Raw genomic sequence first — 57,671 nt, 5'->3', positions numbered from 1 at the left:
CCGGCCGGAACTCCAGGCGGTGCAGGCCGTCGGCGCCCGGCCCCCGCGCGCCGCGCACCTGGTCGGCCGTCGCGCGGCGCAGGTGGAGCCCGCCGACGCGTACGACGGGCTCGCCCGCCGCGTCGGAGGCCCACAAGCGGATCTCCTGGCCGGTCGCGGACGGCTCGACGTCGACGCGGACGCGCAGCTCTCCGCTGCCCGCCGCGTACAGCTCGACGTCCGTCCATTCGAAGGGCAGGAGGGCGCCCTCCGGCTCCTCCTCGCCGTCCGCGAGGGTGACGCCCTTCATGATGTGGAGGGCGGTGTCGAGCAGGGCCGGGTGGAGGGCGTACTCCGCGCCCGTGCCCGGGTCCGGCAGGCGTACGGCTCCGTACGCCGTGCCGCCCTTGCGCCACAGCTCGGTCAGGCCCCGGAAGACGGGGCCGTAATCGATGCCCTGGGCGCCGAACCGGTCGTAGAAGCCGTCGAGTCCGACCTGCTCGGCCCCGGCGACCGGCCACCGGCGCAGCTCGGCGAAGGCGTCGGGCAGGCTGCCGGTGCGCTCGGCGCCCAGCTCGCCGCTCGCGTGCCGCGTCCAGTCGTCCTGGGCGTCCTCGGGGCGGCTGTGGATGGTGACCGGGCGGCGGCCGTCCGCGCCCGGCGCGCCGACGGTGATCTGGATGTGTACCGCGTCCTCGATCACCAGCGGCTCGGCCAGGGTCAGTTCGGCGACCCCGGTCGCGCCGACCTCGTGGGCGACGGCGGTGGCGAGCTCCAGCAGCCCGGTGCCCGGCACGATGACCGAGCCGAAGACGGTGTGGTCCCTGAGCCAGGGCTGGTCGGTGAGGGACAGGCGGCCGGTGAGGAGGTGCCCCTCGCCGTCCGCGAGCGCGGTCACCGCGCCCAGCCAGGGGTGCGGGGACGCCTCGAGCCCCAGCGAACCGGCGTCGCCGCCGGCCTTCGGGACGGGCAGCCAGTAGTGCTCGCGCTGGAAGGCGTACGTCGGCAGGTCGGTCAGCAGAGTGCCGGTGTCCGTGCCCAGCACCTTGTCCCAGTCCAGGGTGTGTCCCTGGACGTGGAGCAGGCCGAGGTTGCGGAGGAGCTGGGCGGGGGTGCCGTGGTCGCGGGCGAGGGAGCCGACGACGATGCCGCCGTGCTCGGCGCTGCCGTCGGTCAGCGGCATGGACAGCACGGGGTGGGCGGAGATCTCGACGAAGACGGTGTGACCGTCTTCCAGGAGGCGGTTCAGGGCGCGGTCGAAGCGGACCGGCTCGCGCAGGTTGCGGCACCAGTAACCGCCGTCCAGCTCCGAACCCTCGGCGACCTGACCGGTCACCGTCGAGTAGAACGCGATGTCCGCACCGCGCGGCTGGAGGCCCTCGAAACCGGCCGCCAGACCGGGTAGAAGCGGGTCCATCTGCGCGTTGTGGGAGGCGTAGTCCACGTTGATCTTCCGCGCGTACACGTCCTGGGCCTGAAGCTCGGCGACGATACGGACGATGGCGTCCGCCTGCCCGGAGATCACGGTGGAACCGGCGGTGTTCACCGCAGCGACGGACAGGGCGTCGCCGTAGGGGGCGAGGAACTCCTCCACCACCGCGACCGGCCGCTCGATCAGCGCCATACCACCCTGACCCGCACACGCCAGGACCGCCTGCGAACGCTGAGCGACGATCTGCGCACCCTGCTCCAGAGTCAGAGCCCCGCTCACCACAGCGGCCACGACCTCGCCCTGCGAGTGCCCCACCACCGCGGAAGGCTCGACGCCGAGTGAACGCCAGACGGCCGACAGGCCCACGCCCATGGCGAACAGGGCGGGCTGCACCACGTCGACGCGGTCGAACGGCGGGTGATCCCCCTCCTCACCAGCCAGGACCTCACGCACCGACCAACCCGTGAACGGCCGCAGAGCCGCATCACACGCGTCAATCGTCTGCGCGAACACCTCACTGGTAGTGAGCAGTTCACGCCCCATGCCGACCCACTGCGAACCCTGACCCGGGTAGACGAAGACGACCTTCCCGCGCCGCTCGGCACTCCCGGTCACGACAGCGTCATGCGACCGGCCCTCGGACAGCGCGGTCAGCGCCTCCACCAGCTCGGCGGAGCCGGCGGCCACCACGCTGGCGCGTGACGCGAAGTGCGTACGGTGCCGGGCGGCCGTCACCGCCACATCCGCCACGCGGACGTCACCACGGTCCGACAGCCAGGACGCCCAGCGCCCCGCCTGCTCCCGCAGCGCCGCCTCGTCACGGCCCGACACCACCACCGGCAGCGGACCTTCGACAACAGCCGTCTCCACCGGCTCGGCGACCGGCGGTTCTTCGATGATGACGTGCGCGTTCGTCCCGCTCAGACCGAAGGACGACACACCCGCACGACGCGGACGCGCCTCGTCCCGCTCCCACGGCGTGAGCTCGTCGACCACCCGTACCGGGAGGTCCTCCCACGCGATGTTCGGGTTGCGCGGCGTGCTGTGCCGCGTGCCGGGCAGGGCGTCGTTCCTGAACGCGGCCAGCATCTTGCACACTCCGGCGATGCCCGCCGCCGACTCCAGGTGGCCGATGACGGACTTGGCCGTGCCGAGGCCGAGTTCCCGTCCCGGCTCACGGCCCTCCCCGTACACGGCGGCCAGCGCCTGCACCTCGATGGGGTCGCCCAGTGGCGTACCGGTGCCGTGGCACTCGACGTAGTCGATGTCCCCGGCGGACAGGCCGGCCGAGCGGAGGGCCGCGCGGACGACCTTCTGCTGGGAGGAGCCGTTGGGGGCGGTGATGCCGCTGCTGGCGCCGTCGTGGTTGACGGCGGTGGCGCGGATGACGCCGAGGACCGCGCGGTTCTGCGCGACCGCGTCGGAGAGCCTCATGACGGCGATGACGCCGACGCCCTCACCGCGCCCGTAGCCGTCCGCGTCGGCCGAGAACGCCTTGCTGCGGCCGTCCGGGGAGAGCGCGTGCGAGCGGCTGAGCGCGATGAACGCGCCCGGGTCGGCGAGGACCTGGACACCGCCCGCGAGGGCCAGTTCGCACTCGTCGTTGCGCAGCGCCTCGCAGGCCAGGTGGAGCGCCACCAGGGACGACGAGCACGCCGTGTCGATGGACAGCGCGGGGCCCTGGAGCCCGAGGTGGTAGGAGAGGCGGCCGGCGTTGAAGCTGGGCAGGGTGCCGGTCAGGGTGTACGTGTCGGGGGCGCCGCCCTGGCGGTACTTGCCGTACTCGCCGACGCCCGCGCCGACGAAGACGCCGGTGCGCGAGTCGCGCAGCTCGCGCGGGCGGATGCCGGCGTTCTCCAGGCTGTTCCAGGCCGCTTCGAGCAGCAGCCGGTGCTGCGGGTCCATCGGTTCGGCCTCGCGCGGGCTGATGCCGAAGAAGGAGGCGTCGAAGTGGGCCACGTCGCCGAGGAAGGAGGCGCGGCGGGCGTAGGTCCTGCCCTCGGCGTCCGGGTCGGCGTCGTAGAAGGCGTCGATGTCGAAGCGGTCGGCCGGGACCTCGCCGACCGTGTCGCGGCCCTCGGCGAGGACGTCCCACAGGCTGTCCAGGTCGTGGGCGTCACCCGGCATGCGCAGCCCGACGCCGACGATGGCGAGCGGCTCGTCGGTGCGGTGGCCGGTGACCGTGTCGGTGGTGGCCGTGAGGGCGGGTGCGAGTTCGCCGAGCAGCCACCGTGCGGCGGACGCCAGGTCCGGCTGGTCGAAGATCAGGGTCTTGGGTGTGACGACCCCGGTGCGCTTCTGGACGCGGGTGCTGAGGTCGACGGCCATCATCGAGTCGAACCCGAGGTCCTTGAAGCCGCGTTCGGGGTCGAGCGAGGCGGGGTCGGTCACGCCCAGGACCGCCGCGGCCTCGGTCGCCAGCAGGTGGCGCAGGTGGTCCTCGCGGGCGTCCTCGGGCAGGGCGAGCAGGGTGGTGCGCAGCGGGTTGCCCTGCTCGGCCGGGGTGCCGGCGGCGGCGCGCGCCTCGGGGATGTCGCGGAGGAACGGGCGGTCGCCGTTCTCGGCGTACGCGGCGGCCGCCGTCGCCCAGTCGGTCTTGGCGACGACGGTCGTGCCGCCGTGGGCGAGGGCCGTGTCGAGGGCGTCCAGGGCCCGGTCCGCGGGCATCGGGGCGAGGCCGATGCGGCGGAGCTGGGTCTCGGCGGCGCCGTGGGTCATGCCGCCGTCGGCCCAGGGGCCCCAGCCGATGGAGACGGCGGGCAGGCCCTCGGCCCTGCGCTGTGCGGCGAGTGCGTCGAGGGCGGCGTTGGCCATGGCGTAGTTTGCCTGGCCGACGTTGCCGAGGACGCCGACGACGGAGGAGTACAGGACGAACGCGTCGAGGTCGCGGTCGCGGGTGAGTTCGTGCAGGTGCCGGGCGGCGGCCAGCTTGGGTGCGGCGGCGGCCGCGAGGGACGCGGCGTCCTGGCGGTCGAGCAGCCGGTCGTCGAGGACGCCGGCGGTGTGGAGGACGGCGCGCAGGGGCGCCTCGTCCCGGTCGAGTGCGGTGAGGAGCTCGCCCAGGTGGTGCGGGTCGGTGACGTCGCAGGAGGCGAGGGTGACGCGGGCGCCAGCGGCGCGCAGTTCGGCGGCGAGCCCGGCGGCGCCCTCGGCCTCGGGCCCGCGCCGGGACACCAGGACCAGGTGTTCGGCGCCGCGTTCGGCGAGGCGGCGGGCGAGGTGGGCGGCGAGGGCGCCGCTGCCTCCGGTGATCAGGACGGTGCCGCGGGGCGTCCAGGGCCGGACGGCGGCGGTGGCCGTCGTGCGGCGGAGCCGGCGGGCGAGGCGTCCGGCCGGGCGCAGCGCCACGTGTTCCTCGGCGCCCGGGGTGCCGTGGGCGGCGAGGGTGGCCAGGAGCTGCCGGGTGGTCGCCGCGTCGGGGGCGGCGGGCAGGTCGAGCAGGCCGCCCCAGCGGTTGGCGTGTTCGAGGGCGACGACGTGGCCGAGGCCCCAGACGAGGGCCTGCTCGGGGGCGGGGGCGCCGTCGGTGTCGTGGGCGCGGACCGCGCCCTGGGTGACGAACCACAGGGGGGCGCGTACGCCGGCGTCCCCGAGGGCCTGGACGAGCGCGAGGCTCCGGACGGCGCCGGTGGTCACGGCGGGGTGGGCGGGGTGGGGCGTGGTGTCGGCGGCGGTGAGGGCGAGGACGCCGCGCAGGGTCGTGTCGCCGAGGGCCGCGGTCACCTCGCCGATGCGCCGGGTGTACGCGGTGCGGTCGTCGGTGTCGTCCGGGCCGGGGTCGGCGGTCAGGATGTGCGCGGTGGCGCCGGCGCCGGTCAGTGCCTCGGCGAGCTGTTCGGCGAGGGGGTGGGCGGCGGTGGGGGCGAGGAGCAGCCAGGCGCCGTCCGGCAGCGGTGCGGTACGGGCCACGGCGGAGGGCTGCCAGGTCTCCTCGTAGCTCCAGTCGGCGATCTCACCGGCGCGGTCCTGCTGTTCGCGCCAGGTGGCGAGGTAGGGCAGGAGGGTGGCGACGGCGGTGGTGTCGCCGGCTCCGAGGAGTGCGGAGACGCGCTCGCTCTCGCCGTCGGCGACGGCCTGCCACAGGGCGTCCTCGGCCGGTGAGCGCTCGTGGCCGGTGTTCTTCTTCGGCCGGGGTTCGATCCAGTAGGGGCGGCGCTGGAAGGCGTACGTGGGCAGGTCGACGGGGACTCCGCCGGCCAGGACGCGGTCCCAGGCGATCTCCTGGCCCGCGACGTGCGCGGCGGCCAGGGCGTGGACGAGGGTGTGGACCTCGTCGGCGTCGCCCGCTCTCTGCGAGGCGATGAAGACCGCGTCGCCTTCCACGCATCCGGCGCCCATGGCGGACAGCACCGCGGCCGGACCGCACTCCAGGAACCGGGCATACCCGGCCCGCTCCAGCGTCCGCATCGCGTCCAGGAACCGGACCGCCTCACGCACCTGACGCACCCAGTACGCCGGATCGGTCACCTCGTCGGTGACCCAGTCACCGGTCACCGTCGACACCAGCGGAATCACCGGAGCGGCGAACGCGCAGCCCGCCGCGATCTGCTCGTACTGCGCGAGCATCGCGTCCATGTGCGGCGAGTGGAACGCGTGCGACACCTCCAGGCGCCGCGTGCGCCGCCCCAGGCCCGCGAAGTGGTCGGCGACCTCCAGGACCGCGGCCGTGTCACCACTGACCACCGTCTGCGCCGGACCGTTCAGGCCCGCCACCGACACCCGGCCCCGCACACCCGCCAGGACCTCCAGCACCTCCGGCTCCGACGCCTCCACCGACGCCATCGCCCCGCCACGCTCACACGCCTGCATCAACCGGCCACGCGCCGCCACCAGCTTCGCCGCGTCCGGCAGGTCCAGCACACCCGCCACATGCGCCGCCGCCAGCTCACCGATCGAATGACCGGCCACCGCACCCGGCACCACACCCCACGCCCGCCACAACCGGAACAGCGCCACCTCGACCGCGAACAGCCCCGGCTGCGTGAACTCCGTCTCGTGCAGCAGCTCCGCGTCGGCGCTGCCCTCGGGGGCGAACACGACCGCCGCCAGCGGCAGCCGCAGGTGCGGGTCGAGCGCCGCGCACACCTCGTCGAACGCCTGGCGGAACACGGGGAACGCCGCGTACAGCTCCCGGCCCATGGCGATGCGCTGACTGCCCTGGCCGGTGAAGAGGACGGCGAGGCCCCCGTCGACCGCCGCGCCCTCGACGAGGCCCGGGTGCGCCCGGCCGTCGGCCAGGGCCCGCAGCGCCTCGCGGGCGTGCGCGGAGGTGGCGGCGACGGCGCCCGCCCGGTGTTCCAGGTGGGGGCGGTGGTGGGCGGCGCTGTAGGCGATGTCGAGCAGTTCGGCCTCGCCCTTGCCCTCCAGGTGGCCGGCGAGCCGGGCGGCGTTCGCGGCGCGGGCCTCGGGGGTCTTGCCGGAGACGGTGAGGACGACGGGTGCCTTGAGCGTGGGCCGCTCGGTGCGGCCGTGGACGGCCGTCCAGTCGATGTCATGGCCCTCGCACCACAGCCGGGCCGCCACGTCCTCCAGGCTCTGGCGGGCGGGCCGGTCACGGCGGCAGGCGGCGAGGGCGACCGCGTCGGTGGCGTCGGCCGCGGCGAACGTCCGCTTGAGGGAGTGCCGGGCGACGGGGTGCGGGGCGATCTCCACGACGCGCAGTCCGCGCACGGCGGCCGGCCCGGTCACGGCGAGTGCGGTGGCCGCCTCGGCCAGCAGCATGGGCTCGCACATGTTGCGCGCCCAGTAGCCGGCGCCGAGGGCGGTGCCGTCGACGAAGTCGTTGACGACGGTCGACCAGAACGGGATGGACGCGGCGCGCGTGTCCAGGGTGCCGAGCCGGCGGACGAGTTCGGGGGCGAGCTCTTCGAGCTGGGCGCTGTGGGAGGCGTAGTCGATGTTGACGCGCAGGGTGCGGTGGCCGTTGTCGGACAGCTCCCGTTCCAGGGCGGTGATGGCGTCGGTCGCGCCGGACAGGCACACCTGGCCGGGCGCGAGGTGCCCGGCGACGGAGATGCCGCGGCTCTCGTCGGCGGTGAGCCGGGCGGCCTCCTCGATGGTGAGGTCGCACACGACGAGGGTGCCGCGCCCCGAGGCGCGTTCGGCGATCAGCGCCGACCAGGTGGTGATGAGCCGGGCGCCCTCGTCCAGCGGGAGGGCGCCGGCGACGACGGCGGCGGCCACCTCCCCGATGCTCTGGCCGAAGACCGCGTCGGGCTCCAGGCCCCAGGCGGCCAGGGTGCGGGCGAGGGCGACCTGGAGGGAGAACAGGACGGGCTGGACGACGTCGGTGCGGTCGAGCCGGGAGCGGCTCGCGTCGGCGAGGAGCTCGTCGGTCACGGACCAGTCCGTGAACGGCCGCACCGCGCGGTCGCACTCGTCGAGGGCGGCGCGGAAGGCGGGTTCGGCGAGCAGGTCGCGGCCCATGCCGATCCACTGGGCGCCGTGTCCGGAGAAGAAGAAGGCGAGCGAGGGCCGCTCGGCGGGGGTGCGGGGGCCGCTGACGACACGGGCGCCGCCGGGGCCGGTCAGCGCGGCGACGGCACGGTGTCCGCCCGTCGCACCGGCGCCCCGGTCGGTGTGCGGGCCGGCCGGCGCCGCGCCCTGGGTGCCGAGCGCGGCGAGGACGTCGTGCAGGGCCTCCTCGCTGCCGGCGGCGACGGGGACGAGGCGGCGCCGGCGGTAGGGCGCCTCCTCGAGGGCGACGTGGGCGTTGGTGCCGCCGAAGCCGAAGCCGCTGACACCCGCGTAGCGGCGGCGGGCGGCGGGCCACGGCTGGCGTTCGGCGACGACCCGGAGCTTGTTGCCCTCGAAGTCGATGTGCGGGTTGGGCACCTCGAAGTGCAGGCTGGCGGGCAGTTCGCCGTGGTACAGGGCGAGGGCGGTCTTGAGCAGGCCGGTGACGCCGGCCGCCGGCTCCAGGTGGCCGAAGTTGGTCTTGGCGGAGCCCAGGCGCAGCGGTTCGTCACGGCCTTCGGCGAAGACGGTGCCGAGGGCCTCGGCCTCGATCGGATCGCCGAGGAGGGTGCCGGTGCCGTGGGCCTCCACGTAGGAGACGTCCTTGGGGTCGACGCCCGCGTCGCGCCAGGCGGTGCGCACCACGTCGGCCTGGGCCTGCGGGTTGGGGGCGGTCAGCCCGTTGGAGGCGCCGTCGTTGTTGACGGCCGTGCCGCGGATCACGGCGTACACGCGGTCGCCGGCGGCCAGGGCGTCGGAGAGCCTGCGCAGGACGACGACGCCGCAGCCCTCGCCGCGTACGTAGCCGTTGGCGCCCGCGTCGAAGGCCCGGCACTGGCCGTCGGGGTTCATGCCGCCGAACTTGGTCATGGCGACGGTGGTGTGGGGGTGCAGCATGACGTTGACCCCGCCCGCGAGGGCGAGGTCGGTCTCGCCGCGGCGCAGGCTCTGCACGGCGAGGTGGGTGGCGGTGAGCGAGGAGCTGCACGCGGTGGCGACGGCCATGGCGGGGCCGTGCAGGCCGAGGGTGTAGGCGATGCGGGCCGGGATGATGGAGTTGTCCCAGCCGACGGCGGAGTGCGTCTCGATGGTCTCGGCGTCGGCGCCGGTGGCGAGGTGGTACTCCTGCGCCATCGTGCCGAAGAAGACGCCCGTGCGGGTGCCGGTCAGGCCGGAGGGGACGATCCGGGCGTCCTCGAAGGCGGCCCACGCGACCTCGAGCGCCATGCGCTGCTGCGGGTCCATGTGCTTGGCCTCGGCGGGCGAGATCCGGAACAGGTCGGCGTCGAATCCGGCGACGTCGTCGAGGAAGCCGCCCCACCGGGTGGTCATCCTGCCGGGGGCGCGCGGGTCGGGGTCGAGCCATTCCTGGGCGTTCCAGCGGTCGGCCGGGACCTCGCGGACGGCGTCGAGCCCCTCGCACAGGCTCTCCCACAGCGCCTCGGGCGTCTCGATGCCGCCGGGCAGCTTGCAGCCCAGGCCCACGATGGCGATGGGTTCGTCGGCCGCCACGCGGCCGGGCGCGGCGGTCCGGGGCGCGGCCACGGCGGGGGCGGCGTCGCCGCCGGCCAGGTGGGCGGCGAGGCCGGCGATCGTCGGGTACTGCCACACCACCCAGCTCGGCACGGGGCGTTCGAGGTGCTCGGAGAGGACCGCCACGACGGACATGATCTTCAGGGAGTCCAGTCCGAGGTCGCGCAGCGGCCGGCCGGTGTCGACGGTCTCCGGCCGTACGTCGAGGGCTGCCGCGACGGCGCCACGCAGGAAGTCGGCGATGTCCTCGGCGCCCGGCAGGGGGGCCGCGACGCCACTGTTCGGCTGGGCAAAGCTCATCTGCTCTTCCTTGCTCGTCGGACCGGACTTCCGGCACACGGGGGAAATCAGCGGGGGCCGCCCCGGACGGGACGGCTCCCCGCGAGGTGATCCGGTGTCAGCGGGCAGTGGTGCCCGCGGTCTCCGGGGTGAGCGGCCCTGTACCGCCGAACTCACGCCTGGTCTGCGGTGACACGGCGCGCGACCCGGCGATCCCGCTGTAGAGCGGCACGGAGGACGTCGGGATGCGCTTCATGGTGGTGCGGTCCACCTCGTAGAGGCCGAAGCGCGCCGCGTAGCCGGTCAGCCACTCGAAGTTGTCGAGCAGGCTCCAGTGGTAGTAGCCGCGCACGTCGACGCCTTCGGCGCGCGCCTGGGCGATCTGCTCCAGCGTGCGCACGATGTGCTGGGAACGGCGCTCACCGTTCTCGGTGGCGATGCCCGACTCGGTCACCACCAGCGGCAGTCCGCGGTAGCGCTTGCCGTACTCGCGCAGCACGCCGGTCAGCCCCTGCATGGAGGCCTCGTAGCCCATGGCGGGCACGAAGTAGGACGGGTCGCGGTAGGGGAGGCAGGGCGCCGTGGTGCACAGGTCGACGTCGATCACCGGGTAGGGCGGGTTGCCGCCGCCGGAGGCACCGCGCGCGGAGACGCCGATGCGGGCGTACGACTGGGGGCCGAGCCAGTCGAGGGTGCCCGCCCACTCGGGGTGCCGCTCGTCGACGACTCCGTCGAGGTTGTTGTCGAAGGTGCCCCGCCACAGGGCGTCGACGAAGCCGTAGTCGGTGTACTGGCGGTAGCGGTCACGGGCCGCGATGTCGAGCGGGTCCTTGCTGACCTTGCCGTCGCGGATGGGGACGTACTCCTGGGCGCCGACGGTCAGGCCGATGCTGGAGGCCGCGCCGTCCCGGTCGGCGTCGACCCGGTCGACGGCCTTGATGGCCCGGTACATCGCCACGTGCGCCATGATGTAGCGGCGCTGCGCGGTGGTGAACTTGGCCAGGTTGGCCGGGTTGAGGTTCGCCTTTCCGGGCGGGCCGGCCCCGAACGCGTGGGAGAAGGTCATGTAGACCATCGGCTCGTTCAGGGTCACCCACTCGTCGACGCGGGCGCCGTAGCGCTCGGCGGCCAGCTTGGCGAACTCGGCCATCTCCTCGACGACCAGTTCGCCGCCCTGCGGGTGGTCCAGGCCGCACAGGTTGGTGTCGCTCGGCCCCTTCTCGCAGCCCGGGTCGCGCGGGTCGTCGACCCATACGGGATTGGCGAAGTGGTGAAGGGTGATCATCGGGCGGATGCCCTTGGCGGCGAGGGCCTGAAGCTGCTTGTCGTAGTGCGCCAGGGCCGCTTCGTCGATCTTGTCGCGCTGCGGCTCGATCCTGGACCACTCGATCCCGAAGCGGTACGAATCCACGTTGAGGTCGTCGACGAGGCCGACGTCCTGGACGGCCCGCGTGTAGCCGCCGACGCCGTCACCGACGAACGGGCTCTTGCCGAGCCCCTCGGGCGCCGGCTTGGACCACAGGTACCAGTCGTTGTTGGTGTTCTGGTCCTCGATCTGCGTCGCGGAGCTCGAGACACCGAACCGGAAGCTGCCCTTGCCGGAGGGCTGTGAGACCGAGCCGATGGCGGGGAAGGACAGCTTCCCCGGACCGCTCGTGCCCTCCTGGGTACCGGTGTGGGCGTTCACCCCGGGCGTGAGGACGACGGCGAGCAGGGCCGCCGCCAAGGATGTGCCTATCAGTCTTTTCACGCTGTCTTCCTCGTTCGGAGGCGGATTCGTGTGGCAAGCCGCCGACTCAGCGGCGCCCCGGACTTCCGGCGTCCGACCGGGCGGACAGACGAAACCGGCCACGCCATCCCGCGGGGAATGACGTGGCCGGTGTCGTGACGGGGAGTGTGCCCGGTCGAGTCAACAGCGGCGGACGGAACTCGCGGGATGCCACACCGGCATCATCGCCCCGTCCGCTTGAGCGTGGCTCGAACTCAGCGGCCGCTCGCGGCCACGTAGGACTCGATGGCGTCCGCGGCGACGGCGGGGCCGTCGACCTGGCGCATCCGCTCACCCATGGCGCGGGTGCGGTCGGCGATCGCCCGGTCCGCCGACACCTCGTCGACGGCCTTGCGCAGGCTCTCCAGGCCGAAGTCCTCGCGGGTGAGCATGCGGCCGAAGCCCAGCTCCTCCACACGCAGGCCGTTGGCGCGCTGCTCGCTCATCTGCGGGCTGACCACCATCGGCACCCCGTTGTAGAGGGACTCCATGACGCTGTTCATGCCGCCGTGCGTGATGAACAGGTCGGCGTGACGCAGCACGTCGAGCTGCGGGACGCTGCGCCGGACCTCGAAGTTGGCGGGCAGCGGGGCGAGTTCCGCCGGGTCGAGGTTGTCGCCGACGGCCATGACGACGTCGAAGCGGGAGCCGGTGAACGCCTCGACACAGGTCTTGAAGAACTCCGGCCAGCCGGTGGCGGCCGTGCCGAGGGAGATGAGGAGGACCGGACGGTCCTGCGAGGCGGGCTGCCACGAGCCCTGGAAGCCGGACCGGTCGCCGAGGCAGGGCCCCGCGAAGACGAACCGCTCGTCGAACGTGTCCCCGTCGTAGTGGAAGTCACGGGGCAGGAAGATGATGCCGCGCTGCGGCGGCTCCATGAAGAACTCCATGGCCGTCTTGCCGGGGAATCCGAGATCGGGGAGCTTCTCGTCGAGCCTGGCGATCATCTCCATGACCAGCGGGTCGGAGAATTCGGCCATGGGGAACTTGGCCTGGATGGAGAAGTGCTCGTTCATCCCGTACGACGGGAAGAGCCGCATCACCGGAATGTCCCGCGTGGCTCCGTAGAAACGCCCGCCCCACGCCATGAAGTCATGGAGAATCACATCGGGTCGGTTGTCCTGGTAGAAGCCCTCCACCTGGTCGACCAGGGAAAGGGACTCCTCCAGGGTGCGCAGCCCCTCTCCGGAAATCGCTTCCGCGGTGAAGGGATTTGTGTAGTACTGGCCGAACACGGAGTTGTACCGGACCGCTTCCGCACCGAGTGACTCAATGGCCGGAGCGAAGTGATCCGTGGTGGTGCAGGTGACCCGGTGACCACGCTTGACGAGTTCTGCCACAACCCCCAGCGTCGGGTTCAGGTGCCCGAATGCGGGAAAGTTGAAGAACGCGATGTGAGATGTCATCGAACACCTTCTCCTAGCGACGACAGGGAAATCCGTTGACGGCAATCCGGGACTGTACCAGCGGCCCGGACCCGGCGCTGCCGTCAACGGCCGGCATCGTCTCAGAAGGGAACGGTCATCCCCAGCGCTCCCCGGAGACTTCCCAGTTGGCCTCCGTGATAGGCGTCGTGCATCTGCACCAGGGAGAGCGCGGACCCGAGCTTGGCGAGACGGGTCTTCCAGTAATCGTCAAGCGGAGCTTGAATCTCCACGGGGCACTCGCGGTGCAGATCCTCGACCGTCAGCGTGCTCACGAGTTCACGCAGCCGCTGGTGGATCTGCTTGTAGAGGCCGACCATCTCGTCCAGCGACGGGGCGCCCTCCCAGTCGACCTTGTCGCAGTCGCCGGCCCACTTGTCGTAGAACTCCAGGGAGAGGGCTATTCCGCCCTCCTGATAGAGCCCGGACACATAGTCCTTGGAGCACATCAGGTGGCCGAGGAACCAGAGTGCGGGCATGTGCCCCTCCGGCGCCGTGCGCGCGGTCTCGTTGTCGAAACCGTCGATGAGTTCCAGAATCATCTCGTAGGCAAGATCGAATTCCTGGAGCAAATGCGCACCCAGGGCGTCCGTGGTCGGGGCCACCGGGGAGATGGTCACTTGTTCCTCCTCTGCTGGGCCAGTCGTGCCCGTACCTCATCAAAAGTGGGAAGGGTCGGCGAATGGCTCACCCAGCGGGTCCCTTCCCAGGCGTACGCGAGATTCTTCGTCTTGCGTACCGCGTTCATGTGCCCCTCGGACTGGAGGAATCCCGTCAGGGCGTCCTCGTCCTCCCAGACGGCGAGGGCGCGCGAGCTCATCCAGCACTTCTGGGAGATGGCGAAGGTGGCGGCGATCAGCCCCTCGCGGCCCCACAGCTCCTCCAGGAGGACCCGGTTCAGCTCGGTGGCGACCTCCATCGCGTTGGGCTTGGGCCAGCCCCCGGAGGTGGCGACGACATAGGTGTCCGGCAGCGGCGCCCGCAGAGCGCCGGTCTCCGGGTCGATGCCCGGCCCGGTCCACGGCACCATGATCTCGAGGTCGGACTCGTCGCACGCGGCGAACTCCTCGACCGTGGTGGGAACCGGCCGGGACGCGAGGTCCAGGAGGGGCTCCGCCGTCATGCCGCCGCCTCCTTGCGGCGGACCGGAAGCTGCACGAACTCGGAGATGAGCAGGCGCAGCACCAGCATCTTCGACTCGCCGGCGAGCTCCAGCGTCGGCAGCACGGGCAGCAGGGCGCGGAACATGGCCCGCAGTTCGGTCTTCGCGAGTGCGGCGCCGATGCAGCGGTGCTCCCCGTTGCCGCCGAACGCGATGTGCCGGTTCGGGCTGCGGGTGATGTCGAAGCGGTACGGGTCGGGGAAGACGTCCGGGTCGCGGTTGGCCGCCGGGAAGAACATGGCGACGGTCTCGCCCTTGCGGATGCGCTGACCGCGGATCTCCGTGTCCCGCATGGCCGTGCGGGCCATCACCACGGCGACCGAGGTCCACCGGAGGATCTCGTCGACGGCGCCGTCCAGCAGCGACGGGTCGTCGATCAGCTTCTGGAGCTGGTCCGGGTTCTCCAGCAGCACCTTGATGCCGCCGGCGATGGCGTTGCGCGTGGTGCCGTTGCCCGCCTGGACCAGGTTGAAGAGCTGGTACGACATGTCGTGGAAGGCCAGCGGGCTGCCCTGGACGTTGGCCTTGGCGAGCCGGCTGAGGACGTCGGTGCCGCCGCTGCCGCCTTCCTCCATGCGCTTCTTCGCGAGACCGGACATGTACTGGTCCAGCTCGATCATGGCCCGCATGAAGCGGGCCTGCGCCTCCTCGCCCTCCTCCTGCTTGTAGCCCTTGTGGAAGGCGGAGGCGGTGTCCTGGTGCACGCGGAAGAGGTGGTCCCAGTCCTCCCCCGGCACTCCGAGCAGCTCGAAGATGGCGGCCAGCGGAAGCCGGGCGGCGAGGTCGTGCGCCACGTCGGCCGTGCCGTCCGTGTCGAGGCGCTCGACGAAGTCGGCGACGTAGGAGGTGGACAGCTCGAAGAAGCGCTCCTCCATGGCCGCCATGGCCTTGGGCGTGAAGCACGGGTACATGGCCTGGCGGACCTGGCGGTGCAGGGGCGCGTCCATGAAGCCGAGACCGGCCGGGTAGTCGGCCACGTGACCGTAGACCTGGCCGCGGCGCTCGCGCTCCATCTCCCACGGGTCGATCTCGTCCGGGGTCTCGATCGCCGTGCGCTCGCGGCAGGAGAACACGTCCGTGCTGCGGGCGACGAGGGAGATGTCCTCGTGCTTGGTCAGCGCCCAGAACGGCTCGTAGCCGGGGCGGTGGTACCAGTGGACGGGAGACTCCTCCCGCAGCCGGTCCCACTCCTCCCACGGGTAGCCCTTGTCGTCATAGAGCTGCTCACTCGTGATGTCGATCGCTGCGAGGGATTGCATAGCCGCTTGCCTTTCTTCAGCTCGGGTTGTTCTTCAGCAGGAACTCGACGATCGACGCCACGGTCTCCTCACGCCGTTCCGGCGCGTCGAAACCCGGCTCCATCAGGGTCGCCGCGGGCGCCTGAGCGGCGATCCGCCCGGCGACGTCCTCGGGCGCACGAGGGGACGTGCCCGCCAGCACCAGCAGCGGGGCGGTGAGCTCGCTGACGGCCGAGTCGGGGACGGAGAAGAACGCACGGCCGTCGGGGAACATCCCGTCCCGGAAGCGGACCAGCAGGGTGATGTACTTCTCGCGCCGGAAGGTGAGCATCTCCTTACGGAAGTCCTCGTCGTCGTGCAGCCGCTGGGCGAACGGGCCCGCCTCGGGGTTGCGGGCGAAGACGCCGTCCCTCGCCGCGGCCTCGAAGACCGCGCCGAGGCCCTCGGTCTCCGGGTCGTCGAAGCCGGCCGCGCGCACGAGCCGCATCGCCTCGTCGAAGAGCCCGAGGAAGTCGCCCAGCGAGTTGCCCTCACCGCGGCCCACCGGCTCCTGGGCCACCACCGAGCGCACCCGGCCCGGCGCCTCGTGGGCCAGCCGCCACGCGTGGGCGCAGCCGAAGCCGGCGGCCACCACGTGGGCCTGCTCGGCCCCTATCTCGTCCAGCACCGCGAGCTGGTCCCCGGCCGTCTGCTCGTAGGAGAACGGCAGGGCGGGGGCGGAGCTGCGGCCGGCGTGACGCTGGTCCATCACCACCACCCGGAAGTGCCGCGACAGCTCGCGGACCGGCTGGTAGAAGTTCTCCTCCCAGGACCGCGCCTCACTGCTCACCCCACCCGGGGCCAGCAGCAGCACGGGGAAGCCCTCACCGTGCACCTCGTAGTGGATCCGCGCACCGTCGGGACGGACAATCTCAGACATTCTTCTCTCCCATGGCTTTCTGCATTGCCGCCACCAGCTCTGCGGCCATCGCTTCACTGTTCTCGATCGGAGCCGCGTGACTGCCGTCGATGACGCGGTGCACGAACTCCCCTCGCGTGAGGTGCTGCCAGCCCCGCGCCGTCTCCTCGGGAAGCACGGGATCGTCCTTGGCCGTGACGGCGACGACGGGGATGCGCAGTGGCTCTCGCTCGGCACCGAGCAGGGATTCCCGATGATTCATCGACAGGATCGCGTCGTGGTGGAGCGCGGAGGCATAGGTGGTCAGAAGCTCCTCACTGGCCAGGACGTCGTCCGGCAGGATGCCCTCGAGGGCGCGTGCGAGCTCGCCGGCGGTGATCCCGTCGAGCGACTTCGCCAGGTCCTCCATCCGCCTCATCGCGGGCGGCACCTCCGCGTACGGCGGCATGGCGCAGGCCGGTACCAGCGTGAGCGCGGGCGCGTCCGGCAGCGCGGACAGCGCGTGCGCGAGCTCCCAGGCCATCCAGGACCCCTGACTGTGGCCGTAGACGACGGTCGGTACGGGCGTGCGGCTCGTCAGCTCGGCGCTGATCGCGGCCACCACGTCCCGCATGGAGGTCGCGGGGTCCTCGCCCGTCCGGCTCTCGCGGCCGGGCATCTGCACGCCGAGCAGCTCGACGCCGTCCGGGACGTGCCGGATCAGGGGCACGTGACCGGCGGTCGTCCCGCCGCCGCCCGCGATGCAGACGATCCGGGCGTACGGCTCCTTGGCCGGCTTCAGCGTCCGCAGCCAGCGGCCGGACGCGCCCGACGCGGCCTCCGCCCCACCGGCGCCCACCAGTTCCTCGACCAGGTGGCCGGCTATGCCCAGGCAGCCCTCCTCCCCGAGGATGGTCTGCACCGGGATGCTCAGGCCGGTCTCGCGGGCGAGACGGCTGCGCACCCCGACGGCCATCAGGGAGTCCATGCCGAGCTGGAAAAGCGGCCGGCCGACGGCGACCTCACCGCTCGGCACCCCCAGGGCCTGGGCCGCCTCCCGGAGGACCAGCTCCAGCGCCATCGGCAGCCGGTCGCCCGCGGCGGCCCCGGCGAGGCGTTCGCGGAAACCGATGCCACGACCGCGGTGAGCCGACGGGCTCCGCTGTTCCGCGGCGGCCTCCACCGCCTGCTTCCTGAGCCAGTCCTCCAGCAGCGGCAGGACGTCCGCGACGCTCTTCTCGAGACGTTCCGGCGCGTCCAGCAGCTCCATGACCCGCGACGGGCCGCCGGAGCTGACGGCCTCCCAGAGGGCTTCGGCCGCCCGGCTCCCCAGGGGGGACGACGCGCGGTGCGCCTCTCGCCAGTAGTGCTCGCGCTGGAAGGCGTACGTGGGCAGGTTCACCAGGGTGCCGGTGTGCTCGCCGAGGACCCGGTCCCAGTCCAGCTCGTGGCCATGGGCGTGCAGCAGGCCGACGTTGCGCAGCAGTTGGGCGACGGTGCCGTGGCCGCGGGCCAGGGAGCCGACGACGACGCCGCCGTGCCCGGCGCTGCCGTCCGTGAGCGCCATGGTCAGCACCGGGTGCGCGGATATCTCCACGAACACGGTGTGGCCGTCGGTCAGCAGCCCGTTCAGCGCCTTGTCGAGGCGGACGGGCTCGCGGAGGTTGCGGCACCAGTAGGTGCCGTCCAGCTCGGGCCCCTCGGCGACCCGGCCGGTCACCGTCGAGTGGAACGCGATGTCCGTGCGGCGGGGGGTCAGGGAGGCGAAGTCCTCCGCCAGGCCCGGCAGGATCGGGTCCACCTGCGCGCTGTGGGACGCGTAGTCGACGTTGATCTTCCGGGCGTAGACGTCCTTGGCGCCCAGCTCGTCGACGATCCGCGCGATCGCGTCCACCTGCCCGGAGATCACGGTCGATCCCTCGGTGTTGACCGCCGCGACCGACAGGGCCTCCCCGTACGGGGCGAGGAACTCCTCGACCTGCGCGACCGGGCGTTCGATCAGCGCCATCCCGCCCTGCCCGACGCAGGCCAGGGCGGCCCGGGAGCGCTGGGCGATGACCTGCGCGCCCTGCTCCAGCGACAGCGCCCCGCTGACGACGGCGGCGACGACCTCGCCCTGCGAGTGGCCCACCACGGCGGCGGGCTCCACACCCAGGGAACGCCATACCGCCGACAGGCCCACACCCATGGCGAACAGGGCCGGCTGGGCGACGTCCGCCCGGTCCAGCGGCGGGTGGTCCGCCCGCTCACCGGCGAGGACCTCCCGTACCGACCAGCCGGTGAAGGGCCGCAGGGCGGCGTCACACGCGTCGATCGTCTGCGCGAACACGTCGCTGGACGCGAGCAGTTCGCGGCCCATACCCGCCCACTGCGTCCCTCCGCCCGGGTAGACGAAGACGACCTTCCCGCGCCGCTCGGCGCTCCCGGTCACCACGGCGTCGTGCGGCCGGCCCTCGGACAGCGCGGTCAGCGCCTCCACCAGCTCGGCGGAGTCCGCCGCCACCACACTGGCGCGCGACTCGAAGTGCGTACGGTGCCGGGCGGCCGTCACCGCCACGTCCGCCACGGCCACATCGCCACGGCCCGACAGCCAGGACGCCCAGCGCCCGGCCTGCTCCCGCAGCGCCGCCTCATCCCGGCCCGACACCACCACCGGCAGCGGACCCTCGGCGACAGCCGTCTCGACCGGCTCGGCGACCGGAGGCTCCTCGAGGACCACGTGCGCGTTGGTACCGCCGAGGCCGAAGGCGCTGACCCCCGCGCGGCGCGGGCCGTCGGCCTGCTTCCAGTGCTTCAGCTCCGTGTTGACGTACAGCAGCTCCGGGTCGAGCTCCATCTCCGGGTTCGGCTTGTCGAAGTGCAGGCTCGGTACGAGCTGCCGGTGGTGGAGGGAGAGCACCGCCTTGATGAGTCCGGCGACCCCGGCCGCGGCGTCGGTGTGCCCGATGTTGGTCTTCACCGAGCCCAGGGCGCACGGCTCCGCGCGGCCGGTGGTCGCCAGGACCTGCTGGAGCGCCTGGACCTCGATCGGGTCACCGAGCGCGGTTCCCGTCCCGTGGGCCTCGACGTACCCGATCGTGTCCGCCGTGACACCGGCGTCCCGGTGGGCGGCCGCGATGACGCGGGCCTGCCCCTCGACGCTGGGCGCGGTGAACCCGACCTTGCTGGAACCGTCGTTGTTGATGGCGCTGCCGCGCAGGACGGCATAGACCGTGTCCCCGGCGGCCAGCGCGTCCGACAGGCGGCGCAGCACGACGACCCCGGCACCGTTGGCGAGGACCGTGCCTGCTCCGGCGGCGTCGAAGGCCCGGCAGGCGCCGTCGGGCGAGAACACCAGACCGGCCTGGTGGACGTACCCCTGCTCCATCGGGAAGGTGAGCGAGACGCCGCCCGCCAGGGCGATGTCGGACTCACCGCGCAGGAGACTCTCCCGGGCGAGGTGGGTGGCGACGAGGCTGGTGGAGCACGCCGTCTGGACGGTCAGCGCGGGTCCGCGCAGGTTGAGCTTGTGCGCGACCCTCGTGGCCAGGAAGTCGTTCTTCGTGCCCACCATGCTGCGGTAGAAGTCGGACACGTCGGTGGCGTCGTCGCTGCCGCGGTAGCCGCTCTGCCCGGAGCCGGCGAAGACGCCGATGGCACCGTCGAACCGCTGCGGCACCTGGCCCGCGTGCTCCAGCGCCTGCCAGGAGCACTCGAGGAAGAGCCGGTGCTGCGGATCCATCGCCTCGGCCTCGGCGGGCGAGCAGTCGAAGAAGTCGGCGTCGAACCGGGTGGCGTCCTCGACGTGCCCCTTGGCCGGCACGTAGTCGGGGTCGGACAGGAGGTCCTCCCCGATCCCCGCAGCCCTCAGCTCCTCGGGCGTGAAGTGCCGGATCGAGTCGGTGCCGTTCTTGAGGTTGGTCCAGAAGGTGTCGGCGTCCGGCGCTCCCGGCAGCCGGCAGGCGAAGCCGATGACCGCGACCGGCTCGTCGGCGGACGCACCGCGGCGGACCGGGGCACGGTCGGGCGCGGTGGCGTGCGAGGCGCCGCGCAGGAAGGCCGAGAGCTGCCGGACGGTCGGGTAGCGGAAGAGCGCCGAGAGGGGGAATTCGCGTCCCAGTCCCTCGCAGATGACCTTGTGCGCCTGGAGCGCGGTCATGGAACTGGCGCCCAGCTCGAAGAAGCCCCGGTCCCGGTCCACCCGGGTGAGATTGAGCACCCCGGCCCATGCACGGGCGATGAGGTCCTCCAGCGAGTCGTCGCCGCCCTGGGCCGCCGGGGCCGTGACGGGACCCGGCGCGGGCAGGGCGAGGATCGCCTTGCGGTCGACCTTCTTGTTGGGCGTGTGCGGCAGTTCGTCCATGGCGACGAGCTGCGAGGGCACCATGTAGGACGGGACGCGGGCGAGGAAGTACCGCAGCAGTTCGTCCTCGTCCGTGCCGTGGGCGCCGGACGGGACGTAATACAGGCACAGCCGGGGGTCGCTGCCCTCGTCACGGCGGACCACGGCGGCGCACTCGGCGACGGCCGGGTGTTCGCCGGCGACCGCTTCGATCTCCCCCAGCTCGATGCGGTGGCCGTACAGCTTGATCTGGGCGTCGCTGCGACCGCAGTACTCGAGGCTGCCGTCCTCGCGGTAGCGGACGATGTCCCCGGTGCCGTACATCCGGGCGCCGCTGTCGCCGGCGAACGGGTCGCGCACGAACCGTTCGGCGGTGAGCTCCGGGCGGTTCAGGTACCCGCGGGTGACGCCGAGGCCGCCGATGAACAGCTCGCCGCGGCTGCCGCGCGGTACACGCGAGCCGTAGCGGTCGAGGAGGTAGAGGCTGGTGTTGCGGACCGCGTCGCCCAGGGACACCTCGCCGGGCTCGGCGTGCCAGGTGGTGGACCACACCGTCGTCTCGGACGGGCCGTAGATGTTCGTGAGCCCGCCCCGGCAGGTGCTCATGAGCCTGGCCGCCAGGCCCCGGTCCAGCGCCTCGCCGCCGACGATCATCCGGTCGAGCCCGCGCAGCAGGGCACGTCCGGCGGAGTCCGCCAGGAGGAGCCGGGCGAGCGAGGGCGTGCACTGGAGGTGGGTCGGCGCGTACGAGCGGTAGGAGGACCACTCGCCGACGCTGCCCTGGGCGATCACGACGCGGTAGCCGCGGGTCAGCGTCCAGAGCAGTTCGACGGTCGAGATGTCGAACGACGGGCTGGTGACGGCCAGCCAGGTGTCGCCCGGGCCGCCGCCGATGCGCTCGTCCACCGCGTGGCAGAAGTTCACGAACTGGCTGTGCTCGATCAGCACACCCTTGGGCCTGCCCGTCGAACCGGACGTGTAGATCACGTACGCCAGGTCCCCCAGCGCGGGGGCGGTGATGTCCGGCAGCGCCTCCCCCGCGGGTACGGGAGCGTCATGGATGTCATCGGCGAGCAGGACCCGCACACCGGTGCCGGTCAGGTCGGCCGCGGTGGCGTCGCGGGTGATGACGACGTCGATGCCGCTGTCCTCGACGACGTACGCGACCCGTGCCTGCGGGTAGCCGGGGTCCACCGGCAGGTAGGCGCCGCCGGCCAGCCAGATGGCGAGCGCGGAGACGACGAGCTCGGCGGACCTGGGCAGGTGCACACCGACGGGAGTCTCGGGGCCGACGCCGGCGGCGCGCAGCTTGTCCGCCAGCGCGGCGGCACGCCACGCCATCTCGCGGTACGTCAGCTCGTGCCCGCCGGACACCAGTGCCACCGCGTCGGGCGTGCGGCGGACCTGGTCCCAGACCAGTTCCAGCGCGGTCGCCGTGCCGGGGGCGTGCGGGGTGACGCGGCCGCCGCGCTCGACGAGCCAGGCCAGCTCCTCGTCGGCGAGGAGGGCGTGAGCGCTCAGGGGGAGCTCCGGTTCCCGCACGATCGACTCGAGAAGCGTGCGGAAGTTGGCGACCATGCGCTGTGCGGCCGCCCTGCCCATGACGTGTGCCTGGTACTCGAACTCACCCCGCAGTTCGTCCCCGCACGGGATGAGCGTGATGCCGAGTTCGAACTTGGAGGCACCCCGGACGTTGCCCGCGAGGCTGCCGGACGAGGGGAGGTGCCAGGCCGCGTCGCCCTCTCCCACGGTGGGCATGGCGGCGCCCCCGTAGTTGAAGACGGCGCGGAAGAGGGGGTTCTCGTCACCCGTGCGCGCAGCGCCGACGGCGCGGACGACCTCGGTCAGCGGGACGCTCTGGTGCTCGAACACACCGCGCACGCGTGGCGACATCGCGGCGAGCAGGTCGTCGAACCGCGGGTCTCCCGTCAGGTCGCAGCGCAGCGGCAGCGTGTTGGCGAGGAACCCGAAGGTACCGGCCGTGCCCGGGAGCTGGCGGCTGGACCAGACGGTGCCGACGGCGAAGTCGTACTGGTCGGTGGTGCGCGCCAGCAGCGTGGCGAAGGCGCTGACCAGCACGGTGTAGGGGGTGACGGAGGTGCGGGAGGCGAGTGCCTCCAGCCCGGCCCGCAGGTCGGCGGGGACGGTGAAGTACAGCGTGTCCCCGCCCTCGTCGCCCTCTGCCACGGTGTCGGGGCCGGGCGGCAGCTCCAGCCGCTCCACGCCCTCGAGTTCCGTCGCGAAGAAACCGAGCGCCTCCTCGAAGCGTCCCTCGGCGATGCTGCGCTGCTCCCAGGCGGCGTAGTCGCCGAGGTGGAACTCGGCCTGCGCCGGGTCCGGTTCGCGACCCGCCGCGTACTCCTCGTAGGCGTGGAACAGTTCCATCAGGAACAGCGAGAGCGACCAGCCGTCGGTGACCGCGTGGTGGACGCTGAAGCACACCACCTGGTCGTCCGCCGCCAGGTCCAGCACGCGGCAGCGGAACAGCGAGGTGCCGCCGAGGAGGAACGGCTCCTGCTCCTCGTGCCGGAGGTGCTCGTCGAGCGCGTCCGGGCCGAGGTCGCGGAGGTCCGCGAAGGTGACGGCGACCGGCACGCCGGTGCGGACGACCTGGACGAGTTCGCCGTCCCGGGTCTCCAGTCCGGTGCGCAGCGCCTCATGACGGGCGGTGATCCACTCGAGGGAGCGGGTCAGCGTGGTGTGGTCGAGCGGCCGGGCGGTCCGGATCCGCAGGGCGACCTTGTACTGGGCGGAGCCCGGGTTCATCTGCTCCAGGAACCACAGGCGCCGCTGGCCCTCCGTCGCCGGGTGGACGTCGCGGGCCGCGGCACGCACCAGCGGCAGCGGCCCGGCGTCGTCGGCGGCCGCGGCGAGGACGTCCGAGAGCAGGTGCTCCGCGAGGTCCTCGGCCGTCGGGAAGGTGAAGGCGATGTTCGTGGGGAGGGTGCTGCCCGCCAGTTCGCACAGACGGTTGCGGAGCTGGAGGCCCATGATCGAGTCCAGGCCGAGCTCCTGGAGCCTCTTGTCCCCGGGCACCGGCTGCGCCGCGCCGAGCACCGCGGCGGCCTCGCGCCGGACGATGTCGGTCAGGGCGCCGAGCCGCTCGTGGTCGGCCAGAGCGGCCAGTCGCCCGCGCAGCCCGCCCTGCTTGCGGGGCCCGCCGCCGTCGGCGGTGCCGTCCGGCGCGCCCTGCTTCGGGGCCGCCGGCCGGGTGGTGGACGCCGGGGCCGGCACGTCGGCCCAGTAGTAGCGGCGCTGGAAGGGGTAGGTCGGTGCGTCGGCGGGGTCGGCGGCGGGACCGCCGCCCAGAACGCGGCTCCAGTCGACCCGGTGGCCCTGCACGTGCAGGGCGCCGACGGACCGCAGCACCTGGGACAGCCCGCCGCGGTCACGGCTGAGGCTGCCCACGACCACGCCGTGCACATCGGCGGTGGCGCTGGTCAGCGGCATGCTCAGCACCGGGTGGGGGCTGATCTCCACGAAGACGTCGTGGCCGCCCGCGACCAGTTCCCCGAGCGCCAGGTCCATGCGGACGGTGTCGCGGACGTTGCGGCACCAGTAGTCGGCGTCGAGCCGGGTGCCGTCGAGGAGGCCGCCGGTCACCGTGGAGTAGAACGGCACCCGGGCCGGGCGGGCCTCGATGCCGGCGAGCTGTTCGGCCAGCCACGGCAGGACCGGGTCGACGTGTGCGCTGTGTCCGGCGGTGTCGGACTGGATGCGGCGGCTGAAGACGTCGCGGCCCGCCAGCTCCTCCAGGAGCGACTCGATCGCGGCCACGTCGCCGGAGACGACCGCGGAGGCGGCGGTGTTGACGACGGCGACCGACAGGGCCTGGCCGTACGGGGCGATCAGTGCCTCGACCTCGGCGAGGGGCATCTCGACCAGCGCCATCGCCCCGCGGCCGCTGCACTCCCGGAGCTGCCCCTGGGAGCGCAGCGCCGTCAGGCGGGCGCCGTCCTCAAGGGACAGGGCGCCGGCGACCACGGCGGCCGGCACCTCGCCCTGGCTGGAGCCCACGACAGCGGCGGGCTCCACGCCCAGCGAGCGCCACAGCTCGGCCAGCCCGATCATGACGGCGAACAGGGCCGGCTGGAGGACGTCGATCCGCTCCAGGGACGGCAGGTCCTCGTTCGTGTCACCGCGGAGCAGTTCCAGTACGGACCAGCCGGTGTACGGCTTCAGCGCGGCGTCGCACCTCTCCACCGCCCGGCGGAACACCTCCGACTCGGCGAGCAGCGCCCGCCCCATCCCCGCCCACTGACTGCCCTGGCCGGGGAAGACGAACACGGCCTTGCCGCGCTCGCGGGCGCTGCCCACCACCGTGTCCGGGTGCGGGAGACCGTCGGCCAGCGCCCGCAGGGCGGCGACGGCCTCCCCCGCCCCGGCGGCGAGGACGGACGCCCGTGTCTCACCGTGGGAGCGGTGCAGGGCGGCCGTGCGCACCAGGTCGGCGAACGGCACGTCGGGGTTGGCCTCCAACCAGGAGGCCCAGCGCCCGGCCTGTGCGCCCAGCGCCTGCTCGTCGTGGCCGGACAGCACCAGCGGCAGAGTGGCCGGCAGCCCGTCGGGGGCCGTGGTGCCCGCCGCGGGGTCTGTCTCCTCGGGGACAGGGGCCTCTTCCAGCACCACGTGCGCGTTGGTGCCGCTGATGCCGAAGGCCGACACGCCCGCGCGGCGGGTGCGCTCGCCGCGGGACCATGCGCGGGCCTCCCGCAGCAGCTCCAGACCGCTGCCGTCCCAGGCGATGTGCGGGCTCGGCCGTTCGGCGTGCAGGGTCTTGGGCAGGGTCTCGTGCTGGAGCGCGAGCACCATCTTCATCACGCCGACGACACCGGCGGCGGCCTGGCAGTGCCCGATGTTGGATTTGGACGATCCCAGGTACACCGGTTCCCCGGCGTCACGCCCGGGGGCGAACACCCCGGCGAGCGCGCCCGCCTCGATCGGGTCGCCCAGCGGCGTGCCGGTGCCGTGGGCCTCGATGGCGTCGATGTCGGACGGGGTGAGCCGGCTCGCGGCGAGCGCGTCCTGGATGACCCGCTGCTGCGCGGGGCCGTTGGGCGCCGTCAGGCCCTGGCTGCGGCCGTCCTGGTTGACCGCGCTGCCGCGGATCACGGCCAGCACCCGGTCGCCGTCCCGCTGTGCGGCGGACAGCCGCTTCAACACGAGGATGCCGACGCCCTCGGACCAGCCTCCGCCGTCCGCCTCGGCCGAGAAGCTCTTGCACCGCCCGTCCGGGGACATCGCTCCGAGCCGGCTGGACTCCACGAACATGCCGGGGGAGCTCATGACCGTCACTCCGCCGGCCAGGGCCATGTCGCACTCGCCGTTGCGCAGCGCGGTGGCGGCCAGGTGGATCGCCACCAGGGAGGACGAGCACGCGGTGTCGACGGTGACCGCCGGGCCCTGAAGGCCCAGCGCGTAGGAGACGCGGCCGGAGATGACGCTGCACGACACACCGGTGCCCTGGTAACCGTCGAGCAGTTCCAGGTCGGTGCGGATCGTCTCGTAGTCGGGGCGCATGGCGCCGATGTAGACGCCGGTGCGGCTCCCCTTGAACTGGTCGCTGCGCAGCCCCGCGCGCTCCAGCGCCTCCCAGGAGGCCTCCAGGACGACCCGCTGCTGCGGCTCCATGGACTGGGCCTCGCGCGGCGAGATGCCGAAGAACTCCGCGTCGAACTTCTCGACGCCGTCGAGGAAGCCGCCCTCGCGCGCGTAGCTCTTGCCCGGGGTGCCCGGGTCGGGGTCGTACAGGTCGAAGGCGTCCCACCGGGAGGGCAGGGGGCCGATGGCGTCCCGTTCCTCGACGAGCAGGTCCCAGAACGCGCGGGGCGTGTCGACCCCGCCGGGCAGCCGGCAGGCCATGGCGACGATCGCCACCGGCTCGTGGCGCTGGTTCTCCAGCTCCGCGTTGCGCTGCTGGAGTTGCAGGACGGCGGCCATGGCCCTGCGCAGTCGCTCCTCGTTGGCTTGGGCGTTCATCGTTGCCTTCCGTCTCTCTCCAACAGTCCGGGTGGCGGTGGGCGGGGTCCGCGTGCGCCGGTCAGCGCTCGACCGTGACGTCCATGTACGGCGGGAAGCCCTGGACGTGGGTGCCGTCGTGCTCGAGGACGGACACGTCGCCGTTCTTGGCGACCTCGCGGAAGCCGGCGAACTTGTAGGTGACGTACATGGTCCGGTTGCGGCTGGTGGGCACGAACTCGGCGCGCAGCGTCACGCCCGCGTCGCGGGCGCTGCGGATCAGGTGGCCCAGGAGGACCGAGCCGACGCCCCGGGACATCACGCGGCACGACATCAGCAGCAGCTTCACGGTCCAGGCGGAGGTGCCGCGTTCGACGAGGGCGAGGCCGATCTTGCCGTAGGTGCCGTACTTGTCCTCCAGGCCGGCCACGAGCAGGTCGTGGTCGGGCGAGCGGCGGAAGGCGTCCAGCTCCTCGTAGGAATAGGTGTAGCCGGTGGCGTTGAGCTGGTTGGTGCGGACGGTGAGTTCCTCGGCGCGCTGGAGGTCGCGCTCCTGGGCGGGCGCGATGGTGAAGCGCATGCCGAGGGAGGCGAGGAACTCCTCGTCGGTGCCGTGGTGGGCGTCCTGGGCCTCCTGGCGCTGCACGTCGGCGCGGTACAGGTGGCGGCGCTCGCGCGAGTCGGCGGTGACGAAGCGGGGCTGCATCTGCGGCATGCCGGGGATGGCCTCGGCGTCGAGGGCGTCGATGCACAGCACCCGCTCGTGGGCGAAGCGGACCTCGTCGCGCTCGAAGGGCTGGTCGTCGACGAAGGCGAGGGTGTCGATGCCGATGTTGAACGCCTCGGCGACGGCTCGCACGGAGTCGGACTTGTTGCCCCAGTTGATCTGCGGGTGGAGGAAGTACTCGGCGATGCCGAACTCCTCCAGCTTGGCCATGGCCGCGTCGTGGTCGTTGCGGCTGGCGACGGAGTGGAGGATGCCGCGCTCGTCGAGGGTGCGGATGACGTCCACGACGGCGGGCCGGAGCGTGACGTCACCGTCCTCGAGGAGCACGCCGTCCCACACGGTGTTGTCGAGGTCCCACACCACGCACTTGACGGTGGTGACGGCCGTCGTGGTCATCGTTGTCTCCTTCGCAGTCCGCGTTCCTGGAACGCGTACTCGGCAAGGCCCACTTGGTGGAGCTGGGCGCTGCCCTCGATGATTTCCATGACCCTGGAGTCGCCGAGGTAGCGCTGTACGGGGTAGTCGGGGCCGCAGCCGTTGGCGCCGTGGATCTGGACGGCGTCGGCGGCGGCGCGGCCGGCGGCGGTGGCGGCGAAGTACTTGGCGGTGGACGTCGCGGCCAGGGCGCCGGGGTCGCGCTCGTCGCGCAGCCGGCCGGCCTCCAGGCACAGCAGCCGGGCGGCGCGGGCGTCCGTGTACATGGAGCTGATCATGCGTCTGACGAGCTGGTGCTCCTTGATGAGGGAGCCGAACTGCTCGCGGGTGGAGGCGTAGTCGACGCTGGCCTCCAGGCAGGCGTCGAGGATGCCGACGCATCCCCAGCCGACGGTGTAGCGGCCGAGGTCGAGGGCGGCGCCGACCACGTGGGAGACGCCGAGGCCGGGCCTGGCCAGGACGTGGCCGCCGGGTACGCGGACGTCGTCGAAGTACACGTTCGCGGTCATCGAGGCCCGGATGCCGATCATGTCCTCGATCAGCTCGGTCCTGACACCGGGGGCGTCCCGCTCCACGAGCAGGGCGGTGGGGCCCTCCTCGGAGCGGCCGACGACGAGGAACAGCCCGGCCGTCTCCCCGTACGTCGTCCACTTCTTGTGGCCGTTCACCACCCAGTCGTCGCCGTCGCGCACGAGCCGCGTGGTGACGGCCGCCGCGTCGCTGCCGGCGCCCGGCTCGGACACGGCGAGCGCGCCGACGATCTCGCCGGCGGCGAGCCGGGGCAGCCAGGTCTCCCGCTGGGAGCGGCTGCCCCACCGCTGGATCGCGTGCGCCACCATGGTGTGGACGGTGAGCAGGCTGCGCACCGAGGAGCAGGCCCGGCCGAGCTCGCCGGCGAGCAGGCCGAGGGTGACCGCGTCACCGCCGCCGCCCCCGTACTCACGCGGGACGGGCAGCCCGAGCAGTCCTTCGTCGGCCAGCAGCCGGACGACCTCGGGCGGGGTGCGCTGCGCCCGGTGCCAGGCGTCGGCGTGGGGAGCGATGTGGCGGTCGGCGAAGGCGCGGAACTCTTCTCGCGCCGTGAGCCGGCCGGCGGTCGGCGTCGCGGTCATCGTCGTGGTGTCCGCTCTCGTCTCTACTGGGGGACCGGGGCGGACAGCTTGCGGGTGACGAAGGCGTCGAGGGCGTCGATGGAGCGGAAGTACTCCAGCTCCAGGTCCTCGTTCTCGACGGTGATGCCGAATTCGTGCTCCACGAAGGAGACGAGCTGCATGGCGAACATCGAGCTGACGAAGCCGAGCTCGAAGATGTCGTCGTCGTCCTTGAGGTCGTGCACCGGGAAGAAGCGGGACAGGTACTCCGCGATCCTGGCCCTGTTGTCCGTGCTCATCTTTTTCCGTCCTGTCGTCGTCGAGGTCAGTGGTACTTGTGGAAGCCCTCGCCGCTCTTGCGGCCGAGCAGGCCGGCGGCGACCATCTTCTTGAGCAGCGGGGCGGGCCGGTACTTGCTGTCGTTGAAGCTCTCGTAGAGCACCTCGACGGACTTGAGGATGGTGTCGAGGCCGATCAGGTCGGCGGTCTCCAGCGGGCCCATCTTGTGGTCGAAGCAGGTCTTGAAGATCCGGTCGACGTCGGCGGCGGGGGCCACCCCGTCCTGGACGAGGAAGGCGGCCTCGTTGATGGTGAGCATCAGGACGCGGTTGGAGACGAAGCCGGGCACGTCCTCGACGACGATGCAGTCCTTGCCCATGCCGGCGAGGAAGCGGCGCGCGGTGTCGAGGGTCTCCGGCGTGGTGTGGTGGCCGCGGATCACCTCGACCATCGGCTTCATCGGCACGGGGTTCATGAAGTGCATGCCGACGACGCGCTCGGGACGCGTGGTCACGGAGCCGACGCGCGTGATGGAGATCGCCGAGGTGTTGACGGCGAAGACCACCTCGGGGCGCACGATGCGGTCGATCCGCTCGTACACCTTCTGCTTGATGCCCCAGTCCTCGGTGACGTTCTCGACGACGAAGTCGGCCTTGGCGAGCAGTTCGTAGTCGGTGGTGAACTCGATCTTGTCGAAGACCTCGGCCGGGTCGACGCGGGAGCCCTTGTTGAACAGGGCGTAGGCGCGCAGGCTGGTGCGCAGCTCGCGGCGCGCGTTGTCGAGGACCTCGTCGGAGATGTCGACGAGCACCACCCGGTGGCCGGTCTGCGCGAGATTCTGTGCGACACCGACGCCCATGACGCCGGCGCCGACCACCCCTACCGTCGTGAATTCCATGTCTCGTACGACTCCGTTAGCGTGCGCCGCGTACGGCGTAGATGTTGTGGATGTCCGTGCCGACGTACAGCTCGTCCTGTTCGGCCTTCACCGTGAAGCCGCGGCCCTCCAGCAGGGCGACGAGCCGGGCGACCTCGCCGTCCGCGTCGTGCGCCTCGAGCACCATCTGCTGGATCTTGGGCCAGTCCTCGTCGGCGATGCCGTCGATGACCTGGCGCTCGCTCTTCTGCACGTCGATCTTGATCAGGTCGATGCGCTCGATGCCCTGCTCGCGGATGACGGCGCTGAGCGGGCGGAGCGTGGCGGTGAACTCGATCGCCTCGAAGCGGACGTCGATGAGCTCGTCGGAGGAGACCAGCTCGGCGACCTCCGCGTCGGCGTCGCCGGTCTTCTGCTGGTTGGCGATGATGGTGCGCAGGTTGTGCTTCTCCTCGTCCTCGTCCGGGTGGAAGGAGGACATGCCGGAGCTGCGCGGGTAGAAGGTGAAGTTCGCCTCGGTCTCGGTGTCGGAGACGCCGATGTTGAACAGCTTCGCGTTGACGCCGTGCTCGGCGACGTTCTGGCTGAGCAGCTCGAACATCGGGGGCGCCGGCTCGAAGGTGTAGACGGTGACGTCCTTGGCCTCGTAGTGCGCGAAGAGGGTGAACAGGCCGATGTTGCCGCCGACGTCGACGACCGTGGCACCGTCCGGGATGGAGATGCCGTTCTTGGCGTACGTGCGGTGGTCGAAGATGTCCTCGTAGAAGTGGCGGGTCTCCGCCTCGTTCTGGTGGGACACCGTCAGGCCGTTGGGGAGCGTGAAGCGGGCCAGCGAGTTGCCCGTGTGGGAGGAGCCCTCGTGCTCGCGGGGCAGCTCGCCGCCGGCGCGCAGGATGTCGACGGCGGCGGCCATCCGGGTGAGGGTGGACCACTCGTAGACCTGGCGCAGCGTCAGCTCGGCGCCGAAGGCCCGCTTGATGCGCAGGATCAGCCGGGTGGCGAGCAGCGAGTTGCCGCCGACCTCGAAGAAGCTGACGTCGCGGGGGAGCTGCTCGTTCTTCAGCAGCTTCGCCCACAGGCCGTGCAGCTCGTGCTCGGTGGCGGTGGGGGCAGCCTCGCCGCCGGTGCCGGCGGTGGCGGTGGCGGTGGCGCCCTCGGCGACGACGTCCAGCTCGGAGGCGGGGAAGCCGGCCCAGTCGATGTCGGCGCCCGCGAGCCACAGCCGGCCCAGCGCCTTCAGGGCGACGGCCGAGTCGGACTGGCGCTCCAGCGGGTGGCGCATGGAGGCGACGATGGTGCCCGCGTCGCTGCCGCGGACCACGGTGGCCATGCTGCTCAGCGTCTGCCCGGGGCCGGTCTCCAGCAGCAGGTCGGCGGTGCCGAGGGCGCGCAGGCCGTCGGCGAAGCGGACCGGGCTGACCAGGTGGCGCGCCCAGTAGGCCGGGTCGGTGGCCTCCTCGTCGGTGATGAGGCGGCCGGTGACGTTGGAGACGTACGGGATGCTCGGCGGGTTCAGCGTGAGGGTCCGCGCCAGCTCCGTCACCTGGTCGGCGATGGGCTCCATCATCGACGAGTGGAAGGCGTGCGTGGACTGCACGCGGCGGTGGACGACGCCCCGTCCGGTGAGGTCGCGCTCCAGTGCCTCGACGGCGGCGACCGGTCCGGCGGCCACGCAGAACTCGGGGCCGTTGACGGCGGAGAGCGAGACGTCGGCGCCGAGCAGCGGGCGGACCTGCTCCTCGGGGAGCATCACGGCGAGCATGGCGCCGTGCGGCAGCGCGTCGATGAGCGCGGCGCGGCGGGCGACCAGCGTCAGGGCGTCCGTCAGGGACAGCACGCCGGCGAGGGTGGCCGCGACGTACTCGCCGAGGCTGTAGCCGATCATGACGGAGGGCCGGGCTCCCCACGACTCCCAGAGCCTGGCCAGGGCGTACTCGATGACGAACAGCGCCGGCTGGGCGTAGCGGGTGGCGTTGAGGCGGCGCTCGCTCTCGCTCTGCGGGCCGGAGTCACGGCCGAGCATGCGCCGCAGGTCCACGGCCGGGGCCGGAGCGGTGCGCTCGGCGGGCGTGGGGTCGGGGAAGACGACCTCGCGGATGTCCACGCCCAGCTCGGCGGCGAGGGCGTCGGCGCAGGTGTCGATGGCGTCCCGGAAGACGGGGAAGTCGCGGTACAGCTCGCGGCCCATGTCGATGTAGTGGTCGCCGAGGCCGGGGAACATGAAGGCCACGGACGCGGCGGCCTGGGCGGGCTCCTTGGCGCCCAGCTCCGTCGCACCGCCCGCACCGGCGAGCACGGCGCCGCGGTGGGCGCCCTCGGCGGCGCCGACGGTGCGGATGCGCACCGGGACGTCCTCCAGCGCCGGGGAAGCGGCGAACCGGGCCTTCAGCCCGGCCAGTCCGGCGTCGAGCGAGGTGCCGCTGGCCCCGCTGACCAGGGCGAGGTGCCACAGGACCGGCGCCTCGGACGGCAGCGCCGTCCGGTCACGGGTCTCCTCGGCGGTGATGGTGTTGGGGCTCATGCCTCTCCTTGAGGTGTACGGCCGGCCGGAAAGGGTCGAGCGCCCACTGCTGCCCCGTTCCCCTCCGAGGAAGTCCGTCGCAGCCAACTCTTACGGCGTCGGCTAGAGCGGGACCGGAGCAGCGGTGGACGCTCCACCGTGCCGGGCATGTCAGGTCTTTGTGCGCAACAGTCGGGAGCGGGCGGATGCTCACAGCATCCGGATCGCCGTCTCCGCGTGGCGTTTGGCGAGGTTGAGGGTGGCGGTGGAGTTGCGGCCGAGGGCTTCGCGTACGTAGCGCCGGGCCTGCTCGAGGGTGGCGCCCTGGCCGAGGACGCGTTGGATGGTGTCTTCGCGGAGGACGACGCTGTGCTGGGAGGTGACGGTGACGCCGGTTTCGTCGGGGGTGACGGTCCATTCGCCGGTGTGGGCGTCCATCAGTGCCGGGGTGGCGGTCTGCTTGTAGACGATGCGGCCGGCGTGGGGGAAGCAGATGCGGATGGACTCGGTGGTGTGGGTGCTGCCGTCGGCGGTTCGGGTGTCCATGGCCATGACCTGCACGCCGGGGGTGTCCTCGGTGAGGTCCAGGCGGGAGACGTGCGGGACCAGCTCGGGCCAGTCGCCGACGCGGTAGAGGAAGTCGTACACCAGCTCCGCCGGGCCGTTGACCCGCACACTGTCCTCGAACGACAGCACCAGCTCGTCCAGCCTCCCCCACCGCTCCGCGAGCCGCTTCAGGCTGTCGAGTTCCGCGCCCGTGTTGGCGGCGAGCGCCCGCTCCACCCACGCCACGTCCTCGGGCCGGTCGCCGATCACGGTGAAGTCGCTGTGCAGGCTCAGCAGGCTGCCGCCGCCCGGCCGCTCCTCCACCGTCCAGGTCCCGTTCATCGTCTCGACCGGGGCCTCGGGGTTGAGCTGGCGGAAGTCGATGCGCCGCTCCTGCGGGTCCTGCACCCGGCGCGAGAGCCACGACCGGACACGGCCGCCGGCCGTCGCCCACATGCGCAGCCGCTCGTTCCTCCCGTCGAACTCCAGCCGTTCCACGTGCACGTTCGGCGGGAAGAACAGCGGCCACTGCACCGCGTTCGCCAGCAGCCCGTAGACCACCCCCGCCGGTGCGGCCACCTCGACCGACCGCGTCCTGCGGTGCACACGCTCACCCGACACCACGACCACCCTCTTCATTCCTCGTTCACGATCCGTGTTGGTTCAGCCGCCGGGCGCGGGCGCCCACCACGAGCCCCGGCTCGGGGCGGGCCGCGTCGGCGAGCGGGGCGGCCGGCCTCAGCGGGGCCAGCGCCCGGCCCAGCGCGACCCGCGTCAGTGCGGTGCCGCGCGCGGCGACGTACCCGTCGGGGCGCACCAGCAGCCAGCCGCCCGGCGCCAGGCCGAGCGCCTCGCGCAGCCGCCCGTCCGGGTCGGCGAGCGGGGCGGGGCCGTCGGGGCCGGCGCCGCCGACGGTGCGCACCGACAGCCACTCGCCGTACTGGGCGGCCGCCGTGATGGCCACGCCGACCGGTACGTCACCGGGTCCGGTGCCGCCCGCGGCGAGCAGCAGCGACCAGCGCGGGTCGCGCAGTTCGGCGCGCAGCCCGGCGCAGCCCGTGTCGTCGCCGTCGTGGACGTGGGCGTGGGTGACCCGCTCGCCGGGCGCGGGCGCCGGGGTCGGTTCGACGCCCGACACGACGGCGGAGCCGGACCCGGCGATGAGCCGGTAGCTCTCCACGGTGGTCAGCGACGAGTCGCCGTAGCCGATGCGCAGCCCCGACATGCCGCCGAGGACCTTGCGCTGGATGGCCCGCCGCAGCGGGGGCACGTTGCGTACGACGGTGAAGACGACGGGCAGCGCCACCGAGGCGAGCAGGTTCTTGAGCTGGACCAGGAAGGTGGCGGCGCGGGTGGAGCCGAGCAGGGCCCGGCCGATGGGCAGGCGCTCCTCGTCGTAGGTGCCGAGCAGTTCCCGCCCGGCGTGGCCCTGTTCGACCATGGCGAGCTTCCAGGCGAGGTTGTATGCCTCCTGGATGCCGGTGTTCATGCCCTGCCCGGAGGCGGGGCTGTGCACATGGGCGGCGTCCCCGGCGACGAAGACACGGCCCTCGTGCATCCGCTCCACCATCCGCTGCTGGAAGGTGAAGGTGGAGGTCCACTCGGGTTCGCCGACCCGGACGTCCCGGCCGAGCCCGGCCGACAGCTTCTGCGTGAGCCGCTCCTGGGCGGGGCGGGGGTCGGCCGCGCGGGAGACGGGCGCCGTGTCCAGCAGCCGCCAGTGGCCCTCGCGGGCGTAGGGCACCATCATCAGCGCCTGCGTGCCGGTGTGGGCCCAGTAGATGGTGTCGGGCGGCAGGTCGGTGGCGACCGGCGCGTCGGCGAGCATCCAGGTATCGCTGGTCCGTCCGGTCAGTTCCAGCCCGAGCAGTTTGCGCACGGTGCTGTGGCCGCCGTCGCAGCCCACCAGCCAGTCCGCGTCGACGTGCTCCTCGGTGCCGTCCTCCCCGGTCAGCCGCGCCCTGACGCCGTCCGCGTCCTGCTCGAACCCGGCCAGCCGCACGCCCCACTCGACCTCCACGCCGAGCCGGGCCACGGCGTCGCGCAGCACGGCCTCCGTCTCGGTCTGCCCGATGACGAGGGTGTACGGGTACGAGGTCGGCATCGTGGAGTAGTCGGCGTCCAGCCGCACGAGCCGGCGCCCCTTGGCGTACATGGTGAACGCCCGGTTGCGCCGGCCGCGTCCGAGGATGTCGCCGACGACGCCCATCTGGTCGTAGGTCTCCAGGGTGCGCGGGTGCGTGGCCACGGCCCGGCTGGTGCGGGAGGGGCCCGAGGCCGCGTCGACGAGCCGGACCCGCAGTCCCCGTCGGGCCAGTTCGTGGGCGGCGGTCAGGCCGACCGGTCCGGCGCCCGCGACGAGGACCTGGGTCCGGCCGGTGGGGCGCGGCGTCACGCGGCTTCCTCGACCGTCTCGTACAGCCCCGGCTCGGGGGTGGCGAGCGGGCCCAGGCCCTTGACGATCGCCTGGAACTCCTCGCTGCGCACGGCGCGCTGGTGGGCCTCGGCGTCCTGCCACACGGCCAGCTCCAGGAAGACGTTGGGCGCCTTGGCGTGGCGCAGCGTCTGGTGGCTGACGTAGCCGGGCTGGGCGGACATGTAGGAGGTGAGGCGTCCCTTGACGGCGAGGAAGGTGTCGATGTCGCCGTGCACGGTCAGCTTGTTGACGAAGGTCACCATGGTCTGCTCCTGGGGTTCGGTGCGGGTACGGGGGGTCATGCGGCGGCGCGGGCGCGGAGCTTCTCGCGCAGGCCGCGCCGTTCGGGCTTGCCGGTGGGGGTGCGGGGCACGGCGTCGATCGCCTCGGCCATGCGGATGCGTTCGAAGGTGGCGAGCCGCTCGTTGGCCCGTGCGGTGATCGAGTCCAGGACGTCGAGCACGTCGATCCCCTCGACGGTGCCCTGCCCGTAGCCGGGGTAGGGGCCGGGGTCCGGGTCGTCGGCGAGGACGATCCCGGCCCAGACGAGTCCGCCGTGCACCTCGTCGGGCCAGTCGGCGACGATGCAGTCCGCGACGCGCGGGTCCTGGCCGAGGACCTGCTCGATCTGGCTGGGCGAGACGATCTCGTTGTCGTACTTGAAGATGTCGGCGAGCCGGTCCACCAGCCGCAGCGCTCCGTCGTCGTCGAGGTAGCCGACGTCCCCGGTGGAGAACCAGCCGTCCTCGTCGATCCGGGACGGCGCCTGCTCGCCGAGGTAGCCGGCCATGAGCTGCGGCCCGCGCACCTGCACCTCTCCGGTCGCCCAGACCTCCACCGGCTCGCGGGTGTCCACGTCGACCAGGCGGCACTCGGTCCCGGGGACCACCTGGCCGACCTTGCCCGGCCGGTAGGCGTCGGGCCGCTGGCAGTGGGTGAGCGGGGACAGCTCGGCCATGCCGTAGCCCTGGATGACGGGCACACCGAGCCGGTCACGCAGGTCGCGCGCCGCCTCGGGCCGCAGTCCGGAGCCGCCGGAGAGCACGGCCGTCAGCCCGGGGCCGCCCGGTGCGGGGCCGGCCCCGGCCAGCCGTCCGTCGGCGGCGAGGCGGTGCAGCCGGGCGGGCAGTCCGTAGTAGTGGGTGGCCCCGGCCCCGGCGGCCGCCGCGAGCGAGGCGAGCGGGTCGGGGTCGGTGCACAGCACCTGGCAGGCCCCCGCGTACACCGCCGAGTTGAGGTGCATCACGTGGTAGAGCGGCAGGTGGTTGAGGGTGACCGAGGCGCAGTCCAGGCGGTGCGCGAGCGCGGTCTGCTTGGCGTTGGCGACCAGGTTGCGGTGGGTGAGCAGGACGCCCTTGGGGCGGCCGGTGGTGCCGGTGGTGAACTGCACGCAGGCGATCGCGCCCGGGTCGGTGCGGCCCGGCTCCGGCGCGGCGGGCGCCGACGCGAGCGCCGTGTGCAGCGGTACGGCGTCGCCGGGGACCACGCCGTCCGGCGCGTCGGTCACCACGACGGTGCGCAGCCGGGGCAGTGCGCCGCTCAGCTTGGTCAGCACCTCGGCCGTGGCGGTCGGCACGAACGCCACCTCCACCTCGGCGGCGGCGAACACGTGCCGGATGCCCTCTTCCCTGATCAGCGGGTTGACGAGGACCACGGTGGCCCCGCCGCGGACGGTGCCGTAGTAGGTGGCGGCGAACACTGGGTCCAGCACGTTGGCCACACCGACGCGGGCGCCGGGCCGGCCCCCGGTCTCCCGCCGCACCCAGGCGGCGACCCGGTCGGCCAGGGTGTCCAGCTCCCCGAAGGTGAGCGCCGTGTCGCCGCTGCGCACGGCGGTGCCGTCGGGGTCGCGCACGGCCGCCGTGCGCAGCAGGCCGTCCAGCGGGAAGTCCGGATACGTGAAGTTCGGCACAGGCTCGTTCTCCTCCGGCTGGTCGGTGCGCGGCTGCGTTCACCGCTCGGCGGCTTACACCGTCGGCCGGAGCGCTTGAGGAATCTTCGAAGAGCGCTCGATCCGCGATGTGGAGGCTGTCCGTACCCGATGGAACGGAGGGCCGGTCCCATGACCACCACGTCGCTCGGCCGAGCGAGATCCATCCCCCGGGCGCCCGCGCGGGGGCCCGCCGAGGACGCGGACTTCGGCGCCCTGTACGCACAGGTCCAGCAGTTCTACGCGCACCAGATGCAGCGCTTCGACGCGCACGAGGCGGAGCGCTGGGCGGGGACGTTCACCGAGGACGCCGTCTTCGACGTACCGGCACTGCCGGAGCCGGTGCGCGGGCGCGCCGGGCTGGCCGCGTACGTCCGCCGCGCGGGGGCGCAGCAGGCGCGCACCGGCGAGCGGCTGCGGCACTGGATCGGGATGCTGGACGTCACACCGCACCCCAACGGGACGCTGCGCACCCGCGCCTACGCGCTGGTGTACGCGACGCCGCCCGGAGGCGGGCCGAGGCCGCACCGGGTGTACGTGATCGAGGACGTCCTGGTCCGCGCACGCGGCAAGTGGCGCACCCGCCACCGGGTCGTGACCCGCGACGACCTCACCTGACGAACCGGAGGAGAAGACCATGACGACGTACGCGACCGAGCCCCGGCTCGGCACCGGCCTGACCGGCCTGTACGTGGAGGCCCAGCAGTTCTACGCCCGGCAGGTGCGGCTGCTCGACGCGCTGCGGCTGGAGGAGTTCGCCACGACGTTCACCGCCGACGGGGTGTACGCGGCGCCGCCCGACGTCCCCGAGGTGCTCGGCCGGGACGCCATCGCGGCGGCGCTGCGCGAGGCCCACGCCCGCCGCTTCGGCACCGAGCCGGTGCGCCGCCGCCACTGGCACTCCATGCTGCAGGTGGAGCCGGGACCGGAGGGCACCCTGCGCACCAGCTACTACGCGCTGGTGACGACCAGCCGCCCCTGGGACCCGGCCGCGGACGTCGCGCCGAGCAGCGTGGTGGAGGACGTGCTGGTGTGGGAGGAGGGCGAGCTGCGCACCCGGGAGCGCCGGATCACGCCCGACCACATGACGTTCTGACGGTACGTCAGTCGCGCTGGCCGGCCGGCACGCCGGCGGTGAACAGGTCGGTGCGCACGGAGACGGGATCGGTGCCGTACGCGACCGTGCGGGTGATCCGCGCACCGATCGGGGTGCGGGTGACCAGGGCGGCGGCGCGGGAGCGGAGCCGGGTGGCGACCGGTCCGCCGCGCCCCAGCAGGGCCTTGGCCTGCATCCGCTGCATGCGGTGCACGGCGGCCGCGACGGGGCGGCGGCGCCGCTCGTAGGGCAGCAGCCGCTCCCGGCCGGCGTCGCCGGTGCGCACGGCGTCGACCAGCACGGGGTGGGCGGCGGCCGCGTCCTGGAGGGCGAGGTTGATGCCCTGGGCGCCGATCGGGCCGTGGGTGTGGGCACTGTCGCCGACGAGGACGAGCCCGTCGCGCACCCACTGGCCCGCCTGCGCCGCGAACACGTCCAGCAGCTTCAGGTCGGCGAGGCCGCGCAGCCCGTCGTGGACGAGGTCGGCGAACCGGGGCAGTTCGGCGGCCAGTTCGCGGCGGATCGCGTCGATGCCCCGGGCCGCCGCCGCGTTCCAGGTGCGGTGCGGCAGCGTCCAGCCGATCCGCAGCCGGTCCGGGTGGGTGTCGTGCACCAGCAGCGCGCCGCGCGCGGTGCGGTGGACCCGTACGTACCCGGTGGCCCGCCCGGCGGCGGGCAGCGAGAACCACACCACGTCCTGGTCGAACGCCTCCGACCGCCCCGCGTCGATGCCGGCGAGCCGCCGGGTGCGCGAGAAGCGGCCGTCGGCCCCCACCACGACCCGGGCGGGCACGGTCACGCTCGTACCGTCCCGGCCGGTGGCCACCGCCCCGGTGACGCGGCCGCCGTCGCGCAGCAGCGCCCCGATCCGGTGCCCCTCCAGCAGGGTGAAGCCGGGCAACCGCCCGCAGGCGTCGAGGAGTTCGGCCAGCAGGTGCCGCTGGGGCAGGGCGAGCAGGTGGTCGTACGGGGCGGCGAGCCGCCCGTAGTCGATGTCGAGCAGCAGCCGGTCGTCCTGGAGCACCTGGAAGCCCGCCAGGTCGCACCCGCCGCGGGCGCGGGCACCGGCCAGTACGCCCAGGTCGTCCAGGACGCGCTGCCCGCCCGGCTGGAGGATCTCGCCGTGGAAGTTCCGGCGCAGCCCGCTGGAGCGTTCCAGCAGGGTGACGCGGACGCCCGAGCGCAGCAGCATCAGCGACAGGGCGAGCCCGGCGGGCCCGGCGCCCACCACGCACACGTCGGTGTTCACCGCGCACCCGCCCGCACCGGCCCGGGCACGGTGCGCCCGACGACGCGGCAGGCGCGCCCCATCAGCCGGGGCAGCTCGTGGCCGCGCACGAAGAAGTGGTCCCCGGGCACGGTCCGCGTCACCACCGGGCCGGTGCTCCAGCGCCGCCAGCCGTCCATCACCTCCGGCCGGGCCAGCGGATCACCGGCGCCGGAGACCACCAGCAGGGGCACGGACAGCGGCCCGGCCGCCACCGGCCGCCGGGCGGCGACCCGCAGGTCATGGGCGAGGGCCAGGTCGTCGCGGAGCACCGGCATCACGGCCCGGTACCAGAACCCGCCGGGCGCCGCGCCCTCCGGGACCGCGCCGACCCCGTCGAGCAGCCCCAGCAACTGCTCGTCGGAGGCGCCCCAGGCGTCCGACAGGTCCGACCCGGCGTCGGGCGGCGGGCAGGCCCCGAGGGCCAGCAGCGCCGGCCCCGGCAGGCCCGCCTCGTGCAGGGCGCGGGTCACGGTGTAGGCGACCATCGCGCCCAGGCTGTGCCCGTACAGCACGTACGGCCCGGACGGCGCCTCGGCCGTGAACGTGCCCATCAGGTCCGCCAGCAGCGCCTCGCGCCCGGTGATGCGGGGCTCACGGCGCCGGCCCTCGCGCCCCGGCAGCAGGTGCGGCACCGTCTCCACGCCGTGCCCCAGGTGCGCGGGCCAGCCGTAGAAGGACGAGACGCCGGCCCCGGCGTGCGCGAAGCAGTGGAGTCGGACCAACTGTGCGTCGGACATCTGCCGTCCCTTCCCGATGGGTTCGCGGCTACGCCGCGTACAGGTCGAAGGTGGAGCCGCGGCGCGGCCCGCACACCACGTCCAGCGCCGGGTCGACGGCGAGCATCGCCTGGTGCAGCCGCTGGAGCTGCGGCGAGGGCTCCACGCCCAGGTCCTCGACCAGCCGGGTGCGCAGCCTGCGGTACACGTCCAGCGCCGTGGCCTGCCGCCCGGAGCGGTACAGCGCCACCATCGCCTGCGAGTGCAGCCCCTCGTGCTGGGGGTGACGGGCGATCAGGTCGGTCAGCTCGGCGAGGAGTTCGCTGTGCCGGCCCAGCCGCAGGTCGGCGTCGATCCGCCGCTCCACGGTGACCAGGCGGCTCTCCTCCAGCCGCATCACCTCGATCTCCAGGATCGGCCCGACGCGCACGTCGACCAGGGCGGGCCCCTGCCACATCGCCAGCGCGTCCCGCAGCAGGCCCGCCGCCCGCTCGTCCTCGCCCTCCTCGAAGGCGCCCTGCCCGGCGGAGACCAACTGCTCGTAGCGGTGCACGTCCACGCACTCCGGCGGGATCTGGAGCAGGTAGCCGCCGTGCCGGGTCGCCAGCACCTCCTTGGCGGTGCCCGGGGCGTCCGGGCCCATCGCGGTGCCGAGCCGCCGGCGCAACTGGAGTATGTAGGTCTGGAGGGTCGTCATGGCGCTCTGGGGCAGCTCGGTGCCCCAGATCTCCTCCATGAGGGTGGGAACCGGCATGACCCGGCCCGGGTAGAAGGCGAGCAGCGCCAGGATCTGGCGCGGTTTGCCCGCGGTCGGAACGATCGATCCCCCGTTGACGTCGGCGTTCAGTGGACCCAGAACCTGAATCTCCACGGTTTCCTCCCCGTTGCCCGGTCGAGTTCCCTCGATCTCGAAGCCGTCGGCGCCGAGCACGCTAGCCCCGATCCCCCCACCCGCCCCGAGACCTCGACCCGCGCTCGACCAGCCTTCCAAGGGCCGGGGCGGGCGGCGGCGCCCGGGGCCGCCGCGCTCGAGAAGGTGCGCACGCCTGCTCGAACCGGGCTCGCACGGGTGACCGGGAGCGGCGGCCGGCGGCTATCGTCCGTGGTCCCGAACGGAGACCGTCGACGGAGTCAGTATGGAACTGCGCCTGTTCGTGTTCCACCACGCCGGTGGTTCCCACCTGCCGTACCGCGACTGGCCCGGTCGCTTCCCGGCCGAGTGGGACGTGCGGCCGGTGGACGCCCCGGGGCGGGGGCTGAGGGCGGACCGGCGCCCCATCGAGGACGCCGGCCAACTGGTGGAGCACTTCCTCACCGAGCTGGACGCGGACCTCGACGGGCCCTACGCCCTGTTCGGCCACAGCATGGGCGGGCTGGTCGCCTACGAGCTGACCCGCCGCGTCCTCGCCGAGGGCCGCACCCCGCCCGTGTGGCTGGGGCTGTCGGCGCGCGGGGTGCCGCGCCCGGACGGCGAGGGCACCACGCGGCACCTGCTCCCCGACGACGCGCTGCGCCGGGAGCTGGCCGCGATGGGCGGCACGCCCGCCGCCGTCCTGGAGGAGCCCGAACTGTGGGAGATCTTCGCGCCCGCGATCCGCGGTGACCTGCGGCTGGTGGAGACCTGGCGTCCCACGCCCGACCCGGCGCCGCTGCCCGTGCCGCTGTCGGTGTTCGGCGGCACCCGGGACGCGGTGGCCCCGCCCGCGCGCCTGGCCGGGTGGGCGCAGCGGGCCGAGCACTTCCTCGGGCTGCACCTGTTCGAGGGCGGCCACTTCTACTTCCAGCCCGACCCCACCGAGCTGACCGGACGGATCACCGCCGACGTCCGGCGCGCCCTGGCGCTCGCCGGGGCCCGCGCGGTGCCGCGGTGACCGTACTGGACCTCGGCCGGGCCCCCGCCGGCGGCCGGGACGGGGAGCGGACCGAGGGGACGTCCGAGGGGACGGCCGGGACGGAGTTCCGGCTGCTGGGGCCGGTGGAGATACGCGACGGGCTGACCGGCCGGGACATCGTCCCGCCCGGTTCCAAGCAGCGCGCGCTGCTCTCCGCCTTCGTCATCCACGCCGGCCAGCTCCTGTCGGTCGACCGGCTCACCGAGGAGCTGTGGGGCGACCGTCCGCCGTCGAACGCCGCCAACGCCCTCCAGGCCCATGTGGCCCGGCTGCGGCGGCTGCTGCCCGCGCCCGGCGGCGGCCACGAGTGGATCAGCACCCTGCCGGCCGGCTACCTGCTGACCCTCGGCCCGGCCACCACCGACGTCCAGCGCTTCCACCGGCTGTCCGCCAAGGGCCGCGCGGCGCTCGCCTCCGACCCCGGCTACGCGGCCGAACTGCTGCGCCGCGCCCTGTCGCTGTGGCGCGGCCCCGCGCTCCAGGACAGCGGGAAGGGACCGATCTGCACCACGGAGGCCGACCGGCTCGAGGAGAACCGCCTCACCACCCTGGAGACCCTGTACGAGGCGAGCCTGCGCTGCGCCCAGCACGGCGAGATCACCGGCGAGCTGGAGAAGCTGACGGCCGATCACCCCCTGCGGGAGCGGTTCTACGACCTGCTGATGCTGGCCCTGTACCGCGGCGGGCGGCAGGCCGAGGCCCTCGGCGTGTACGAGCGGGCGCGCCGCCGCCTGATGGACGCGCTCGGCATCGAGCCGGGACCGGCGCTGCGCGGCCGGATGGAGGCCATCCTCAACCACGCCCCCCATCTGTCCGCCCCGGCCCCGCACTCCCACGCCCCGGCGCGGGCGGTCGCCCTGACGGAGGCCCTCGCCCTGGGCGGGGAGATCGCCCGGCTGCGGCGGCGCATCGACGAACTGGGCCTGGAACAGGAGGCCCTGGTACGGCGCTTCGACGCCATGATCGCCCGCCTGCCGGGCGGTACGTAGCCGGCCGGGGCTCAGCGGCCCCAGCGCAGCAGGGTGGTGCCGAGCGTCATGCCGCCGCCGAACCCGGCCAGCAGCACCAGGTCGCCGTCACGGGGCTCCCCGCCCCGGCGGGCGTGGTCCAGGGCCAGCGGGATCGACGCGGCGCCGGTGTTGCCGTGCCGGTCCACCGGCAGGTGCGTACGCGCCGCGTCCAGGCCGAGGCGTACCGCCACGCTCCGCAGCATCTCGCCGTTGGCCTGGTGCGGGACGAAGTGGTCGACCTCCCCGGCACTCACACCGAACGCGTCGAGGGTGCCCGCGACCGCGGCGGGCAGTTCCCGCTCCACGAAGTCACGGACGTCACGGCCCTGCATCCGGAAGAAGTGGTCGCCACGGGCGACGGACTTCTCCGAGGCGGGCTGCCTGCTGCCGCCGGCCGTGACCCCGATCAGCCCGTGCAGGTGGCCGTCGGTACGCATCCCGGTCCCCACGAACCCGCGCCCCTCGGGCACCGGTCCGAGCACCACGGCGCCCGCCCCGTCGCCGAACAGCGGGGCGGTCCTGCGGTCCGAGGGGTCGATGATGCGCGAGTACACCTCCGTACCGATGACGAGCGCCAGGCGCCGCCGGTCGCCCGTGTCCGGTGCGGCCAGCAACTGGGCGCCGGTGTGCAGCGCGGCGACGAACCCCGCGCACACCGCGTTCACGTCGAAGGCCGCCGCACGGCGCGCACCGATGCGGTGCTGCACGAACGCGGCGGTGGCGGGTTGCGGATGGTCGGGGGTGGAGGTCGCCACGACGATCCACGCGAGGTCGTCCGGTTCCGCCCCGGCGTCGGCCAGGGCGCGCACGGCGGCCTCGGTGGCCAGGTCCGACGCGGCCTCGTGGCCGGCCGCGTAACGCCGCTCGCGGATGCCGGTCTTGCGCTCGATCCACTCGGCACTCACCCCGGCCCGGGCGGCGACCGTCTCGTTGGAGACGACCTGCTCGGGCAGGTACGACCCGGTGCCCAGGATGCCGGTGCCGCCGGCGGCCGGCGCGTACACGGTCACAGTGACGCCGCCACGGGGGTCCTCGCCAGCCGGTCCTCGACCGTGCGGAGCACCTCCGCCTGCTGGTCGACGAGGTAGAAGTGGCCGCCGGGCAGGACGCGCAGGCCGAAGCCGGAGCGGGTGTGGTGCTCCCAGGCCCGCACCTCCTCGACCAGGGCGCGCGGGTCGCGGTCGCCGGTCAGCGCGGTGACGGGGCAGTCCAGCGGCGGGCCGGGCCGGTAGCGGTAGCCGCGCACCGCGCGGTAGTCGGCGCGCAGCGCCGGCAGGATCATGCGCAGCGTCTCCTCGTCGTCGAGGAGCGCGTCCCCGGTCCCGTCGAGCTTGCGGATCTCGGCGACGACCTCCTCGTCGGTCTCCGGGTGCCACTCGTCGGCGCGGTCCACACCGGGGGCGCGGCGGCCGGAGACGAACAGCTCGGTGGGGCCGCTGCCCGCGGCCTCCATGCGGCGGGCCACCTCGAAGCCGAGGACGGCGCCCATGCTGTGCCCGAACAGGGCGTAGGGCCGGTCGGTCCACGGCCCGAGCGCCGCGGCGATCCGGTCGGCCAGCGCCTCCAGGTCCGTGACGGCCGGCTCGGTGCGCCGGTCCTGGCGGCCGGGGTACTGGACGGCCAGCACCTCGACGCGGGGCGACAGTTCCCGTGCCACGGGGAAGTAGAAGCTGGCCGAGCCACCGGCGTGCGGCAGGCACACCAGGCGTACGGGCGCGTCGGGAGCGGGGCGGTAGTTCCTGAACCAGGGGCTGTCGCCGGGGATTCCCGTCATGAGTTCTCCTAGCCGATGCGAGTGGAGCCTCGGTCCAGGATGCGTGCGGGCGGCACCCCCCGGCCTCCCCTGTCCCACCCCTCATTCACCCCCCGGGGACCCCTGTGCGGCGGCCCCCGCGTTGAGGGGCCGGGCAGGGGTGCCGCACCGCCGGGCGCTGTCCGACCCTGGTACGCAGTGGCCCGCTTCGCTCTCCTCGGCTCTCAAGAGAATCAGGGAATTCACGTGGACGAGATCATCAGTGCCCTTCTCTCCGAGGACGCGACGCCGCAGGACTTCGCGGCCCTCCGCCTCCCGGAGAGCTACCGCGGTGCCGTTGTCCGCAAGGAGGACACCGGCATGTTCGACGGCATGGACTCCGCCGACAAGGACCCCCGCAAGTCGCTGCACCTCCAGGACGTGCCGCTGCCGCTGCCGTCGGCCGGCGAGGCCCTCGTCGCCGTCATGGCCAGCTCGGTGAACTACAACACGGTGTGGAGCTCCATCTTCGAGCCGCTGTCGACGTTCGGCTTCCTGGAGCGGTACGCCAGGCGTTCGGCCGCCGCCGCGCGACACGACCAGCCGTACCACGTCCTTGGCTCCGACCTCGCGGGTGTGGTGCTGCGCACCGGCCCGGGCGTCAACCGCTGGAAGCCCGGTGACCGGGTGGTCGCCCACTGCCTGTCGGTGGAACTGGAGTCGGCGGACGGCCACGGCGACACGATGCTCGACCCCGAGCAGCGGATCTGGGGCTTCGAGACCAACTTCGGCGGCCTGGCGGAGATCGCCCTGGTCAAGTCCAACCAGCTCATGCCGAAGCCGGAGCACCTGAGCTGGGAGGAGGCCGCGGCACCGGGCCTGGTGAACTCCACCGCCTACCGCCAGCTCGTCTCCCGCAACGGCGCCGGCATGAAGCAGGGCGACAACGTCCTGATCTGGGGCGCCTCCGGCGGCCTCGGCTCCTACGCGACCCAGTTGGCGCTCGCCGGCGGCGCCACCCCCATCTGCGTCGTCTCCTCCCCCCAGAAGGCGGACATCTGCCGCTCGATGGGCGCCGAGGCGATCATCGACCGCAGCGCCGAGGGCTACCGGTTCTGGAAGGACGAGCGCACCCAGGACCCCAAGGAGTGGAAGCGCTTCGGCAAGCGCATCCGCGAACTGACCGGCGGCGAGGACGTCGACATCGTCTTCGAGCACCCCGGCCGGGAGACCTTCGGCGCGAGCGTGTTCGTCACCCGCAAGGGCGGCACCATCACCACCTGCGCCTCCACCTCGGGCTTCATGCACGAGTACGACAACCGCTACCTGTGGATGTCGCTCAAGCGCATCATCGGCTCCCACTTCGCCAACTACCGCGAGGCCTGGGAGGCCAACCGCCTGATCGCCAAGGGCAGGATCCACCCCACCCTGTCCAAGGTGTACTCGCTGGAGGACACCGGCCAGGCCGCGTACGACGTCCACCGCAACCTCCACCAGGGCAAGGTCGGAGTCCTCGCCCTGGCCCCCGAGGAGGGCCTGGGCGTGAAGGACCAGGAGATGCGCGACAAGCACCTCCACGCCATCAACCGCTTCCGGGAAAGGGCGGCGCAGACCTCATGACCAAGCGACAGAACACCGCACCGGTGACGGCCGTCGTCGGCCTCGGGTCGATCGGCGAGGCGCTGCTGCACCTGCTGCACGGCGCGGGTCACACCGTCGTCGCCGTCGACACGGACCTGGACGTCCTCGCCCGCGTGGCCGGCCGGCTCAAGGCCACCACCGCCGCGGCGGGCGCCACCCGCTCCGCGGACGACGTCACCTTCACGGCCGACCACCAGGCCCTGGCCGGGGCCGGCCTGGTCGTCGAGGCCGTCCCCGACGACCCGGCCGTCAAGGCGGACGTCCTGCGGGCCATCACCTCCGTCTGCGCGCCCGGCACCCCCGTCGTCACCACCACGGCCGCCCTGTCCGTCGCCAGGCTGGCCGTCGCCACCGGCCGCCCGGCGGACGTCGCGGGACTGCGCCTGTTCACCCCGCCCGCCCCCGGCGGCCCCGCCGAGCCGGTGCGCACCGCGCTGACCTCGGCGGAGACGGCCGCCGCCCTGGACGCCCTGGTGACGGGCGCCGGGCTCACCCCGGTCACGGTCGGCGCCCGCCCGGCGGCCGACGCGACCGCCCTGGTCCTCGCCTTCCTCAACCGCGCCGTCGTCCTCCTCGACGAGGGCTACGCCACGAAGCACGCCATCGACACCGCCATGCGGCTGGGCTGCGGACTGCCGGCCGGCCCGCTGGAGACGCTCGACCGCATGGGCCTGGACACGGTCCACGCCCGGCTGACCGAGCTGTGGCGGCGCACCGGTGACACCGCCTACGAACCCGCACCGCTGCTGAGCCGGATGGTCGCCACCGGGCGCCTCGGCCGCAAGACCGGCGACGGGTTCCACTCCTGGGACGAGACCGGGGCGCTCCTGCCCGGCGGCCCGGCCGGCGACCGGGACGAGCCGGCGGCCCGGCCCGTGCGCCGCGTCGGCGTGATCGGCTCCGGCGCCATGGCGCGCGGCATCGCCGAGGTCACCGCCACGGCCGGGTACCCCACGGTCCTGGTGGCGCGCTCCGCCGACAAGGCGGACCAGGCGCTTCAGTCCATCGCCGGCTCCCTCACCCGCGGGGTACGCCGGGGCAAGGTCACCGCCCAGGCCAAGGCGGCCGCCCTGGACCTGCTCACCGGCGCCCACGACACCGCCGCGGCGGCGGACTGCGACCTGGTGATCGAGGCGGTCGCCGAGGACCTCGGCGTCAAGCGTGCCCGGTTCGCGGAGCTGGGCGAGGTGTGCGCCCCCGGCACCGTCCTGGCCACGACGACCTCCAGCCTCTCGGTCGCCGCGTGCGCCGAGGCGTCCGGCCGCCCGGCCGACGTGGTGGGCCTGCACTTCTTCAACCCGGCCCCGGTGATGCGGCTGATCGAGCTGGTCCACACCGGCACGGTGGCCCCGGGCGTCCTCGCCACGGCGCGGGCCTTCTGCGGCACGCTGGGCAAGACGGCGGTTCCCTGCCCGGACCGCACCGGCTTCATCGTCAACAGCCTGCTCTTCCCCTACCTGGGCGCGGCGCTCGCCCTGCTGGAGCGGCACGACGTGGACATCGAGGAGACCGACGACGCCGTCCGGCACGGTTTCGGCTTCCCCATGGGGCCGTTCGCGCTCCTGGACACCATCGGCCTGGACGTCTCGCTCGCCATCCAGCAGCGGCTGTACGAGCGGTTCGCCACGCCCGAGTACGTACCGGCGCCGGCCCTTCGGGAGCTGGTGGCCGCCGGGCTGCTGGGCCGCAAGAACGGGCGCGGGCTGCGCACCGCCGACGCCCGGCGCTGACGGCCCGTCAGCTAGGGCGGGCCGCCATCAGGGCGGCCAGCTCGGTCCGGGAGGCCACCCCCAGCTTGCGGTAGATCCGCGTCAGGTGCTGCTCCACCGTGCTGGTGGTGACGTACAGCCGGGCCGCGATGGCCCGGTTGGTGCTCCCGCCGGCGGCCAGCACCGCGACCCGCCGCTCCGCACGGGTCAGTTGGGCGATCGGGTCCGCGTCCGCCTCCCGGCCGGCGGGCAGCGCCCGCAGCGCCCCGGCGGCGGGCGTCCGCCAGTCCAGCGCGCCGCGCGGTTCCAGCCGCCACCGCGCCAGCAGGTCCCGGCAGGCGTGGAAGTCGCCGAGGGCGGCCCGCGGCCGGTCGACGGCGAGCTGGTAGTGGCCGCGGGCCAGCAGGTAGTGCAGCCCGGCCCGGGTGCGGAACATCGCGGCGGGCACCGGGACGCGCAGCCGCGCCGCCGCCTCCTCGTACGCGCCCCGGCGGGTCGCCGCCAGCACGGCCGCCGCCAGCGGCATGCCGACGGCCACTCCCCAAGCGTCCGGCGACAGCAGCGACAGCGCCCTGCCCGCGTACCGGGCGGCGGCGTCGTAGGCGCCGGTGCGGGCGTGCACCACGGCGGCTGCCGCGACCGCCACCGCCCGCCGCGCCGGGGTCGCCGCCCGCGCCTGGTCCGCGCCGGCGGTCAGCGCGCACCAGCGGCCGGCCCGCCCGGTCTCCCCCGCGTGCAGCAGGGCGCACAGCACGGCGGCGACGGACCCCGGCGGCGCGTGGTCGTGGACGACCGACTCCAGCACCCGCTCGGCGTGCTCGTCCATGTCCTCGGGCCCCGGCCCGTGCGGCTCCTCGCCGGCCCGCAGGCACGGATAGACGTACCCGGCCGCCGCCGTGTCCGCTCCGGCCGGCCGGCCGTGCCACAGCAGCAGCCCCGCCGCGTCCTCGGCGTCCGGCCGGCCGGCGGCCAGCTCCCGCTCCAGGGCCGGCAGGTGGCGTACGACGGACGCCGGGTCGGCCTCCCACTCGGCGCGGGCCAGCAGCGGCAGCAGCCCGCCGGCCTCCTCGCCGCCCGCCCGGTGGGCGGTGCGCAGGAACTCGGCGGCCTGCCGTGCCCCGCCGCGGCCCAGCGCGTGCCGGGCCGCCTCGGCGAGCAGCGGAACCGCCCACGCCGGGCCGTCCGGCCGGCCGCCCGAGGCACGGGCGGCCACCAGGTGGCGGGCGACCGGGCCGGGTTCGGCGCCGTTCTCGTACAGCGTCCGGGCCGCGGCGGTGTGCAGCCCGGTCGACTCCTCGGCCGACAGCTCCTCCAGCACGGCGGCCCGCACACCCTCGTGGCGCAGCCGCCCGCCGTCGAGCAGCCCGGCCGCGTCCAGCTCCTCCAGGCAGGCGGCGACGGCCCGTTCGGGCAGCTCCACCAGGTGGGCGAGGAGGGTGAGCGTCGCCGTGCCGGCGAGCACGGCCAGGGCGCGGGCGACCGACGCCACCGGCGCCCCGGCTCCGTGCAGGCAGGTGGTGACGGCCCGCCGGAACGCGGTGCCCGCCACCGGGCGGGAGGGCCGCACCGGTTCGCACGCGCGGTGGTCCTCCAGCAGCCCGTGCAGCAGCCGCGGGTTGCCGCCGGTGAAGCGGTGCCAGTCGGGGGCGAGCCGCCGCGCCGTCGCCCCGTCCAGCGCGCCGCCCCCGGGCGAGGCCAGGAAGCCGACCACCGCGTCCTCGTCCAGGACGGTGAGCGGTACGGGGGTGCAGCGGGGGTGCCGCAGCAGTTCGGCCAGCGGCAGGGGGCCGGCCGCGGGGGGCCGCGGTCGGCCGGCGAGGACGAGCAGGACCGGGGTGCCGGTGAGCCGTCCGCACACGTACAGCAGGCACCGGGCGGACGCCTCGTCCATGTGGTGGGCGTCGTCGACGAGGGCCACCACGGGCGCGCCCGCGGCGTGGTCGCGCAGGGCCGCGTGGAGCACGTCGGGCGGTGCGGAGGGGGGCGGTAACGCGTCGGGGCCCGCGCCGCTGAGCAACTGGCCCACGACGCCGAGGGGCAGGTCCGTCTCGGCCGGGGAGGCGGACGCGTCCAGCACCAGCGCGCCCGCCGCGCCGGCCCGTTCCGCGAGACCGCGCAGCAGGGCGCTCTTGCCGGTGCCGGGGCTGCCCGTGACGAGCGCCGCGCGGCCCTCACCGCGCCGGGCAGCCGTCAGCAGCTCGTCCAGCAGGCCGAGTTCCGCACCCCGCCACGCCAGCTCCACCGGCACCCCCCATGTCGTCAGGCCACCCGGACGGCCGCCGTCCGCTGCTGGGAAGTCTGCACAGGAACGTGGAAGCTTCGCTGGTACCAGACCAGAGCCCCGCTCGAGCCGTTCGTGCGCGCCTCGACGGGGCTGCCCAGCAGCAGGTCGTGGTCGCCCGCGGGCACGACGTCCGCCAGCACGCACCTCAGCAGCACCGAGGCGTCCGGGAGGTACGGCAGGCCGCTCGCGGGCCAGGTCTCGAACTCGCCGCCCGCGAACCGGTCCGCGCCGGATGCCGCGAAGCGCCGGGCCAGCGCGCCGTGGTGGGCGCCGAGCACGTTGACGACGAACTCGCCCCGGTCGATGAGCGGCCCGTGGCAGCCGGACCCCCGGGTGACGCCCACCAGGACCAGGGGCGGGTCGAGGGACACGGAGGTCACCGCGCTGGCGGTGAACCCCCGGCGCGTCCCGTCGCCGTCCACGGTGGTGACGACGGTGACGGGCGCCGCGAGCAGCGCCATCGCGTCGCGGAACTGCTCGGGTCCGGTCGCGGCGACACGCGGCGGTGTGTACGGCACGGTCACAGAAGGGCTCCTCGGTCGGCTGTCGGCCTGCGCGTGTGGTGATCACCATCGTCGGCCGCCGTCCACCCCTCGGGGAACCCCACATGCGCCCCAGCGCCACCCCCTACACGGGCACCGCGACCGGTTCCGGCAGCGCGAGGAGCCGGGGCGAGCCGCGGTCCCACGGGAAGCCGTGGTGCAGGTGGAGGACGGGGTGCACGTCCCGGTCGCCCACCACGGCGACGGCCGCCAGCACGTCGGGCACCGGCTCCAGTTCGACGAACCGCCACGGCAGGGCGGCCTCGCCCTCGGGGGGCCGGAAGCCCAGGACGCCCCGGTCCTCGGCCAGGGTGAAGGAGAAGCTGTCGAAGGGCAGCCCGAGCCCCAGCCCGCGCGCCTTGGAGTACGCCTCCTTCAGCGTCCACAGCCGCAGGATGCGGCGGTCCTGCGGGCGGCCGGGCGCGGCGTCCGCCACCCACTGCCGCTCCTCCGGGGCGAAGGTGTCGACGATCGCGTCGAAGCCCTGGTCGCCCCGGTCGAGCCGCTCCACGTCCACCCCGATCCGGTGGCGCCGCACCACCCCGAGAAGGTTGTGGCCGTGGGCGTGGGAGAGGTTGAAGTCCAGTTCCCGGCCGCCGCGCGGCAGCCCTTCGGCCGGTTTCTGGAGGAACGGCCGCCCCCGGGAGGAGCGCCAGATCACGGCCTCCGCCTCGGGCACCCCGCTCTCCAGCGCCAGCACCCGCCGCACGAGGGTGTGGGCGACGAGGTACTGGCGCCGGTCGCGTTCGAAGAGGAACCGGCCCGCGATCTCCTGCTCGTGCTCGTCCAGCCAGTGGGTGGCCAGGGTGGCGGCGATGCCGGGGGTGAGTTCGTCGTTGGGGCAGAACCACAGCTTGACGGGTTCGGGCCGGTCCGGCCCGAACCCGTCGACGACGCGGTCCACCGTTGCGGGGCTCGTCATCCGGCCGTCTCCGTCCCCTCCGTGCCGTCCGGGTGTCCCAGCCACAGGGGACGGCGCAGGAACGCCGAGGGGGGCAGCGGCACCAGGGGCGCCGGGGCGCCGGAGCCCGGCCGGTGCTCCAGCGCGGCCCAGTCGACGTCGAGCCCGGACAGCCACAGGCGGGTGAGCTGCTCGGTGCGGCCGGCGCGCCACAGCGCTGCCAGGTAGTCGCGGGTCTCGGGCGCGTCGCCCAGGCCCAGCGGATCGGCGTCGCCGGCCCGCAGGTCCACGCACCGCACACCGTCGGCGGGGTGCGCGCCGCCGTCCGCGAAGTCCCGCAGCACTTCCACCAGGTGGGGCACGTCGTGTGCGGTCAGCGCCATCCGGCACGGCCGGGCGGCCCGGCCCGCGCGCAGCGCGCGTGCCACGTCCGCGAGCGGCGCCCGGTCCCCGTCCGTGGCGGTGTCGTCGCCGCTCCCGGCGCTGTCGGCGGCGAGCCAGTCGGCCAGCCGGGCGGCGCCGGCGGCGAGGTGGGCGGGGGTGGGGGCGGACAGCAGGATCAGCTCACCGGTCGCGCCGCCCGGCCCGTCCCCGTGCCCGTCCGCCCGTCCGTCGCCGTGCCCGTCCGCCTGTGCGGCGCCGTGCCCGTCCGCCTGTCCGGCGTCCGCACGGCGGGCCGGTACGAACTCCTCCAGCACCGCCCGGGCCCCGAGCCGTGCGCCCTCGGGGCCGGCCACCTCGACGGTGGCCACCCGGGGCAGTTCCCGTCCCCGCGCGTCACGGGGCCGCGGCCAGGGGGTGGCGGGCGCGCCGTCCTGCGTGGGGGCGAGGGTGCCGTGGCGGAGCTGGAGCACGGCGGCGGTGAGGGCCGCCAGTCCGGTGGCCGCCCCGGCGTCGCCCACCCGGCGGGCGGTCGTCGCGGCCGTCTCGCGCAGCCCCGCGGCCTCCGCGCCGCCGGGGGCGCCGGCCGAGGTGGACCGTACGACGGCGTGCACGTGGTCGCCGTCGGCGAGCGCGCGGGCGAGCGGCTTGAGCACGACGGCGCCCACGCCCTCCCCCGCGCCCCGCCGGCCGCGCGAGGGGTGCAGCAGCAGTTCGACGCCGCCGGCCACGGCGGCCGCGCACTCGCCGCGCCGCAGCGCGCCGACGGCGAGGTGCACGGCGACGAGGGCGGACGCCTCGGCGGCGTCGACGGCGTGCGCGGGGCCGTTCAGGCCGAGCAGCGCGGAGAGGCGGCCGGCCGTGCGCCAGTGGCCGCTCGCCGGCATCCGCCGCCCGCCCCGCGCCCAGTTCTCGGCCGCGACCAGGGCGTAGTCGGCGGCCGAGACGCCGACGAACACGCCGACGCCGCGCGGCGCACCGCCCGGACCGGTCAGCGCGTCCAGCCGGGCGCCGGTGCAGCCCGCGTCCTCCAGCGCCTCCCAGGCGGTCTCTAGGAACAGCCGCTCCTGGGGGTCCATCAGGCCGGCGCTCTCGGCGGTCAGCCCGAAGAAGTCCGGGTCGAACTCGGTGGCGCCGTCCAGGAAGTGCCCGCGCTCCCCCGCCCCGAGCGGTGACCGGCCGGGGCGGCCGAGCGGCGCGTCGGAGGAGGTGTCCCTCCCCTCGCGCAGGTTCTGCCAGTAGGCGCGCAGGTCCGGGGCGAGCGGATAGCGGCCCGCGATGCCGACGACGGCGTACCGGTCGGTGGTCTCCGGTACGCGCGCGGCGTCGGGATCACCGGCGGCGGCCGGTTCGGGAGTGGATCGGGGTGCGGGCCGCCGGGGCGCCGCCTCCAGTTCCGCGAGGAGCTGGACGGCCAGGCCGCGCTCCAGGGTCCCGGCCTTGAACCGGGTGAGGATGTCTCGTTCGTCCATGGCTCCGTGCCGTTCACGCCCGCCGGGGCAGCAGTGTCAGCGCCTCGTCGACGGACAGCCGCTCGTCGCGGACCGCGTCGAGCAGTGCCTCCAGGGTCAGGTGCGCGCGTTCCGGCGCCGGTGCGGGCGCCGGTTCGGGCGCCGCCGGCGCGGGTGGCGCGGCCTGGGTGAGGAGGGCGATGTGCGCGGCCATCGCGGTGAGGTTGGGGTGGTCGTAGAGCGTCACGGCGCGCTCGTCGATGCCGTACGTCTGGTTGATGACCGCCACGAACTGGGCGCCGAGGATGGAGTCGACGCCCAGGAGGTTGAAGGCGGCCGTGGTGTCGATGTCCCACGGGTCGCAGCACAGGATGCGCGCGAGCTCCTCGCGCAGCACGTCGAGCACCTCCCGCGCGGCCGCCCCCGCCACCGGGGCCACGGGAGCGGACGCGGGCACGGGCGCCGGGGCCGGGGCCGGGGCGACGGCCGCCGGAACGGCGGGCACGGGCGCGGCGGGCACGGTTGCGGCGGGCGGGGTCGGCGTCATGGGCGTTGGGCGCCGGTGTGCCGGTTCGCCCGCCACGTACCGGGCGAAGGCCAGCGGGGTGGGGTGGTCGAGCAGGGCGGCGGCCCTGACCGCCGTACCGAACCGGGCGTTCACCGTGGCCACGAACTCCACGGTCAGCAGCGAGTCGAGCCCCAGCGACCGGAACGTCTGCTCGGGGTCGATCTTCTCGGGCTTCAGCCGCAGGACACCGGCGAGCACCACGACGAGTTCGGTCACCAGGTCGGGTGGCGGCGCGGCGGACGCGGACCTGAGGGAAGTGAGACGTTCATGGGACATGGGTGGGCTCCAAGGTGTCCGTCCCGGCGGGCCGACGCGGGAAGTATCGAAGGTGCGTGGGAGCGGGAACAATCGCCGCCCGTGCTGAAGTTCGCGGCGCTGCCTGGTCCTTGCGAGGGACCACTGCCGGGCGACTCCGCCGTACGAGTGAGCCCTCCCGCCGTACACGCGCGGGGGTCAGGCCGCCTGTTCCCCGGAGGTCTCCTCGGCGGCGGGCGGGTGCGTGCGGTAGCGCACCAGGTCGTCCGGCGGTACGAGGGCCGACAGCAGCGGCTGCCACAGCGCCGCCACCCTGCGGCTGAGTTCGGCGTACGGCAGTCCGGTGCCGGCCAGGACCGTGATCCCGCACACGATCGCCGACAGAAGGGCCTCGGGGCCGTCCGTCGCGTCGCGTTCGAGCAGCTCACCCGCCGCGCGGGCCTGGCCGAGGAGCCGCAGCACCTCGGTGATCCACGCCTGGTGGAAGTCGGTGACCGGGGGCTGCCGCCCGGTGCACTCGTTGGTGATCCGGAAGCTGGCCCGGATGACCGGGTCGTCATGGAGGGTTCCGGCCAGCCAGTGCGTCATGTCGATGAGCACCTGCACCGGGGGGACGCCCGCCTCCCAGTGCCGCTGGACGAAGTCGAGCAGCAGGGCGCGGCCCCGCTCCTGCACGGCGTCGGCGAGTCCGTCCTTGGAGGCGAAGTGGAAGTACAGCGCTCCCTTCGTCATCCCGGCGGCGCCCGCGATCTGGCCGAGGGTGGCGTTGGCGTAGCCGTTGCGGTTGAACATCTCCGCGCCCGCATGGACCAGTCTCTGGCGGGTCCGCTGCGATCTGGCCTGCATCCCGGCCTCCCTCAGCCGACTCTGCTCAGGCGGTCGCCGCCCCCGGCGGCGACCTGGTCGAGGGCGGGTTCGGGGCCGGCCATCAGGATCGACCGCTGGAGCCGCCGCAGGCCCGCCGAGGGCTCCAGGCCCAGCTCCCGCACCAGGGCGGTGCGCAGCCGCTGGTAGACGTCGAGCGCCTCGCTGCGGCGCCCGGAGCGGTGCAGCGCCAGCATGAGCTGGCCGTGCAGGGTCTCGTGGGTGCGGTAGCGGCTGACCAGCATGGTCAGTTCGCCCAGCAGCTCGCGGTGGCGGCCGAGCCGCAGGTCGGCCTCGATGCGCTGGTCCAGCGCGCACAGCCGGGTCTCGTCCAGGCGCCGGGTCTCCATCTCGAGCTGCGTCCCGGTCTGTACGTCGGCGAGGGCGGAGCCGGTCCACAGGGCGAGGGCGTCGCGCAACTGCCGGGCGGCGCCCGGGAAGTCGCCGGCGTCCATGGCCCGGTAGCCGGTTCCGGCCATCCGCTCGAACTCCCGGACGTCGCTGGTGCCGCCGCCCGTGTTGAGGAGGTATCCCCCCGGGGTGGTGACGAGCACGTCCTTGGCGGTGCGCGGCTCGGTCCCCTCCGGGTCCTTCTCCAGGGCCGTCGCGATCAGGTCGCGCAGTTGCAGGACGTAGGTCTGGAGCGTGGTCCGGGCGCTGCGCGGCGGCCGGTCCCCCCACAGCTCCTCGATCAGCATGCCCACGGGCACGACCTGATCGGCGTGCAGGGCCAGCAGAGCCAGGACCTGCCGCGGCTTCGGTGCCGTCGGCGTCACCGAGACCCCGTTCTCACGGACGGCCAACGCGCCCAGTACTTCGATATCCACGCCGTCTCCCCTGTTCGTGCATGAATCGTGAGCACTTCGAGTAAAAAACAGGGCGGACGGTTTGTCAATATGAAACCGTTCGCGCTGTTTTCCAGAGAGCCTCCGCCACCGCTGAACCGCCTCTTGACCTGTGCTTTCGACAGAGAGTGGCAGAAAGAATCACTGCGCGCAGGCAGCGCCGGGGGCGGTTCGGCGGGGGTCGCCGCAGCGACGACGGCATGGAAACAGCATGATCAGTCGGTTGCCGCGACCGGCATGGCGAGGTCCCCCTCGTCGCCGGGGCCGGCGGCCGGGGCCGGCACGGCGCCGAGGGCGCTCGCGAGCAGGCCGCCCGTGGGGAACGAGGTGACCGGGAGGAGTGCGCAGTGGCCGGCCAGCCCGGGCAGGAGCAGGTCCCAGAAGCCGGTGATCCTCTCCTCGGTCAGCCACTCGCCGTTCTCGCCGCCGAGCACCTCGAAGCCCACGGTCGCCGCCAGGATGGTGGACGCGGCACCGTCCGGCGACACCCCCTCGGCCAGGCCGCCCTCCTGCTCGGCCCGCCGCAGCGCCTCCTCGATCCACCGCTGCCACTCCCGCCGGAGCTGCGGTTCCTCCCCGCGCGCCGGGTCTCCGCCGAGCTCGAAGCCGGCCCGTACGACGATGTCGGCGGCCAGCCGGTTCATCAGCTCGTGCGTCGTGTCCACGAGCGCCTGGAGGGCGCTCCCGCCGCCCTCCAGCACGCCCGCGGTGATGCGGCGCACCCGCGCCGCCGCCTCGTCCTCCACGGCCCGGGCGAGCGCCTTCTTGTTCTCGAAGTGGAAGTGCAGCGCGCCGTTGCTGACCCCGGCCCGCCGGCTGATCGTCGCGAGGGAAGCAGGCGCGAAACCCTCCTGGGCGAACACCTCGGCGGCGGCACGGATCAAGGACTGACGTGTGCGGGCCGCACGCTCCTGCTTGACCATCGATTGTCTCCTGGCTGCGGGACACGGCTGCACGTTCCCCCGTCCGGGGCCGGTCCCGCCGAGCCCCGTCGTTCGTCGGTTACTGGGGCGGGTTGCCGTGCTTGCGGGACGGCAGGTCGGCGTGCTTCGTGCGGAGCATCGCCAGGGAACGGATGAGTACCTCCCGGGTTTCACCCGGGTCGATGACGTCGTCGACGAGGCCGCGTTCGGCCGCGTAGTAGGGGTGCATCAGCTCTGCCTTGTACTCCTTGACCATGCGGGCGCGCATGGCCTCGGGGTCCTCGGCGTCGGCGATCTGACGGCGGAAGATGACGTTGGCGGCGCCCTCGGCGCCCATGACGGCGATCTCGTTGGTCGGCCAGG

The 57,671-nt window shown here is 73.7% G+C and carries 37 protein-coding genes (1 of these 37 running past the window's edge); 6 read left to right on the top strand and 31 right to left on the bottom strand.

The genetic code is table 11. From position 1 onward, the window contains the following. The 17 genes from E2B92_RS31270 to E2B92_RS31190 all read right to left on the bottom strand — a co-directional run. Positions 1-9,700: the 5' portion of a type I polyketide synthase gene (locus E2B92_RS31270; protein ID WP_133087775.1), read on the bottom strand. 1,946 nt of this gene lie to the left of the window's left edge; the window shows 9,700 of its 11,646 coding nt (coding positions 1-9,700); it begins with the start codon at positions 9,698-9,700; its stop codon lies beyond the left edge, outside the window. 97 nt (positions 9,701-9,797) lie between these two features. Beyond that, positions 9,798-11,429, bottom strand: a complete 1,632-nt coding sequence (locus E2B92_RS31265; RefSeq protein WP_160159810.1) for a glycoside hydrolase family 1 protein — start codon at positions 11,427-11,429, stop codon at positions 9,798-9,800. A 233-nt stretch (positions 11,430-11,662) separates the two neighbouring features. After that, positions 11,663-12,853, bottom strand: coding sequence for a macrolide family glycosyltransferase (locus E2B92_RS31260; protein WP_126883818.1), 1,191 nt, complete (start codon positions 12,851-12,853; stop codon positions 11,663-11,665). 101 nt (positions 12,854-12,954) lie between these two features. After that, on the bottom strand, positions 12,955-13,491 hold the full coding sequence (locus E2B92_RS31255; protein WP_126883819.1) for a DinB family protein: 537 nt from the start codon (positions 13,489-13,491) through the stop codon (positions 12,955-12,957). Beyond that, complete coding sequence (locus E2B92_RS31250) at positions 13,488-13,994, bottom strand: hypothetical protein (protein WP_126883820.1); 507 nt, start codon at positions 13,992-13,994, stop codon at positions 13,488-13,490. Before E2B92_RS31250 ends, E2B92_RS31255 begins: the two co-directional genes overlap by 4 nt. After that, a complete protein-coding gene (locus E2B92_RS31245; RefSeq protein WP_126883821.1) occupies positions 13,991-15,292 on the bottom strand; it encodes a cytochrome P450 in 1,302 nt (433 codons plus the stop codon). Before E2B92_RS31245 ends, E2B92_RS31250 begins: the two co-directional genes overlap by 4 nt. Positions 15,293-15,308: 16 nt before the next feature. Then, positions 15,309-16,190, bottom strand: a complete 882-nt coding sequence (locus E2B92_RS31240; protein ID WP_126883822.1) for an alpha/beta fold hydrolase — start codon at positions 16,188-16,190, stop codon at positions 15,309-15,311. After that, positions 16,183-26,448, bottom strand: coding sequence for a non-ribosomal peptide synthetase/type I polyketide synthase (locus E2B92_RS31235; protein ID WP_126883823.1), 10,266 nt, complete (start codon positions 26,446-26,448; stop codon positions 16,183-16,185). Before E2B92_RS31235 ends, E2B92_RS31240 begins: the two co-directional genes overlap by 8 nt. Positions 26,449-26,509: 61 nt before the next feature. Next, positions 26,510-27,550, bottom strand: coding sequence for an HAD-IIIC family phosphatase (locus tag E2B92_RS31230; protein WP_126883824.1), 1,041 nt, complete (start codon positions 27,548-27,550; stop codon positions 26,510-26,512). Then, a complete protein-coding gene (locus E2B92_RS31225; RefSeq protein WP_126883825.1) occupies positions 27,547-28,701 on the bottom strand; it encodes an acyl-CoA dehydrogenase family protein in 1,155 nt (384 codons plus the stop codon). The genes E2B92_RS31230 and E2B92_RS31225 overlap by 4 nt, the downstream gene beginning before the upstream one ends. A 23-nt stretch (positions 28,702-28,724) precedes the next feature. Continuing rightward, positions 28,725-28,979, bottom strand: a complete 255-nt coding sequence (locus E2B92_RS31220; RefSeq protein WP_126883826.1) for a phosphopantetheine-binding protein — start codon at positions 28,977-28,979, stop codon at positions 28,725-28,727. 26 nt (positions 28,980-29,005) lie between these two features. Then, positions 29,006-29,857 (bottom strand): 3-hydroxyacyl-CoA dehydrogenase family protein, encoded by an 852-nt coding sequence (locus tag E2B92_RS31215; RefSeq protein ID WP_126883827.1) that lies wholly within the window; start codon positions 29,855-29,857, stop codon positions 29,006-29,008. A gap of 16 nt (positions 29,858-29,873) precedes the next feature. Continuing rightward, positions 29,874-32,357, bottom strand: coding sequence for an FkbM family methyltransferase (locus tag E2B92_RS31210; protein WP_126883828.1), 2,484 nt, complete (start codon positions 32,355-32,357; stop codon positions 29,874-29,876). 189 nt (positions 32,358-32,546) lie between these two features. Next, on the bottom strand, positions 32,547-33,521 hold the full coding sequence (locus E2B92_RS31205; protein ID WP_126883829.1) for an aromatase/cyclase: 975 nt from the start codon (positions 33,519-33,521) through the stop codon (positions 32,547-32,549). A 7-nt stretch (positions 33,522-33,528) separates the two neighbouring features. After that, positions 33,529-35,277, bottom strand: a complete 1,749-nt coding sequence (locus tag E2B92_RS31200; protein ID WP_126883830.1) for an FAD-dependent oxidoreductase — start codon at positions 35,275-35,277, stop codon at positions 33,529-33,531. After that, positions 35,274-35,561: an antibiotic biosynthesis monooxygenase family protein gene (locus E2B92_RS31195; RefSeq protein ID WP_160159809.1), complete on the bottom strand. Its 288-nt coding sequence runs from the start codon at positions 35,559-35,561 to the stop codon at positions 35,274-35,276. Before E2B92_RS31195 ends, E2B92_RS31200 begins: the two co-directional genes overlap by 4 nt. A 35-nt stretch (positions 35,562-35,596) precedes the next feature. After that, positions 35,597-37,210 carry a class I adenylate-forming enzyme family protein gene (locus E2B92_RS31190; RefSeq protein WP_126883832.1) on the bottom strand — a complete coding sequence of 538 codons (1,614 nt, stop codon included), beginning with the start codon at positions 37,208-37,210 and terminating at the stop codon, positions 35,597-35,599. 150 nt (positions 37,211-37,360) lie between these two features. Here E2B92_RS31190 and E2B92_RS31185 point away from each other — a divergent pair, with 150 nt between their 5' ends. Together E2B92_RS31185 and E2B92_RS31180 are read left to right on the top strand one after the other, a co-directional pair. After that, the gene (locus E2B92_RS31185) at positions 37,361-37,846 is read left to right on the top strand and encodes a nuclear transport factor 2 family protein (protein ID WP_126883833.1); all 486 of its coding nucleotides are present in this window, start codon (positions 37,361-37,363) and stop codon (positions 37,844-37,846) included. 19 nt (positions 37,847-37,865) lie between these two features. Continuing rightward, on the top strand, positions 37,866-38,324 hold the full coding sequence (locus tag E2B92_RS31180) for a nuclear transport factor 2 family protein (RefSeq protein ID WP_126883834.1): 459 nt from the start codon (positions 37,866-37,868) through the stop codon (positions 38,322-38,324). A gap of 7 nt (positions 38,325-38,331) precedes the next feature. Here the strand turns inward: E2B92_RS31180 and E2B92_RS31175 are convergent, their stop codons facing one another. From E2B92_RS31175 to E2B92_RS31165, 3 genes are read right to left on the bottom strand one after another with little or no spacing between them, the layout of a single operon-like run. Next, positions 38,332-39,573 (bottom strand): FAD-dependent monooxygenase, encoded by a 1,242-nt coding sequence (locus E2B92_RS31175; RefSeq protein ID WP_126883835.1) that lies wholly within the window; start codon positions 39,571-39,573, stop codon positions 38,332-38,334. Then, positions 39,570-40,331: a thioesterase II family protein gene (locus E2B92_RS31170; protein WP_126883836.1), complete on the bottom strand. Its 762-nt coding sequence runs from the start codon at positions 40,329-40,331 to the stop codon at positions 39,570-39,572. The genes E2B92_RS31175 and E2B92_RS31170 overlap by 4 nt, the downstream gene beginning before the upstream one ends. Before the next feature lie 28 nt (positions 40,332-40,359). Then, positions 40,360-41,181, bottom strand: coding sequence for an AfsR/SARP family transcriptional regulator (locus E2B92_RS31165; RefSeq protein WP_126883837.1), 822 nt, complete (start codon positions 41,179-41,181; stop codon positions 40,360-40,362). 265 nt (positions 41,182-41,446) lie between these two features. On the opposite strand from E2B92_RS31165, the gene E2B92_RS31160 reads away from it, so the two are divergent. Both E2B92_RS31160 and E2B92_RS31155 read left to right on the top strand, forming a co-directional pair. Then, on the top strand, positions 41,447-42,181 hold the full coding sequence (locus E2B92_RS31160; RefSeq protein ID WP_126883838.1) for a thioesterase II family protein: 735 nt from the start codon (positions 41,447-41,449) through the stop codon (positions 42,179-42,181). Further along, the gene (locus E2B92_RS31155; protein ID WP_235024063.1) at positions 42,178-43,191 is read left to right on the top strand and encodes an AfsR/SARP family transcriptional regulator; all 1,014 of its coding nucleotides are present in this window, start codon (positions 42,178-42,180) and stop codon (positions 43,189-43,191) included. The genes E2B92_RS31160 and E2B92_RS31155 overlap by 4 nt, the downstream gene beginning before the upstream one ends. An 11-nt stretch (positions 43,192-43,202) precedes the next feature. Here E2B92_RS31155 and E2B92_RS31150 read toward each other — a convergent pair whose 3' ends face one another. Next, complete coding sequence (locus tag E2B92_RS31150; RefSeq protein WP_235024062.1) at positions 43,203-44,222, bottom strand: 3-oxoacyl-ACP synthase III family protein; 1,020 nt, start codon at positions 44,220-44,222, stop codon at positions 43,203-43,205. Then, positions 44,219-44,986, bottom strand: a complete 768-nt coding sequence (locus tag E2B92_RS31145) for a thioesterase II family protein (protein ID WP_126883839.1) — start codon at positions 44,984-44,986, stop codon at positions 44,219-44,221. Before E2B92_RS31145 ends, E2B92_RS31150 begins: the two co-directional genes overlap by 4 nt. Before the next feature lie 225 nt (positions 44,987-45,211). Between E2B92_RS31145 and ccrA the strand changes: the two genes are divergently transcribed. Further along, positions 45,212-46,564, top strand: coding sequence for a crotonyl-CoA carboxylase/reductase (gene ccrA / locus E2B92_RS31140; protein WP_235024061.1), 1,353 nt, complete (start codon positions 45,212-45,214; stop codon positions 46,562-46,564). Next, positions 46,561-48,315 carry a 3-hydroxyacyl-CoA dehydrogenase family protein gene (locus tag E2B92_RS31135; protein ID WP_235024060.1) on the top strand — a complete coding sequence of 585 codons (1,755 nt, stop codon included), beginning with the start codon at positions 46,561-46,563 and terminating at the stop codon, positions 48,313-48,315. Before ccrA ends, E2B92_RS31135 begins: the two co-directional genes overlap by 4 nt. A 7-nt stretch (positions 48,316-48,322) precedes the next feature. Here E2B92_RS31135 and E2B92_RS31130 read toward each other — a convergent pair whose 3' ends face one another. From E2B92_RS31130 to E2B92_RS31090, 9 genes are all read right to left on the bottom strand, one after another. Continuing rightward, entirely contained in the window at positions 48,323-50,542 is a 2,220-nt protein-coding gene (locus E2B92_RS31130; RefSeq protein ID WP_160159808.1) for an AAA family ATPase, read from the bottom strand. A gap of 11 nt (positions 50,543-50,553) precedes the next feature. Continuing rightward, positions 50,554-51,102, bottom strand: a complete 549-nt coding sequence (locus tag E2B92_RS31125) for a flavin reductase family protein (RefSeq protein ID WP_312846033.1) — start codon at positions 51,100-51,102, stop codon at positions 50,554-50,556. A gap of 103 nt (positions 51,103-51,205) precedes the next feature. Continuing rightward, entirely contained in the window at positions 51,206-52,042 is an 837-nt protein-coding gene (locus tag E2B92_RS31120) for a 4'-phosphopantetheinyl transferase family protein (protein ID WP_126883841.1), read from the bottom strand. Next, a complete protein-coding gene (locus tag E2B92_RS31115) occupies positions 52,039-53,874 on the bottom strand; it encodes a beta-ketoacyl synthase N-terminal-like domain-containing protein (RefSeq protein WP_126883842.1) in 1,836 nt (611 codons plus the stop codon). Before E2B92_RS31115 ends, E2B92_RS31120 begins: the two co-directional genes overlap by 4 nt. Positions 53,875-53,887: 13 nt before the next feature. After that, positions 53,888-54,697 carry an acyl carrier protein gene (locus tag E2B92_RS31110; RefSeq protein WP_126883843.1) on the bottom strand — a complete coding sequence of 270 codons (810 nt, stop codon included), beginning with the start codon at positions 54,695-54,697 and terminating at the stop codon, positions 53,888-53,890. 177 nt (positions 54,698-54,874) lie between these two features. Continuing rightward, complete coding sequence (locus tag E2B92_RS31105; protein WP_126883844.1) at positions 54,875-55,522, bottom strand: ScbR family autoregulator-binding transcription factor; 648 nt, start codon at positions 55,520-55,522, stop codon at positions 54,875-54,877. Positions 55,523-55,533: 11 nt separating this feature from the next. Further along, positions 55,534-56,367: an AfsR/SARP family transcriptional regulator gene (locus E2B92_RS31100; protein ID WP_126883845.1), complete on the bottom strand. Its 834-nt coding sequence runs from the start codon at positions 56,365-56,367 to the stop codon at positions 55,534-55,536. A gap of 233 nt (positions 56,368-56,600) precedes the next feature. After that, on the bottom strand, positions 56,601-57,308 hold the full coding sequence (locus tag E2B92_RS31095) for a ScbR family autoregulator-binding transcription factor (protein WP_126883846.1): 708 nt from the start codon (positions 57,306-57,308) through the stop codon (positions 56,601-56,603). Positions 57,309-57,387: 79 nt separating this feature from the next. Beyond that, positions 57,388-57,671 (bottom strand): carboxyl transferase domain-containing protein (locus E2B92_RS31090; RefSeq protein ID WP_312846034.1); only part of this gene is annotated, 284 nt, incomplete at its 5' end.

The sequence above is a fragment of the Streptomyces sp. WAC05374 genome (assembly GCF_004353505.1).
In the GTDB taxonomy this organism is placed as follows: Bacteria; Actinomycetota; Actinomycetes; order Streptomycetales; family Streptomycetaceae; genus Streptomyces.
This window is presented reverse-complemented; position numbering and strand designations above follow the sequence as displayed.

Excerpts from the sequence above, each read along its gene's own strand:
- E2B92_RS31240 (WP_126883822.1), bottom strand. The coding sequence starts at position 16,190 with ATGTCTGAGATTGTCCGTCCCGACGGTGCGCGGATCCACTACGAGGTG.
- E2B92_RS31235 (WP_126883823.1), bottom strand. The coding sequence starts at position 26,448 with ATGAACGCCCAAGCCAACGAGGAGCGACTGCGCAGGGCCATGGCCGCC.
- E2B92_RS31210 (WP_126883828.1), bottom strand. The coding sequence starts at position 32,357 with ATGAGCCCCAACACCATCACCGCCGAGGAGACCCGTGACCGGACGGCG.
- E2B92_RS31170 (WP_126883836.1), bottom strand. The coding sequence starts at position 40,331 with ATGTCCGACGCACAGTTGGTCCGACTCCACTGCTTCGCGCACGCCGGG.
- E2B92_RS31230 (WP_126883824.1), bottom strand. The coding sequence starts at position 27,550 with ATGACCACGACGGCCGTCACCACCGTCAAGTGCGTGGTGTGGGACCTC.
- E2B92_RS31185 (WP_126883833.1), top strand. The coding sequence starts at position 37,361 with ATGACCACCACGTCGCTCGGCCGAGCGAGATCCATCCCCCGGGCGCCC.
- E2B92_RS31160 (WP_126883838.1), top strand. The coding sequence starts at position 41,447 with ATGGAACTGCGCCTGTTCGTGTTCCACCACGCCGGTGGTTCCCACCTG.
- E2B92_RS31120 (WP_126883841.1), bottom strand. The coding sequence starts at position 52,042 with ATGACGAGCCCCGCAACGGTGGACCGCGTCGTCGACGGGTTCGGGCCG.
- E2B92_RS31195 (WP_160159809.1), bottom strand. The coding sequence starts at position 35,561 with ATGGTGACCTTCGTCAACAAGCTGACCGTGCACGGCGACATCGACACC.
- E2B92_RS31115 (WP_126883842.1), bottom strand. The coding sequence starts at position 53,874 with ATGGACGAACGAGACATCCTCACCCGGTTCAAGGCCGGGACCCTGGAG.
- E2B92_RS31110 (WP_126883843.1), bottom strand. The coding sequence starts at position 54,697 with ATGTCCCATGAACGTCTCACTTCCCTCAGGTCCGCGTCCGCCGCGCCG.
- E2B92_RS31215 (WP_126883827.1), bottom strand. The coding sequence starts at position 29,857 with ATGGAATTCACGACGGTAGGGGTGGTCGGCGCCGGCGTCATGGGCGTC.
- E2B92_RS31245 (WP_126883821.1), bottom strand. The coding sequence starts at position 15,292 with ATGCAATCCCTCGCAGCGATCGACATCACGAGTGAGCAGCTCTATGAC.
- E2B92_RS31260 (WP_126883818.1), bottom strand. The coding sequence starts at position 12,853 with ATGACATCTCACATCGCGTTCTTCAACTTTCCCGCATTCGGGCACCTG.
- E2B92_RS31205 (WP_126883829.1), bottom strand. The coding sequence starts at position 33,521 with ATGAAGAGGGTGGTCGTGGTGTCGGGTGAGCGTGTGCACCGCAGGACG.
- E2B92_RS31095 (WP_126883846.1), bottom strand. The coding sequence starts at position 57,308 with ATGGTCAAGCAGGAGCGTGCGGCCCGCACACGTCAGTCCTTGATCCGT.
- E2B92_RS31135 (WP_235024060.1), top strand. The coding sequence starts at position 46,561 with ATGACCAAGCGACAGAACACCGCACCGGTGACGGCCGTCGTCGGCCTC.
- E2B92_RS31250 (WP_126883820.1), bottom strand. The coding sequence starts at position 13,994 with ATGACGGCGGAGCCCCTCCTGGACCTCGCGTCCCGGCCGGTTCCCACC.
- E2B92_RS31225 (WP_126883825.1), bottom strand. The coding sequence starts at position 28,701 with ATGACCGCGACGCCGACCGCCGGCCGGCTCACGGCGCGAGAAGAGTTC.
- E2B92_RS31180 (WP_126883834.1), top strand. The coding sequence starts at position 37,866 with ATGACGACGTACGCGACCGAGCCCCGGCTCGGCACCGGCCTGACCGGC.
- E2B92_RS31145 (WP_126883839.1), bottom strand. The coding sequence starts at position 44,986 with ATGACGGGAATCCCCGGCGACAGCCCCTGGTTCAGGAACTACCGCCCC.
- E2B92_RS31105 (WP_126883844.1), bottom strand. The coding sequence starts at position 55,522 with ATGCAGGCCAGATCGCAGCGGACCCGCCAGAGACTGGTCCATGCGGGC.
- E2B92_RS31220 (WP_126883826.1), bottom strand. The coding sequence starts at position 28,979 with ATGAGCACGGACAACAGGGCCAGGATCGCGGAGTACCTGTCCCGCTTC.